A 57,244-nucleotide genomic window follows, 5' to 3' on the forward strand; every position below is an offset into this window, starting at 1 on the left:
GCCGAGCTGACCCACCTCGTCGCCGCCGGACGCCTCGACCGTGACCGTGAGGTCGCCGTTGCCCGTGGCCTCGAGCGCGGCGACCGCGCCACCGAGCCGGCGGCGCAGCGAGCGCGCGACCACGAGGCCGAGCACGAGCGCGACGGCCGTGCCGACGAGCACCACGGACACGACCGTGATCTGCGAGCGGCGCTCGAGGTCCGCGGCTGCGGCCGCCGACTGTGCGGCACCCTCCTCGTGCGCGGCGGTCTCCACCTGGATCGCGTCCATGACCGCGGTGGTGAGCGGGCGGATCGACTCCTGGAAGTACGCGCCGAACGCCGCGGTGTCACCCGCGTCCGCGAGCGGGAACAGCTCGTCGTGCGCGGCGGCTTAGTACGCGTCGAACGCGTCGACGAGCGCGTCGACCGCCGCGGGGTCGTCGGCGGCCGGACGGTACGCCTCGACCTGCGCGTCCAGGTCGGCGCGCCGCTCGGCGAGCTCGGTGGCCAGCTCGGCCCGCGTCGCCTCGTCCGCGATGCCGTACTGGATCACGCGTGCACGGTCACCCTGGAACGCGCGCTGGATCTCGGTCAGCTGGGACAGCGGCGTGACGCGCTGCGCGTACAGCTCGTCGATCGAGGTCCCCAGGTCGCTCAGCGCCCGCGCGGAGACGACCGCACCCAGCGCCGCCGCGACCGTCATGACGACGACCACCCAGACGATCTTCGTGCGGACCGATGCGTCGGCCCACAGACGACCTCCTGCGCGTGCCACGGGATCCTCCTGCGTCGACGAGAGCTCTCGACGCACCGATCGGCCGCGGACCGGGCCGCTGTAGCGGTCGCCGGGGATCGGGCGCTCCGGGCGGGGCTAGGGTGGGCGGCGCAGTCGTGCCGGGGACGAGGAGGAGACCGTGCCGCGGGTGACCAGCGCCGACGTGGCCCGGGAGAGCGGGGTGTCGCGCACCACCGTCAGCTACGTGCTCAACGCCAAGGCCGGCGTGGTGATCACGGAGGCGACGCGGCGACGCGTGCTCGAGGCCGCCGAGCGGCTGGGCTACACGCCGTCTGCGGCCGCCCGGGCCCTGCGCTCGGGCCGCAGCGACCTGGTGCTGTGCGTGCTGCCCGACTGGACCGTCGGCCCCGTGATCGACACGCTGATCGACCACCTGACCACGTCGCTGGCCGAGCACGGGCTCTCGGTGCTGGTGCACAGCGGCCGCGGCTCACGCCCGCTCGCGGAGCTGTGGCGGGCCGTGACGCCGTGCGCCGTGCTGGGCCTGTCCCCGTTCGCGGAGGCCGAGGCGCGTGCGATGCGGCAGGCGGGCATCCTCGTCGTCGGCACGGCGCTCGACGAGGACCCGCACCCCGAGACGTTCGCGGTTCCGCAGGGTGCGATCGGCCGCCTCCAGGCGGAGTTCCTGGCCGCGCGCGGGCACCGCGTCCTGGCGTACGCCGCGCCGGGCGACGACCGGCTCGCGGCGTTCGCCGACCGGCGGCTCGCGGGCGTGCGGCTCGGGTGCGACGCGCTCGGGATGCCCGCGCCGCTGGTCGAGCCCGTCGAGCTGTCGGTGGGGTCCGCGTCCGCGGCCGTCGCGCGGTGGCGTGCGGGCGACCAGCCCGTGACGGCCGTCGCGGCGTACAACGACGAGGTGGCGCTCGCGGTGCTGGCCGGCGTGCGTGCGCACGGGCTGCGCGTGCCGCAGGACGTCGCGGTGATCGGCGTCGACGACATCCCGGCCGCGCGCCTCGCGGCCCCCGCGCTCACCACGGTGTGGCAGGCGATCGACGCGCAGGCCCAGTACCTCGCGGACTCGGTGGTCGCGGCGCTCGCGGGGGGCGACCTGCCCGTGCGCCCGGACGACGTCTTCCACGTGGTCGAGCGCGACTCGACCTGAGCGGGCACCCCGGGCCGGTGTCGTCGGCCGGCCCGGGGCAACCCTCGCGGGGCGGCCTAGGAGAACGTGAACCAGTTGAGGTTCACGTAGTCGGCCGCCTGGCCCGACTCGAACGTCAGGTAGACCGTGTGCACCCCGGTCGTCCCCGTGATGTTCGTCGGGACCGTGCGCCACGTCTGCCAGCCACCCGTGCTCGCGATCGCGAAGCTGCCGATCGGAGTGGCCGTCCGGCTGTCGAGGCGGACGGTGACGAGCCCGCTCGCGCCGCCGCCCACTCCGGAGGCGACGCGTGCGGAGAACTGCGTGCGCGCCGTGCTGCCGAAGTCGACGGAGTCGAAGCGCAGGTAGTCCCCGTTACTGATCCAGCCCACGTTCTCACCGCCGTCCACGTCCTGCGTGGCCTCCGTGGCGACGCCCGCCATCGCGGCGTAGGCCTCGGCCTGGATGCGCGACGTCGCCGGTGTGCCGCCCGTGCCGCCCGACGAGCTCGTCGTGACGGTCACGGCGCTGCTCGCCGCGGACCGGTTGCCGGCCGCGTCGAACGCCCGGACGGTGAACGTGTACGCGGTGGACGCCGCGAGCCCGGTGGCCGTGTACGTCGTGCCCGTCGCGGTCCCGACCACCGTGCCGCCCCGCAGGACCTCGTAACCCGTGACGCCGACCGCGTCGCTCGACGCGGACCAGGACAGCGTGGTCGACGAGGCCGTGGTGCCCGATGCGGTCAGGCCCGTCGGGGTGCTCGGAGCCGTGGAGTCCCCGCCACCCCCGCCCGTGCTGCCCGTGCTGCTCGCGACCGAGCGGGCCGGCACCGCGAGCGTCACACCGTTGGAGAACGTGACCGTCGTGGCCGTGCCGCTCATGTTGGCGGCCTGGTACGTGCGGACCCCGTTCCTGACGAACACCGCGTGCAGCGGGGTGTTCGCGGTGACGGACCGGTCCACCGTGCCCAGCGTGGACAGGTTCTTCAGCGAGTAGAACGTGTGCGCACGGGACTCGCCCTCCTCGACCGTGTACGACCCGGCCTGCGCGCGGAACTGGGACAGCGCGGTCGGGGCGTCGGCCAGCGCCTGGAACTCCCAGATGATGTCCTTCCACACGGTCGCGGGGCCGCCGTTGTTGCGTTCGAGCTCGGCGATGTTGCGGCTGATGTACGCCGGGTCGTAGCCCAGGTACAGGTGTCCCGCGGTCGAGGGCAGCAGGTTGATGCCCTGGATCATCTCGGGCTCGGCGCTGAACCACGTCGCGTACGCCCCGCCGTCGCCCCACACCATGCCGACCGTGGAGTGGCCGAACGCGGCCGGGAACGCCTCGTCGTCGGTGTCGAACCAGTAGTTCTCGATCGCGGAGGCCTGCGTCGTGTAGAGGTAGATGCCCAGGTCACGGACGGTCTTGTTGTTCGTGGCCTGACCCCACTGGATCAGCCCGGACGCGAAGTTCATGCCCTCGGACGACGACTCCTGGTTGTTGCCTGCGCCGAATGCGCCGTGCCCGGAGGCCCAGTCGTGGCCCGCGTAGATGTCGAAGTCACGCAGGAACGGGAAGCGCGTGTCCGTGCGGTCCCAGTTGGCCGCGTCCTTGATGACGGTGTTGACCATGCCGCCGTAGGCGGAGTCGGCCGCCCATGACGGGTCGAACTGCGCCACCGTCGCGGCACCCACCACGTAGTAGCCGTAGTGGAAGTGGTGGTCGTTGAGGTCGGTGTCGGAGCCGTAGGAGGCCGGGTAGCCGATCAGCGTGCCCCACGCGGGGTTGTACCAGAACGCGCGCTGCGTCTCGCCCGACGACGCAGTCATCCAGTCGGTGAGGCGCGCCTTGACCGAGCTCAGCAGCTTGTCCCGTGCGGTCGTGTTCCCGGTCAGGTGCGCGGCCTGGATGACCTGCGTCGCCCGACCGATCGCCTTGCCGGTCCAGTACGTGTCCTCGCCGAAGCCCGCGAACGGGTCGGTTGCGGCGACGTCGTCGATGTACCCCTTGAGCTGGGCCGCGTCGGCCGAGCCGCTCGGGAAGCCCGTGGGCGCGAGCTGCGGCAGCACGCCGTTGAACGGGGTGACGGTGCGGAACTGCGTGCCGCCGATCACCACGCGCATCGGGCCGCGCGGTGAGACGTAGGAGTACGCGCTGGGCGTGGTGCCCGAGAGCTGGTCACGCTGGTGCGGGTAGAGCGCGAACACCGTGCCCGTGGTCGAGCCCTGCTTCGCGGTGGTGGTGAACGCGTACGTCGCGGTCATCTTCGCGGTCGCCTCGTCGTAGGACCACGAGACCTTGGTGCCCGTGACGTGGTTGTGCGCGTACGGCGCGTACGCGTCGAGCGCAGCGACGCGCGCAGAGTCGCTCGTCGACGTCGGCAGCACCGCGACGGAGAAGTACGCGCCGCCGTTGAGCGACGAGGACAGCGTGTTGCCGGACAGGTTCCACGTGGACCCCGTCGGTCCGAACGCCGCGTAGTCGTGCCCGTTGATCGTGAACCCGACCGCGCCCCCGGTGCTGCTCCAGATCCGGGGTGCCGCGGTGCCCGTGAGCGTCGCGTTGCCTCCGGTCTTCGTCGCGTACACGAACGGCAGGCCGTGCCCGAACGTGGTGCGCAGGCTGCTCGAGCCGTTGCTCCACAACTCGCTCACGGTCCAGTCGGAGTAGCCGTCCACCTTGCCGTCGGCGGACAGGCCCGCGATGCCGAGCCGGAAGTCCTCGGCGTACGAGTAGTGGTACTCGCCCACCCCCGTGGACGTGCCGGAGATGCTGGGCGTCGTGGGGTAGCTGACGCCGAGTCCGTTGGTGAACGCGTGGAACGTCAGCGGGTGCGCCACCAGGTTCTCGGAGATCGAGGCGCAGTCGAACTTGCGCCACAGCAGTGACGTCCACCAGTCGTTGGTGGGGATCGCACCGGCCGGGAAGTTCGTGGTCACGTGCGCCCGCGGGTTGCTGACGGGGGTGTTGTTGCACTCCGTGGGCACCGCACCGCCGGTGGGCGTGCCCTCGGCGTAGCTGCCGGCACCGACCGTGACGGCCGCTGCGCGTGGAGCGGGCAGCAGGACCGCCTGCACCAGGGAGGCGAGCAGCGCGCCCGCGGCGATCATGGCGACGAGCGCGCGGCGGTCCAGGCGTTGCTGCGCGGGTCTCGGCTCTGCGTGGGCAGACATCCGGTCATCTCCGTTCTCAGGGCGCGCAGGAGCGTCGTCCGACGTCCGCGCGCGGCGGGGGGACTGCCGACCCGCGGCGCCGTGCGCCCACCGGGGGCCGGGCCCTCCGGGAGGCAGCGGTGCCTCGTGATCGGTCGTGCGGTCAGCCCCCGTGGCCGGCCTCGTCCTTGAGGCCTATGTCCGTTGACTCGTGTCACTGGGACTGAGGGGTTCAGGTTCACCGCGGACCGGGTGAAAGTCAAGTGGAGCGGGGCCAGACTGGTCCGATGGCTCCCGAGACCCCGACCAGCACCCCGACGGATCTGCCCGCGGTGGCGCGCGCGCTGCTCGACGACGCGCGCTCGTCGGCGCACGGCCGCAGCGCGCAGCTGCTGCTGCACGACGGCGTGCTGCGGCAGACCGCGATCGCGCTGACCGCCGGCACCGAGCTCGCCGAGCACAACTCGCCGCACGCCGCGAGCCTGCTGGTCCTCGCGGGCCGGGTGCGCGTCACGGGTCAGGAGGAGGCGACGGTCGACGAGGGTGTGCTCACGGTGCTCACGCACCAGCGGCACGCCGTCCGCGCGCTCGAGGACGCGGTGTTCCTGCTGACCACCGTCACCGGGCTCGCCGACGAGCAGGTCGCCGCCGGCTGACGGGTCACCCGCGTGCGGGCCGTCCGGGCCGCCGGGGTGCCGCCGCGTCGCGCGGCATGCGGCCCGCGTCGCTCAGCGCGCGGCGCAGCAGCAGGTCGACCTGCGCGTTGAGCGAGCGCAGGTCGTCGGCGGCCCACCGCGCGAGCGCGTCGTGCACCGCGGGGTCGAGCCGCAGCAGCACGGGCTTGCGCTCGCGACGGGTGGGGGCGTCCCCACCCGCCGCGGCGTCCTGCGGGCGGTCGGTCACGCGTACAGGCTGCCGGTGTTGACCACCGGTGTCGCGCGGCTCTCACCGCACAGCACGACGAGCAGGTTCGAGACCATGGCGGCCCGGCGCTCGTCGTCGAGCGTCACGACGCCGTCCCGCTCGAGGCGCGCCAGCGCGTCCTCGACCATGGACACCGCACCCTCGACGATCCGCTCGCGTGCCGCGATGATCGCGCCCGCCTGCTGGCGCTGCAGCATCGCCTGGGCGATCTCGGGCGCGTACGCGAGGTTGGAGATGCGCGCCTCGATGACCTCGATGCCCGCGATGACCACGCGTGCGGCCACCTCGTCGGCGATCTCGCCCGAGACCACGTCGGTCGCTCCGCGCAGCGACTGCTCGCCGTCGTCGGCGTGGTCGTACGGGTGCGCCATGGCGACGTGCCGCAGCGCGGACTCGGACTGCACCCGGACGAAGTCCGCGTAGTCCTCGACCGCGAACGTGGCCTTGGCCGTGTCCGTGACCTGCCAGACGACGATCGCCGCGATGTTGATCGGGTTGCCGTCGGCGTCGTTGACCTTGAGCTCGTTGGTCTCGAAGTTGCGGACCCGCACCGAGACGCGCTTGCGCGAGGACAGCGGCGTGGTGAGCGCGAAGCCCGTGCGCCGGATCGTGCCCAGGTAGCGGCCGAACAGCTGGACCACCTTGGTCTGGCCGGGGTTCACGATCGTCAGGCTGGTCAGGGCGAGCAGCCCGACGAGCATGAGCACACCGCCGAGCACCCCGAGCGCGGGCGTGTCCTCCGCCGCGACGAACAGCGGGATCGCGCCCCCGATCAGTGCGAGCGACGCGAGCAGGGCCAGCACGGCGGCACCGGCGCCGAGCGACCAGGCCGTCTTCTCCTCGATCTCCACCCGGACGCCGCCGTGCCCCACGGGACGGCCGGCGGGCTCGCCACCCTCGGACTCCTGCGGCACGACGGACTCGGTCATGGTGGCCTCCTGGGCATCCGGTGCCCGGCGCGCCCGGGCGATATCAAAGTGATATCACATTCCAAGGCGCGCCGGGGCGACGAGGCCTGGACGGCGCGTGTCAGGCGGCGGGGTCGGAGCCGGGCTCGTCGGTCGGCTCCGCGGGGCACGCCGCCAGCGCCGCGGGCAGCGCGGCCGTCACCGTGAGGCCCGCGGCGGGCAGCCCCACGAGGACCGCGGAGACCACCTCGGCCCGGGTCGCGCCGTGCCGGACCGCCTGGTCCACGTGGAACGGGATGCCGCTGTGGTTGCCGACCGCGGCCAGCACCGCGACGTACGCGAGGGCCTGGGTCCGCGCGTCGAGCGCGCTCGCCTGCCCCAGGCCGTCGACGGCCTGCGCCCAGGCGCGGTGGTGGTCGGGTGCCTGCGTGACGAACGCCTGAACGGCCCCAACGTCCCGCCCGTCCGGCGGCGCCCCGCGTCCTAGACGACCCGGGCGTCACCCGTCCACAGCACCACCAGCGCGAGCCCGCCCAGCGTCGCGACGATCGCGGTGACGGCCGTGACCAGCCGGCCGGGTGCGGTACTGACGAGCACGTGGTGACGGGTGGCGCGGGCGACCACGACGACGGTCGCCGTCAGCCCCGCCCCGGCCACGACCCACGACCAGGGGCCGAGCTGCGACCCCAGCAGCCGACCCGCCGCGAGCGAGCCGGCCGCGGCGCCCAGGCCCGTGCGGCGCCAGGCGAGGCGGGTGCGCTCCCGGGCGAGCCCCGCCGCGGTGGCCCGGGCCGCGTGCCGGTCGCTCATGCGACGACCAGCCCGACGAGGACCAGGAGCCCGGCGACCGCGACGCCCACGACCAGGACCGCGAAGCCGCGCGGCCCGGGCAGCCGACGGTGCTCGCGCATCGCCTTCTCGGTGCGGCCCCACTCCCACCACGCCAGGACGGGCAGCGCGGTGCCGAGCGCGACCAGCAGCGTGGCCGCGGCCAGCCGGAGGTCGCCGCGTACGGGCAGGTCGAGGGCCTCGAGCGCGACGCCCGCGGCCAGGAGAGCGAGGGCCGTGCGCACCCAGGCGAGGAACGTGCGCTCGTTGGCCAGCGAGAACCGCGGGTCGGGGTCCTCGCCCGTGGCGTACACGTGCGCGGGGAACCGCCGGTCGGGCGCATCGGTCATGCCACCCATCGTGGCCGACGGGACGGCGGACGTGCGCGGGTCGCACACGCCCAGCGGTGGGCGGCGACGCGCGTCGGGGTTGCCCATTGATACCCCGGGGGGTATCGTCATTCCAGACGAGAGGAGCCGTCGTGACCACGACCCCCACGGGCACACCGCCCGCCCGCCCTGCCCGCTCCGTGCGGGACCGCCTGCGAGGACTGCTCCGCGGCACGCCCGCGGACGGTTCCCTCACGCACTCCGTCAAGGCCGCGGTCGCGATCGAGCTCGTGGCGCAGGGCGCGACGCTCGTCGACGTGCGGGAGGCCGGCGAGTGGCGCACGGGGCACGCCCCGCGTGCGGTGCACGTGCCGCTCGGGAAGCTCGGCCAGGGCGCCCGGCGGCTGACCAAGGGGCGGCCCGTCGTCGTCGTGTGCGCGTCCGGGATGCGGTCGCGCGCCGGTGCCCAGCAGCTGCGCGACCTGGGCTTCCAGGCCACGAGCGTGTCGGGTGGCATGGCCGCGTGGCAGCGCGCCGGCGGGGAGGTCACGCGATGACGAGCCCGACGAGCCCGACCAGCCTGACCAGCACCGCCGGCACGCCCCGGCGTGTCGTCGTCGTCGGTGGCGTCGCGGGCGGCATGTCCGCGGCAGCACGCCTGCGACGCCTCGACGAGACCGCGCACGTCGTCGTCCTCGAGCAGGGCGAGCACGTGTCCTTCGCGAACTGCGGTCTGCCGTACCACCTGTCGGGCGAGATCGAGCGCCGCGAGGCGCTCCTCCTGCACACGCCCGAGACGCTCCGTGCGTCGCTCGACCTCGACGTGCGGACCGGGCACCGCGTGACCGCGGTGGACCCCGCGTCGCGTGAGGTGGTGGTCGAGTCCGCTGCGGGCACCGCACGGATCGGCTACGACGCGCTGATCCTCGCGCCGGGCGCGGTCGCGGTGCGGCCCCCCGTGGACGGGCTGGACCACCCGAGCGTGCACACGCTGCGGACGGTCCCCGACGTGGACGCGCTGCGGGCCGTCGTCGACCGGCTGGCGGCGCAGCGCACCGCGGGCGACGAGCGGGCCCGGGCCGTCGTCGTCGGCGCGGGCTTCATCGGGCTCGAGGCCGTCGAGGCGCTCGTCGCGCGTGGCCTGCAGGTGCACCTGGTCGAGCTCGCGGACCACGTGCTGCCTCCGCTGGACGCCGAGCTCGCACCGTTGCTGTCCGACGAGCTCGCGGCGCACGGCGTCGACCTGCACCTGGGCGTGTCCGCGACGTCGGTCGGCGACGACGGCGTGGGCGCGGTGGTGACGCTGTCCGACGGCACGCGCCTGCCCGCCGACCTCGTCGTGGTGAACGTCGGCGTCCGGCCCGCGACGCAGCTCGCGCGCGACGCGGGGCTCGACCTCGGCCCCACCGGGGCGATCCGCGTGGACGCCGACCAGCGCACGTCCGACCCGCACATCTGGGCGGTCGGCGACGCGGTCGAGGTGCAGCACGCGGTCACGGGGCTGGCCGGTCCCGTGCCGCTCGCCGGACCCGCCAACCGGCAGGGTCGGCGCGCCGCGGACGCGATCTGCGGGCACCGCACCACGCCTCAGGCCCCCGTCCTGGGCACCGCGATCGTGCGCGTGTTCGGGCTGACCGCCGCGACCACCGGCGCCAACCAGGCGACGCTGCGCCGCGAGGGCGTGCCGCACGAGGTGGTGCACCTGCACGCGGGCCACCACGCGGGGTACTTCCCCGGCGCCGAGACGCTGCACCTGGTGGCGAGCTTCGCGCCCGACGGGCGGCTCCTGGGCGCGCAGGGTGTGGGCCGCGCGGGTGTGGACAAGCGGATCGACGTGCTCGCGACCGCACTGCGCGCGGGCTTCACGGCCGACGACCTCGCCGAGCTCGAGCTCGCGTACGCGCCGCCCTACGGATCCGCCAAGGACCCGGTCAACATGCTCGGGTTCGTCGCGCAGAACGCGCTGGACGGGACCATGCCGCAGTGGCAGGCCGCCGACCTGGACGAGGCGCTGGCGCACACGCTGGTGCTGGACGTCCGCTCCGCCAAGGAGTTCGCCGACGGCCACGTGCCGGGTGCGCTGAACGTCCCCCACACCGAGCTGCGTACCCGCTTCGCGGAGGTGCGCGACGCGGCCGGCGGCCGGCCGATCAGCGTGCACTGCGCCAGCGGGATGCGGTCCTACCTGGCCACGCGCATCCTGCGAGGGGGCGGGCTCGACGCGCGCAACCTCTCCGGCGGGTGGTTCACGCTGCGCGCCGTCCATCCCCACCTGACCACCGCCTGACCACCGCCTGACCCGCACGAGAACCCGAGGAGAACCCCATGTGCAGCCCTGCCCGATGCGCCCGCTGCGGCAAGACGACCTGGACCGGCTGCGGACAGCACGCCGACGAGGTGATGGCGGGTGTCGCGCCCGCCGAGCGGTGCACCTGCCGCTGACCCACCCGGTACCCCACGGGGTACCGTCACGCGACGCGACGACGACACGAGGAGACGCGATGCAGCTCGACCCGGCCGAGATGGGCCACGTGACCAACCGCCTCAAGCGCGCCCACGGCCAGCTCGCGGGCGTGATCCGGATGATCGACGAGGGCCGCGACTGCGAGGACCTGGTCACGCAGCTGTCCGCGGTCTCGCGCGCGCTGGACCGCGCGGGCTTCGCGATCATCGCGTCGGGCATGAAGCAGTGCATGACGCCGGGCGACGACGGGCAGGAGAGCACGCTCGACGTCGCGAAGCTCGAGAAGCTGTTCCTCTCGCTCGCGTAGGGTGGGCGCCGGTGCGCCGGGAAGTCTGGTCGGCAACGTTGCTGCCGACCCCGGAAGGCCCCCCGTGAACCAGCCTCGCCAGCCGCTGCTGCCCCGCCCGTCGTGGGCGGAGAACACACGCGTCGCCGACGTCCTGCGCAAGGAGACCGTCGGCGGTGCCCTGCTCCTGGTCGCCTCGGTCGCCGCCCTGGTGTGGGCGAACTCGCCGGCCGCGGGCTCGTACGAGTCGCTGCGGGACCTGCGGATCGGCCCCGAGGCGCTGCACCTGCACCTGAGCCTCGGGACGTGGGCCGCCGACGGGCTGCTCGCGATCTTCTTCTTCGTCGTCGGACTCGAGCTCAAGCGTGAGTTCGTGGTCGGGGACCTGCGCGACCCTCGTCGGGCCGCGCTGCCGATCCTCGCGGCCGTCGGCGGGATGGTCGCCCCCGCGCTCGTCTACGTGGCGGTGGTCGCGTCCGCCGGCCGCGACGGGCTCGCCGGGTGGGCGATCCCCACCGCGACCGACATCGCGTTCGCGCTCGCGGTCCTCGCGGTCGTCGGGACGCACCTGCCCGCCGCGCTGCGCACGTTCCTGCTGACGCTCGCGGTGGTCGACGACCTGCTCGCCGTGACCGTGATCGCGGTGTTCTACACCGACCACGTGCAGGTGTGGCCGCTGCTCGGCGCCGCTGCCGGGCTCGTGGTGTTCACCGGGGCGGTGCGACGCGGCGTGCGTGCGTGGTGGGTGCTGCTGCCGGTCGCTGTGGTGACCTGGGCGCTCATGCACGCGTCCGGCATCCACGCGACCGTCGCGGGCGTGCTGCTCGGCTTCGCGATCCCCGTGGCGCGCGCCGCGGACGGCTCACCGGGCCGCCCTGGCCTCGCGGAGCACCTCGAGCACCGCCTGCGTCCGATCTCGGCCGGCGTGGCCGTGCCGGTGTTCGCGTTCTTCGCCGCGGGCGTCGCCGTCGGCGGCGGCGACGGTCTGCGCGACTCCCTGACCGACCCGGTCGCGCTCGGCATCGTCGGCGGCCTCGTCGTCGGGAAGGCCGTCGGGATCTTCGGCACCACGTGGCTGGTGGCCCGCTTCACGCGTGCCGACCTGGACGAGAACCTGCGCTGGCTCGACGTGCTCGCGCTGGCGGTGCTCGGGGGGATCGGCTTCACGGTGTCGCTGCTGATCGGGGAGCTCGCGTTCGACTCCGAGACGCTCGCCGCGCACGTCAAGGTCGGCGTGCTGACGGGCTCGCTCACTGCCGCGATCCTGGCGGCCGTCCTGCTGCGCGCGCGCAACCGGGCGTACCGCCGGATCGCGAAGATCGAGTCCGAGGACTCCGACGAGGACGGCGTCCCGGACGTGTACCAGCAGCGGTGACCCCACGCCGACGCGGCGTCCCGCGCTGAGGAGCGCCGCGAACGGGTGGCTCGTGTCAGCCTTTCGTGTCGACACGGCAGAAACAGGACTGCGTCCGGTTTAGCGTGTGGGCGATGCTCTCCGCACCTCCCCGCGTGAAGCGGCCACCCGACCTGTCCATCGGCTCCGTCTTCGCGTGGATCGCGCACACGCTCGGCACCGGGCGCGGGGAGATCGGTGCGGCGGAGATCGCGGCTCTGCTGGGCCCGATGGGCTGCGAGACGACGTTCCCGCACGGCCCCGCCTCACGCGCGAGCGTGCACGTGGTCAGCGTCGAGAAGATGCTGCTGATCCGCTACCGCGGGTCACCGTTCTCCGCCCGCTTCCGGCGGGAGGCCGTCGGCGCGGTGGACGGACCGCGCATCTCGGTCGTCGAGCTCGTGCACGCCGGGCGGGGTCGGTTCGTCCAGGACGACCGCGCGCGTGACGTGGTCGCGGGGGACGCGATCCTGCACCCGCCGATCGGCGAGTACCTCGTCGAGTGGCTGGACGACGAGTGCGAGCGGACCTACGCCGTGATGAGCACCCGGCTGTTCGGGCGGCGAGCCGATCCGGTGCTGCACGACGACGACCTGGTCCAGCGCGCCGCCCCGCTGCTCCCCGCCGCGGTCGAGCTGCTCGACGTGCTCGTGGACGAGCCCGAGCCGCTCGTCGCGACGGTGGCGTCGCAGACGCTGTACGCGCTGCTCGCCACGACCGTCGCGGGGGCGATCGGGCCCGCCGAGCCGTCCGACGGCGGCGTGCTCCGCGACCGCGCGCGCGACGTGCTGCAGCGGCGCTACGCGGAGCCCGAGCTCGACGCGGACGCGGTGGCCCGTGAGCTGCGCGTGAGCAGACGGCACCTGTTCGCGCAGTTCGACGGCGAGAACGACAGCCTCGCCTCGACGTTGCGGGACATCCGGCTCGAGCACGCCGCCGAGCTGCTCGCGAGCGGCGACCGCGCGCTGACGGTGCGGCGCATCGCGCGTGCGTCGGGGTTCGGCGGCGCGACGCAGCTGGCGCGTGCGTTCCGCGCCCGGTTCGGCCTCACGCCGACGCAGTTCCGGTCCGCCGCCCTGCGCGCGAACGGCCTCGCCGAGCTCTGACCTGGGCCATTGCGGCAAATCGTGCACCCGCGACAGCGCGTGCACGGCGGTGCGACAGATCGAGCGACGTCACCCGCTCCCCGGGCGTGCGGCGCGTGAGGGTCGGGCCATCCATGTCCTGACGGGGGTCTGCCTTGCCATCTCTGCCTGCGCGCGTCCGTGCGCGTCGCCGCGTCGCCGCTGTGGTCGCGCTGCTCGTCGCACTCGTGACGGTGCCGATGACCACCGTGCCCGCTGCCGCTGCCGACCCCCAGTACCTCGCGCTGACGAAGACCGTCAGCCAGGCCGAGCTGGCGCCGGGTGACTCCTACACCTATCGGGTGCAGGTGACGTGTTCTGAGGCGTCCTGCCTCGATGCCGTGCTGGTCGACACGATGGGCGACCTCGCGGGTCACACGCTCACCGGGGTCACGTTCAAGGCCTCGCAGCCGGCGCTGACCTACGCGGCGACGTGGACGTCGGCGGGTGTCACCAGCGCCACCGCGCCGACGACCATCGCGGCCGACACCCAGCTGCGGGTCGCGTTCACGCAGCCGACGGTCAGCCCGACCGGTACCGGCATCCAGGCCGGCCTGACGTTCACCGTCGACATGACCGTCAAGGTGCCCACCGACCTGGCCCCCGGCACCGACGTGACGCTCGACAACGACGCGACCGTCACCGCGAGCAACTCCGCGCCGGCGGACGACTCGGCGACCGTGCACGTCGTCGTCCCGATCGTGGTCGACGTCGCGACGACGAAGACGTGGTCGCCCGCCTCGCAGGCGTTCGACGAGGGTGGCGCGTCGGCGATCGCGATCTCGACGACGAACGCGTCGAACGCCCGCGTCGACCGTCTGGTGCTGCAGGAGCCCGCGGCCGCACCGGACGGTGCGTCCGCGCTCCCCGCGACCAACCCGTTCCGGCTGGTCGACCTCGACGGTCTCGCGTCGTCCGCCGTGCCCGCGCAGTGCTCCACGGTGCGCGTCGATGCGTACGTGCTCGCCGGTGGCGCGTGGAGGTGGGTCCTGGGTGACCCCGACGACGGTGTCGCGCTGCCCGCGGGCGTCGCGGCGGCCGACGTCGCGGGCGTGCGGATCACGTGCGAGGGCGACCTGCCGGTCGGTGCACGGCTCGCGCTCGACCTGGACGTCACGCAGCGCGCCACCGACCGCGTGTCGGGCACGGACCTGTCGACGGCGACCCACTCCGTCACCAACGTGGTGTCCGGGACCGCCGCGCTCGCGGGCCACGCGCCCGTGACGCGGTCCGCGCAGGCGCCGTATCAGGTGGTCCCGGCGAGGCTCGGCACGCAGATCACCAAGGACTTCTCCCCGCAGCGCGTCTCCGCGGGCCAGTCGAGCACGCTGTCGCTCGTCGCGGCGCAGACGTCCGACGTCGCGGTCGCGGAGCTCCGCGTGGCCGACCTGGGCTTCTTCGGGGTCGACCCGTCGTTCGGCGGGTTCGCCACCGCGCCGCAGTGGCCCACGGGCGCCACGGCCGCGAGCGTCGTGTACCACCTGTCCGACGGGGGGACGCAGGAGGTCGGCCTCGCGCGGGGTGAGGTGCCGGCCGGTCCCAGCACGCCCGGCGCCGTGCACGTGACCGGGTTCGAGGTGGTGTTCACCGGGGTCATCGCCCCGAACGCCGATCCAGCGCGCCTCGAGGTGGCGGTCGGCACCGTGGAGCGCACCACCGGCGCCCCGGCGAGCTTCGACAACACCGCGACGGTCACCGTCACAGCGCCCAACGGCACCACCGCGACCGGCACCGACACCGCGCGCCTCACCGAGCTCCCCGCCTCGATCGGGGTCGACCTCGTCAAGACGGTGCGCCCCGGCACCGCGGTGCGTCCGGGCGACCGCGCGGTCGTCGAGCTCGAGACGGACCTGCGCGTGTCCTCGTCGTACGTCACCGCCGACGAGCTGACCGTGACCGATGCGTGGGACGGCGCGGCCACCGGCTTCTGGAACGCGTTCGACCTCGAGGCGGTCGCGCCCACCCAGGTGCCGTCGGGCGTCGCGGTCGAGGTCCAGGTGCAGACCGCGGTCGGCACGTGGGTCACGGTCGCCACCGAGCCGGCTCGCGGCGCCACCTGGCTGCTCGAGCTCGACGCCGCCGCGCTCACCGGCGCGCTTCCCCCGGGCGTGGACCTGCGGGACGTGACGGGCGTGCGGTTCGCGTTCACCGACGCCGACGGCTTCGAGGAGAACGTCACCGTGGTCCCGTACCTGGTGACCACGGCGCGGGGCACGCTGCGCACCGGGGGCCCGCTCGCCACGGGCCAGACGGCGCTGACCAACGCGGCCGCCGCGCAGGGCTCGGGCGAGACCGACGGCGGCACGCCCGTGACCGGCGGCGCGGATGCGGGGGACGACGGCGTCGTCGAGCCCACACCCCCCGGGGTCGGTGACGTCTCGGTGGACAAGCGGTGGTCGAGCGCGACCGTCGCCGCGCAGTCCGGGCAGCAGCGCTCGACGACCCTGACGTGGCGGAGCCGCACGGGCCTGTCCGCGGTCGCGATCAGCGACCCGGCCGCTCCGGCAGCGGTCGCCGACACGGTGTTCGACGCGTTCGACCTGGTGCGGGTCCGCCCCGTCGCCACCTCGTCGACCCCGTTCAGCAACGGCTGGTACCTGCGGTACGACCGCGTGACGGCCGTCGAGCTGTTCCTGCCGGACGGTGCGGGCGGGTTCGCGTGGGCGACGGTGGCACCACCGGCGGGGGGCTGGACGTCCTCCACCGGGTTCGTCGGGCTCACGCTGAGCGCCCAGCAGCGCGCGGACGCGCGCGGCGTGCGTGTGGTGCTCGAGGAGGACACCGCCGCGCGTGAGGCCGCACGTGAGCTGGGTGCCGCGTTCGACCCGTTCGCCCCGGCCCCCGGGACCGGCGTGGCGGCGGCCTCGACCGACCGTGCATTCGTCCTCGACTGGCAGGTGCGCCAGGTCCGCCGGTCCGCGCAGGAGTGGGTGACCGGCACCACGGACTTCGGCACCGGTGAGCCCGGCGTGGTCCGGAACACCGTCGAGGCGCGCGGGACGCGGCTCGCCGGTGGGCCCGACGCGGTCGGGACCGACCACGACGACATCGTCGTGACCGACGCCGTCCCGCTCGTCGTGATCGCCAAGTCGGTGACCCCGACCACGCCGCTCTACGTGCCGCGGCCGGACACCGTCGACGCGGGCAGCTGGCCGGTGCGGACGTTCACGATCACGGCACGCAACGACTCGGTGGCCAAGGCGTCCTACGTCCGCGTGACGGACCCGGCGTGCTCGGACTTCGACGTCCAGCAGGGCTGCGCGCTCGCGCAGGCCACGGCCGACCCGTTCGCCGCCACGGTCGACTGGCTCGCGCCGGGCAGCGCGCCCAGCATGTTCGACCGGTTCGACCTGACGCGCGTCCAGCTCGCGGCGTCCGTCCCGGCCGAGGTCGACCTGACCCGGTCCGTCGCCTGGCTCCTGCGGTACGACGGCACCGGCTACACGAGCGAGTCCACGACCGCGGCCGCCCTCGTCGCGATGACGCCCGCGCAGCTCGCGGACGTCGTCGGGGTGAGCGTGACGTTCCAGGGCACGGACCCCGCCACGACCGGCGGCACCATCAGCCGGGACGACGTGCTGACCCTCACGCTGACCACGCGCCTGCGCACGCACCTGCGCAGCTCGGGTGAGGTCCAGCAGCTCGCCGCGGGTCGGTCGGTGGACGTCGAGAACCACGCGTACGCGCAGTCGTACGACCCGGTGCTCGCCCCGACGGCGCTGGCCGCCGGCACCGACGACGCGCACGTCCCGCTCACGGGCGGCGACATCGACGTGCTCGCGAACAAGTCCATCAGCCCCGCGACGCTGACGGCGCCGCGCCGTGCCGAGCCCCTCACGGTGACGCTCGGCGCCACGCAGGCGACCAGCACGCTGGCCCCCGCCGAGGTCCGGCTGCGCGACGACGTCGACGGCTCACCCGACTTCTGGGACCGGTTCGACCTGGTGGGGCTGGGCGCGATCAGCCTGCCCGCCGGGGCCGACCGCGTCCGCGTCGACGTGCTCGGACCGTTCGGCGCGGACGGCGTGCGCACCTGGGTCAGCGGCACCGCCGCCACGCCCGGGACCGTGCAGCTGCCCGTGTCCGGGGCCGACCTCGCACGCGTGCAGGGGATCCGCTTCACGTTCCTGCGCGCCGACGGCGGGTTCTTCTCCCGCGCGATCCCGGCACCGGGCTGGACGGCGAGCGCCGCGTTCACGGTGCGGTTGAGGGACGAGACGCGCGAGGACGGCACGGCCATCGCGATCGACACGCCCGCGGCGCCCGTGCAGAACACGGTCGTCGTGCAGAGCGACCGGCTCACGGGCGAGGTGTCCGAGGAGCGGTCGAGGTCCGCGGTCGTCACGCTCTCCGAGGGGACGCACCGGCTGGCGGTGTCCAAGCTCGCGAACGAGGGTGACCGGACGGTCGACGTGGGCACCGCCGTGCCCTGGGACCTGCGGTTCACCAACACCGGCACGGGCTACCTCACGGTCACCGAGCTGCGCGACCAGCTGCCGCCGTCGCTCGTCTGGACCGGGGAGGCGGCACCCGTGGTGACCACCGACGACGACGGGCAGATGTCCGACGACGTGACGGTCGACCGCGACGGCTCCGACCTGGTGCTGACCTGGCCGCAGGACGGCCGCACGCTCGATCCCGGCGAGTCCGTCACGGTGCGGCTCATGCTCGAGCTGCAGCCGGGCCTCGCCGAGTCCGACCGCGCCACCAACACCATGACGGTCACGACGGCGCAGCCGCTCGACGCGTGCACACCGCTCGACCCGACCCGGCCGGTCACGGGTGCGTGGGCGCAGGACCCGACGACCTGCGGCGCGACGGACCACGTCTCGCCGCGTGGCGGCCCGAACCTGTTCACGGTCAAGGGTGTGCGCGGGTCCGTCCCGGGCGCAGCGACCGCGGCGGGCCAGGAGTGCGCGCCGCTCGTGCACGCGACCGGCGGTGACTACTACCGGACCCCGTGCATCGCGCGCTCGCAGGTGGGCGGCACGGACGACTGGGTGCTGCGCGTGGTCAACGGCGGCACCACGAGCGTCGAGGACCTCACGGTGTTCGACCCGCTGGCCGCGCCCGACGACGCGATGATCATCTCCGGCGCGTCCCGCGGCTCGGCGTTCCGGCCGCAGCTGGTCGCGGAGTCGCTGCACGTGACCGCGCCCGCGGGCGCGACCGTGGTGACCGAGGTGACCACGACCGCCGCGTCCTGCCGGGGCACCTGGACGGGCCTGCCGACGAGCCCGGTGTGCGAGCAGAACGGCGAGCAGTGGGCGGCCGTAGGCCCGACCACGCCGTGGGACTCGGTCACCGGCCTGCGCGTGCGCGTCGACCTGCGGACCACACCGGCCGGGGCGCTCCTGTCCGGTCAGTTCGTCGACGTCACGTTCTCCTCCACGAACGTGCTCGCGGACGCGGACGCGGACGCGGACTCGCTCGACGGCGTGCCGGCCGGCCCGGCCGCCGACGACGTGGTCGCCTGGAACCAGTTCGGCGTGAAGTACCGCGACCTCGGTGCCACGGGCTGGAAGACCATCGCGCCCGCCAAGATGGGCGTCGAGGTGCTCACCGGGCCGCTCGAGGTGCGCAAGGCCGTCACCGGCCCGGCCGCCGCGTTCGCGCCGACGTCCTTCACCGCGAACGTGGTCTGCACGCTCGACGGCACCCGGCTGGACCTGGGCGCGGACGCGGAGCTCACGCTCGACGACGCGACCGGCTACCTGGCCCGCATCGACGGGCTCCCGGTCGGCACGGAGTGCGACGTCACCGAGTCCGGTGCGCCGGGCGACGCGGGAGAGGCCGAGCGGACCGGACCGGTGCACGTCGTGATCGCCGCACCCGCGGCGGCCCAGGACGACGTCCCGACCGACCAGGTGGCGACCCTGACCAACACCTACCTCTACAGCGGCTTGTCCGTGACGAAGCGGCTCGACACGGCCGCGACGGCCGGCGTGGACGGCCCGTTCTCGTTCACGCTGTCCTGCACGGTCGCGGTCACCGGCGAGACGGTGCTGTTCGACGGCGCTCCCGAGCTGCGGTTCGACGTGCGGGCCGGCCAGACCTTCACGACGCCCCCGGGCACCATCCCCGCCCGGGCGACGTGCGGCCTGCGGGAGACCGAGCGGGGCGGCGCCGAGCGCGTCGTCGTCGTGGGCGACGGGGTCGTGGAGACCACCGACGGCCAGGCGACCGTCGTCGTCGGCGTGGTGCCCGGCGAGGTCACGGTGACCAACGGGTTCGACGCGGGCGTCCTCGAGGTCCGCAAGGTCGTCGACGGCGACGGGGCGGCCCAGCTGGGTGCCGGACCGTTCGGGTTCTCGGCCGTGTGCACGTCCCGGGGCGTCACGGTGCTCGACGAGGAGTTCACGCTCCGCGCAGGCGAGTCCCGCACGTTCGGCACCTACCCCGTGGGCACCGCGTGCACCGTGCAGGAGACGTCCGACGGCGGTGCGACGCGCGTGACGACGAGCCCCGCGGACGGCCTGGTGCGCATCGACGCCCCGGCGTCCGGAGAGGCCGTGTCCACCGCGGTGGTGACCGTGACCAACACGTTCGACGTCACGTCGCTCGACGTCGTCAAGGAGATCGCGGGCGACCCGACCGCGGACGGTGCGGCCGGGCCGTTCGTCGTCGAGCTCGCGTGCACGTGGCGCGACGCCGAGCTCGCCGTCCCGGGCGGTGCCGAGCGCGTGCTGCGGGCCCCGACGCTGCGTGCGCGCTACACCGGGCTCCCCGTGGGCGCGTCGTGCGTGCTCACGGAGACCGAGACCGGCGGCGCCGAGCGCACCACCTGGACGGTGACCGTGGACGGCACCGGCGAGATCACGGGCGCGGGGGTGCGCGTCTCGGTGGACGGCCTCGCGACGACGACGGCCCCGGGGCAGGCCGTGGTGCGGCTCGTCAACCACTTCGCCGGCAATCCGCCCGTGGACCCGCCGGTGGACCCGCCCGTCGGCCCGCCGGCCGATCCCGACGGCCCCTCCGGTGAGCTCCCCCTCACCGGTCTGGAGCTGGCCGGCGCGCTGGGCGCCCTGGTGGCGCTGCTCGTGGCCGGCGTCGGGCTGGTGCTGATCTCCCGCACGCGCCGGCGGCCCGGCCGCCGCTGAGGTCACGCACCGCCCGACGACGGGTCACGAGCCCCCGCGCTCGTCGTCGGGCGGTGCGGCCTGCGTGCGCAGCTCGCGGCCGCGCCGCACGGCCTCGTCGTGCTTGGCGCGGCGCTTGTCGCTCGCGCGCGTGTCCCGCGGCGGCAGCTGGAGCGTCTCCTCGGCGGCGATGCCGCCCTGGAGCTCACGTCCGCGCTCGAGCTCGGCGTCCAGCTCGGCACCGAACAGCAGCGCCAGGTTGCTCAGCCACAGCCACAGCAGCAGCACGACCACGCCGGCGAGCGAGCCGTACGTCGTGTCGTAGCTGCCGAACGCGCTCACGTACAGCGCGAACCCGGCGGAGGCCAGCGCCCACACGACGATCGCGACCGCCGCGCCGACGCTGATCCAGCGGAACCGCGGCTGCCGCACGTTGGGCGTCCAGTGGTACAGCACCGCGACCGCCACGACCACGAGCGCCAGCACCAGCGGCCACTTCACCACCTGCCACACCGTGACCACCACGCCGCTCAGCCCGAGCGTGTCGCCGACGGACTGCGCGACCGGCCCGGACAGCACCAGCATGGCCGCGACCAGCACCGCGATCAGCACCAGCACGAGCGTGACCAGCAGCAGCGCGGGCCGCAGCTTCCACACGGGGCGGCCCTCGTCGACCTCGTAGATGCGGTTCATGCCGCGTCCGAACGCGGCCACGAACCCCGACGCCGACCACAGCGCGAGCGCGAGGCCGACGACGAACGCGAGCCCCGCGGCGGGCGCCTCGGTGAGGCGCTCGAGCACGGGGCGCACGCTGTCCACCGCGGAGTCCGGGCCGACGTCCTCGACCACGCCCAGCACGTCCTCGACCATGGAGCGCGGGTCGGAGACCAGGCCGAACACCGAGAGCACCGCGATCGCGGCGGGCGCGAGCGCGAGCACCGCGTAGTAGGTCAGCGCGGCGGCCAGGTCCGTGCACTGGTCCTCGCTGAACTCGCGCACGGTGGACCTCAGCACGTACCGCCAGGAGCGGCGCGTCAGGTGCGTGGGTGACTCGGGCTTGCGTGCGTCGTCGGGCGCGGGCGCGCCCGCCTTGGCGACGCTGGACTCGTCGGTCACGGTCTCTCCCAGGGTGCCGGGACGAGGGCCGCGCGCACGCGGTGCCTCCGGGTGGGTGTCCCCCAGGGTGCGCACCCCCGCCCCCGCCCCGCATCCGCAACCGGCCCACTGGGTGCGGACGCCGTCCCAACGGACGGGTGCGCGCCGGCCGGACGCGTCCTCGCCGTCGACGTCGTGCGGGGCACGCCGCGCGTAGCCTCGAACATGCAGGACGCCTTCAGGCCTCCCGCATCGCCTTGAGCCTCGCACCTCCCGGTGCGGGGCTCTCGTGCTTCTACGGCTCCCATCAGAGCGAGTTCGTGGACGATCGCTGGCGACCGGCTGCGCGCCGGGTCCGCGTCCCGGCTGGTCCCGGGGGGTCGCGACGAGCACCGGTTCGAGCCAACCGTCGATCTCGCCAGCAGCGACCGGAACGACAACAGGCCGGACCCTGAGGGTCCGGCCTGTTGCGGATGTCCTGCGACATCACATGTGTGCGCGAGGGGGGATTTGAACCCCCACGCCCTTTCGGACACTGGCACCTGAAGCCAGCGCGTCTGCCGTTCCGCCACTCGCGCGCGCTGCAGAAGGCTAGCACGATCCGAGGGGCGCCCTGAACGCGCGGATGCGACAGTGCGACGGGCTGCCAGGATGGCCTGATGGTGGACGATCCCGCATGGTCCGACGACGCTCCGGTGCTGGTCACGGGCGGGACCGGGATGCTGGGGCGGCGGGTGGTCGCGGAGCTGCGGCGGCGCGGGTACGCGGTGCGGGTGCTCAGCCGGCACCCGGCGACGGATGACGCTCCGGGCGTCGAGCGCGTGGTCGGCGACCTCACCACGGGCGCGGGGCTGACCGCCGCGGTGGACGGCGTGCGGACGGTGGTGCACTGCGCGAGCGAGCCGAACCGGCCCGCGCACGACGTCGAGGCGGCGGGCCGGCTGCTGGCCGCGGCACGGGGGGCGGGCACGGCGCACCTGATCGACATCTCGATCGTCGGCGTGGACGCCGTCCCGTACGGCTACTACAGGGCCAAGCGGGACGTCGAGGAGCTGGTGGAGACCGGCGGCGTGCCGTGGACGATCCTGCGGACCACGCAGTTCCACCAGTTCGTCGCGCAGCTGCTGGACCGGCTGGGCGCGGGACCGGTCGCACTGGTGCCGCGCGGGCTGCGCGTGCAGCCGATCGACGTCGGCGAGGTGGCGACGCGCCTGGTCGACCTGGTGGAGGCAGGGCCGTCGGGGCGCGTCGAGGACATGGGCGGACCCCAGATGCTGGCGGTCGCGGAGGCGGTGCGGATCCTCGCGGCGGCGCGTGGCCGACGCTCGCTGACGCTCGCGGTGCCCATCCCGGGGCGCACGATGCGTGCGTTCCGGGCGGGCCGGCACCTGACGCCGGACCGTGCGGTGGGCAGGCGCACGTTCGCGGAGGCCGTCGCCGACGCGCCGTGACCGTCCGACGAAGGGCGGTCAGTCCTCGATGACGTCCAGGCCCTGCGCACGCAGCCGCGCGAGGCTGTCGAGCATGCCCTGCAGCACGTCGGGCGCGTGGCCCTCCCACTCCTCGAGCTCCGCGACGATCCGCAGCGGGTGCCGCGTCCGGTAGGACTGCGTGGGGTTGCCGGGGAAGCGCTTGTCGGTGACGTTCGGGTCGTCCTCGAACGGGCCCAGGGGCTCGACGACGTAGACGTAGCCGCGACCCTCGCCGTAGCGCAGCGCGGCCGCGAGCTCGGCGCCCCACGCCGCGGTCTCGACGAGCGCGCTGAAGTAGATGTTCCGCGAGACGCGCCCGTCCTGGTAGTTCGAGCCGTGGCCGGGGACCAGCTCGGTCCCGGCGGGCAGCGCGTTGCGGGTGCCGTGGAAGAACGGTCCGACGACGTCCGCGCAGGTCGCGTACGTGACCGGGATCCGCCGCGTGGCGGAGTCCGGGTGCGGGCTGTCGTCTGCCACGGCGGCCTCCTGGGACGTGGGTCGGGAGCGGGCGTCGGGTGCACCGGCGCTCGTCGTCGCGCCACGCCGCGCGCAGGCGCCCGCGACGGCGCAGGACGTGGTGCGATCGTGGCATGACCGCCACGCCGCCGCGCCTCGTCGAGCACACCGGGGTCCCGGGCCCCACGCTGGCGCTGACGTTCGACGACGGACCGCACCCGGACAGCACGCCCGCGCTGCTCGACGTGCTGGCGCGGCACGGCGTGCGCGCGGTGTTCTGCCTGTGGGGTGAGCACGTGCGGCAGCACCCGGAGGTGGTGCGCCGGACGGTCGCGGACGGTCACGTGCTGGGCAACCACTCGCTGCACCACGACGACCTGAGCACCTGGGACGACGAACGCGTCGAGGCGGACCTGCGCGCGACGGCGGCCGCGATCGACGCAGCGGTCCCGGGCGTGGCGGTCCCGTGGTTCCGGGCGCCGTTCGGCGCATGGGGCGGGACGCCGCAGGTCGCGGCCCGGCTGGGGATGCGGCCGCTCGCGTGGAGCCTCGCGGTGGCGGACTGGGACCCGCCGCCCGCGGCCGACGAGCTGCTCGAGCGCCTCGAGCGGGGCGTCACGCCGGGCGGCGTGGTGCTGCTGCACGACGGCGGCGGGGACCGCAGCGCGACGGTCGAGGCGGTCGACCGGCTGATCCCGCGGCTGCTCGCGGCCGGCTGGACGTTCACCGTCCCGGCCTGACGGCGTCAGGCGCGGTGGCCCGTCCAGCCGCGGCCGTCCCAGTACGCCAGGCCCCCGTCACGTTGCGGGTACCACCCGGGTGCGAGCACGGGGTGCGCGACGAGCGGCCGGTGCGGCATGACGCTCCAGATCAGGGCGATCACCCAGCCGATCCCGGTCCAGCCCAGCAGCAGCGTGAGCCAGAAGACGCCCCACCGGTCCGCCTTGCCGCGCGTCGCGGCGATCGCCCACGGCAGCAGGTAGAACCCGGTGAGAAGGACCAGCACCCACGCGACCACGACGGTCGCGTCGCTGGGCGGCACGCGGTCGGTCGCGGGCGGCGCCCACGCGGTGGCCTGCCACGGCGCGGCCGGTCCGATGGCGCCGTGGGCCGGCGGTGAGCCCCACGCCGGGCCCGCGGGCTCGTCGTACGGGCGGGCGCCGGAGTCGTACCGGTCGTTGCCGCTCATCAGCCGCGTGCCGTCAGGACCACGGGACCGTCCGCGGTGAGCGCGACGGTGTGCTCGAAGTGTGCGGCGAGCGAGCCGTCGGCGGACCGGATCGTCCAGCCGTCGGGGTCGATCACGTAGTCGTCGCCGCCCGCCATGAACCACGGCTCGATCGCGATCACCAGACCGGCCTGGAGCTTCATGCCGCTGCGCCGGCGCCCGTCGTTGGGGACGTGCGGGTCCTCGTGCATCGTCCGGCCCACGCCGTGCCCGCCGAAGTCCGTGTTGATGCCGTACCCCGCGCGGTGCCCCACGTCGCCGATCGCCGCGGAGATGTCCCCCATGCGCCCGCCGACCTTGGCCTGCGCGATGCCGGCGAGCAGCGCACGCTCGGTGGTCTCGATCAGGCGCTGGGCCTCGGGCGTCGTCGTGCCCAGCTGGAACGTGATCGCCGAGTCCGCGACCCACCCCTGCACCTGCGCCGCGAAGTCGATGGACAGCACGTCACCGTCCTGCAGCACGTACGACGAGGGCAGCCCGTGCAACGCGGCGTCGTTGACCGACGTGCACAGCACGCCCGGGTAAGGGATCGCCCCGAACGACGGGTGGTAGCCGAGGTACACGGAGTGCGCGCCCGCGGCGTCGATCATCCGGTGTGCGTGGTCGTCGAGCTGCTGCAGCGTCATGCCGACGCGGGCGACCTCCTGCAACGACGAGAGGACGCCGCCGACGAACTTCCCGGCCGGCCGCATGGCGGCCACGTCGGCCGTGCTCTTGAGCATCACGCGGCCAACTCTGCCACCTGGCGCCGGGCCTGCGGCCTGGTGTCGAAGCCGGTGGGCGTCGGGCGTCACCCCCGTGACGGCGGGACCGACCCGTCGCGCCCCTCGAGGAGGAACCCATGTCCCAGGCGACCCACCTGCTCCTGCTGCACGGCGACGAGACCGCGTGGGCGGCCCGCACGGACGACGAGCGTGCGGCCAACGAGGCCGCGCACGGACGCTTCCGGGCGCTCGCGGCCGGCCGCGGCCACACGATCGTCGGCGGCGAGGAGCTGCAGTCGGCGAGCACGGGCCGTGTGGTGCGGCGCCGCGCGGGCACCGCGCCGGGTGTCACCGACGGCCCGTTCGGCGAGATCACCGAGGTCGTCGGCGGCTTCTACCTGGTGGCCACGGAGGACCCGGAGGACCTGCTGGCGCTGGTGGTCGAGACGCTCTCGGAGGACGTGGAGCTGCGCGCGACCGTGCCGCACCCGTAGGCCCCGGATATTCGCTGGGCGGCCCCCCGGCCCCGGCGTAGCGTCGTCGGCACACACGGAAGGAGGTGGTCCGAGAGATGAAGCTCTACCGGACGCGAGAGGTGACTGCCCGCTAGTCGCCCGAGGAACTCGGACGGACTGCACCCGCCGCGCCTCACCGGTCAGGACACCGGCGGGGCGGTGAGCGGACCACCGGCAGTCACCGCAGCCCGTGGGAGCCGCGACCTCGTCCCTCGCGGCGGGGCCCCGTCAGGGGCCCGGCCCACGGGCTGTCCCGCGCCCGCGGCAGATCCGCACAGTCCGTTCACCGGACCGTCCGGCGCGATCCGGACACCCCGGGTTACTGTGGCATGGCGATAGGCACACGCCTTTGGCAACGACGCCCGCCGCGCGGGCCACACACCCGGCAGGTGCTCATCGCCACTTCTACCCCCCTCCCCGCGACCGCGCTGCGTGACGGATTCCGCCCGACGGTCGCCCGGGACACCTCGTTCCCGCACCTGACGCATGCGTACACGCAGGTCGCGCAGATGGTCCGCGACCGTGGCCTGCTGCGCCGCGCGTACGCGTTCTACGGCGGCGTGGGTGCCGCGCTCGTCGTCGGCTTCGCCGCCGCGCTCGCCGGCTTCCTGCTGCTGGGCGACAGCTGGTTCCAGCTCCTCATCGCCGCGGGGCTCGGCATCCTGTTCACGCAGACGGCGTTCGTCACGCACGAGGCCGCGCACAAGCAGGTCCTGGCCGGCGGCCCCGCCAACGACCGCCTGGCCCAGATCCTCGCGTGCGGCGTGGTCGGCGTGAGCTCGTCGTGGTGGAACACCAAGCACAACCGTCACCACGCGAACCCCAACCGCGTCGGCAAGGACCCGGACATCGAGGTCGACACGATCTCGTTCATCGAGGAGGACGCCGCCAAGGCGTCCGGCCTGCTCGGCTTCATCACGCGTCGGCAGGGCTGGCTGTTCTTCCCGCTGCTGACGCTCGAGGGCCTGAACCTGCACCGCCTGGGCCTGCAGCACCTGCTGGCGCGCGGCGAGGTCAAGGGCCGCGCGACCGAGCTCAGCCTGATCGCCGTGCGGTTCGTGCTGTTCTGGGCGCCGGTGTTCTGGCTGCTGCCGCTCGGCATGGCCTTCGCGTTCCTGGGCGTGCAGCTCGCGGTGTTCGGTGTCTACATGGGGGCGTCGTTCGCGCCCAACCACAAGGGCATGCCCATCGTCGCGCGGGACGCCAAGCTGGACTTCTTCACCAAGCAGGTGCGCACCTCCCGCAACGTCGCGGGTGGCTGGTGGGCCACGTGGCTCATGGGGGGCCTGAACTACCAGGTGGAGCACCACCTGTTCCCGAGCATGCCGCGGCCGCACCTGGCCCAGGCGCGCCGGCTGGTGCGCGAGCACTGCCGCGTGCTCGACGTGCCGTACACCGAGACGAGCCTGTTCCGCTCGTACGCGATCGTCGTGCGGTACCTCAACGAGGTCGGCCTCGCGGCACGTGACCCGTTCGAGTGCCACGTGGTCGCGCGCTTCCGCAAGGTCTGAGCGAGCGCACCGCCCGCACGACGAAGCCCCGGACCCTCGGCGGGTACCGGGGCTTCGTCGTCCCACGGCGCGGGTACGGGGTGCAGCGCGCCGGGGACGACGAAGGGGGCCGCGCTCGCGCGCAGCCCCCGAGGATCGCCACCGGTCGCCGGCCTCACGGCGAGGCGACCGGTGGGGAGCTCGTCACAGCGGGCGGATGTTCTCCGCCTGCGGGCCCTTGGGGCCGCTCGCGACGTCGAACTCGACCTGCTGGTTCTCCTCGAGGGTACGGAAACCGCTCGTCGCGATCGCGCTGTAGTGCGCGAACACGTCGGCGGAGCCGTCGGAGGGGGCGATGAAGCCGTAGCCCTTCTCCGCGTTGAACCACTTCACAGTTCCGGTGGCCATGATGTCTTCTCTCGTTCGAGGGGCGCGGTCGCGGGCGCGACCTCGCTCGCCGCGACCCTCAGGGCGCGGACGGTTGTGGGCGCGGGCTCGGCGTGAGCTCGCGGTGTGGTGGGCAGCCGCGCGGCCGGGGGCCGTGCACGGCAGGGGCCGCGGCGCTGCGGCGGGGTGCAGGAGCGCGGAGGCCTCGGGCCAGGTCGCGACGACGCCGACGGGCCGCGAGTAGCGGTCGCTGACGTGGAGACCGTCGGAGGCGCGCTGGGCGAGGCCCGCGTACTCGTCGTCGACGGTGGCGACCCAGAGGTCCATGTCGGCCTGGCGCCAGCGGGGCGTCACAGACCGGGGACCTGTCGGGGACAGGTGATCAAGAAAGGTGAAGATGATGATGACTGCTCTCGCTCCGCACGACCAGCGCGGAGGTGGATCGGGTGACGACGGGCGCCGTCCTGGCTCGCGGTCCTGCTTCGATGCGGAACCGAAGAGCGCAGCGGACAGTGCCCGCGACATGAACGCAGGTGCCAGCGTACACGGCGAAGCCCTTCCGGGGGAGCCCCCGGGACCATCGGCCTGCGCAGCGCCCTGGTCAGGCAGCCGCCGCGGACCGTTCACCACGGGTTCGGGCACCGGACACCGGCGGGCACGACGCTGCCCCCGACCACGTCCTCGAGGAGACCCGATGCTGCCTGCACGCCCCCGCCGTGCGCCCGTCCGCGCACCGCGCCGCGCCGCCGCACCCGCCGTCGCCGTCACGGTGGCGCTCACCGCCACTGGCCTGACCTGCGCACCCGCGGTCGCCGCCGCGCCGCCCGCACCCGGCTGGTCCGACGCGGGCTGGACCGCGCCGGCGGCCGACGCCGCGTTCCACCGGCTGGCCACCTACCCGGTCTACCTCAACCGCCCTGCGGGCACGGACGCCGCCGACCCGACGGTCGCGGAGATCTCCGCGGTCAGCGAGGACGGCACCACGTTCGTCCACACCGACGCGCTCGCGCGCCGGATCGGGTTCGTGGACATCACCGACCCCGCGCACCCGGTCGGGGCCGGGACGCTCGACCTGGCCGCGGACCTCGGCGTGGGCGCGCACGCCGAGCCCACGTCGGTGGCCGTCGTCGGCGGCTACGTGCTCGTCGTCGTGGACACGTCCGCGTCGTTCATCGAGCCGTCGGGCGCGCTCGTCGTCGTGGACCTCGCGACGCACCGGGTGGTCCGCACGCTGGACCTGCCGGGCCAGCCCGACTCGATCGCGCTCACGCCGGACAAGGGGCACGCGGCGATCGCGATCGAGAACCAGCGCGACGAGGACGCGACCCCCGCCGGGGCCGCGAAGGGCGACCTGCCGCAGCTGCCGGGCGGCTCGCTCGTGCTCGTGGACCTGCCCGACGTGGCCGCACCCGCCGACTGGTCGCTGCGCACCGTGCCGTTCACCGCGGGCGACGAGGCGCTGCCGTCCTTCGTCGCCGCGGGGCTCGACACCCCGCAGGACCCCGAGCCCGAGTACGTCGCGGTGGATCCGACGGGCAGCACGGTGGCCGTGACGCTGCAGGAGAACAACGGGATCGTGCTGGTGGACGTCGCCAGCGGCGCCATCACGGACGTGTTCTCCGCGGGCACGCAGGCCGTCGCGGGGATCGACACGGTCAAGGACGGCGTCATCTCGCAGACGGGCGCCATCCCCGCGGTGCCGCGTGAGCCCGACGCGATCGGGTGGCTGGACGCCACGCACGTCGCGATCGCGAACGAGGGCGACTGGAAGGGTGGGACGCGCGGCTGGTCCGTGCTGGACACCACCACGGGCGCCGTGGTGTGGGACGCGGGCGCCGAGCTCGAGCGCCTCGCCGTGCGCGTGGGTCTGCACACCGAGGACCGGGCCGCCAAGAAGGGCGTCGAGATCGAGGGCCTCGCGGTCGCGACCCTGGGCGGGACGCCGTACGCGTTCGTCGGCTCGGAGCGGTCCAACTTCGTGGCGGTGTACGACGTGAGCGACCCGGTGCACCCCGTGTTCACCCAGGTCCTGGCCACGACCAACGGCCCCGAGGGCATCCTGCCCGTGCCCGGCCGCGACCTGCTTCTGGTGTCCTCGGAGACCGACGCGGCGTCGGCGGGCGTGCGCTCCGCCGTGACCGTGTTCGGCCGCGGTGCCGCCCACGCGGGTGGCGCGGACTTCCCGTCGGTCGTCTCCGCGGACGCCGCGGGCGCACCCATCGGCTGGGGCGCACTCGGCGCGCTCGCGGCCGACCGCCGCGACGACGAGCGGCTGTGGTCCGCCACCGACGCCGCCTACAAGGACACGCGCCTGCTCTCGATCGACGTGAGCAGCTCACCCGCCGTGATCGACCGCCAGCTGCGCGTGACCGAGGGCGGCGCGGGCGTGACGCTCGACGTCGAGGGCGTGGCCACGCGTGCGGGCGGTGGGTTCTGGCTGGGCGTCGAGGGCGCGACCGGTGGGGCCAACCAGATCGTGCGGACCAACGCGTACGGTGCGGTCGTCGAGCGCGTCTCGCTCCCGGCCGACGTCGCGGCGGGCCTGACCAAGTGGGGGATCGAGGGCGTGACCACGCTCGACGACGCCGCGGGCGAGCACGTGTGGGTCGCGCTGCAGCGTGGCCTGACCACGGACCCCGGCGGGCTGGGCGGCGCGGCACGGCTGGGCCGCTACGACGTCGCGACGGGGGCGTGGGCGTGGTTCGCGTACCCGCTCGAGACCACGGCCACGGCCGGCGACTGGATCGGCCTGTCCGAGGTGGTCGCGGTCGACGCGGACACGCTCGCCGTGATCGAACGCGACAAGCTCAACGGCCCGAACGCGGCCGTCAAGCGCGTCTACACCGTGGACGTCCCCGCGAGCGACCCCGCCCCGGGGACGGTGGGCACGCTCACCAAGACGCTCGCGCGCGACGTCCTGCCGGACCTGCGGGCGACCGCGGGCTGGACCCAGGAGAAGCTCGAGGGTCTGACGATCGCGGGAGACGGCACGGTCTGGGCCATCACCGACAACGACGCGCTCGCGGACGCCACGGGTGAGACCGTGCTGCTCGACCTCGGGACGCGCAGCGCGGTGTTCGGCGCGAGCACGACGAGCACCGAGCTCACCGTCACGGGGAGCCTGCGGTACGGCGAGCGCCAGACGCTCACCGCGACCGTCACCCCCGCCACCGCGGGCACGGTGACGTTCCGCGACGGCGAGCGGACGCTCGCGACGGCACCTGTTGCGGCCGGCTCGTCGGCCGGAGCTGCGTCCGCCGAGGTCACGCTCGGCGCCGGTACTCACCGGCTCACCGCCGAGCTCACGCCGTCGGGCACGGACGTCGCGGGCTCGTCGTCGTCGACCGTCACCGTCACGGTGACGCGCGCGGCGACGCGCACGACGACCACGCTGGTCGCCCCGCGGGTCGCGTACGGCACGGCCGCGAAGGTCAAGGTCGCGGTCACGGGCACCGCCGCCGCACCGTCCGGACGGGTCGAGGTGCGCGAGGGCACGCGCGTGCTCGGCACCGCGACCCTGCTGGTCAGCGGCACACGCGGCACCGCGACCGTGACGCTCCCGGCACGCCTGGCCGTCGGCTCGCACCGGCTCACCGCGGTCTGGGCGGGCACCACGCATGTCGCGGGCTCGTCGTCGTCCGCGACGCTGCAGGTCACGAAGGCGACGCCGCGCATGAGCCTCGCCGCCGCGTCGTGGACCGTGGCCAAGGGCAGCCGCCCGGCTGTCGTGGTCCGCGTGAGCGGCGCGGGTGCCACGCCCACCGGCACGGTCGTCGTGCGGGTGGGGGCCACCACGGTCGCGAAGCGCGTGCTGCGGGACGGGACCGTCGTCGTGACGCTCCCGGCCGCGCAGCGCACGGCCCGCGTGACGGCCACCTACCTCGGGGGTCCGTCGTACCGCTCGGCCACGACCGCACGCACCCTCACGGTCCGTTGACCGCGCGTGCGGGCGGGGGCGACGGGTCCCCGCCCGCACGCGCCGTGGGCCAGGATGTGCGCGTGACGTATCGCGTGATGACGGTGTGCACCGGCAACATCTGCCGGTCGCCGATGGCGGAGATCGTGCTGCGGGACCGGTTCGCCCGGGCCGGGCTGGGTGACCGCGTGGTGGTGGACTCCTCGGGCGTGTCCGACGAGGAGCACGGCAACCCGATCGACCCGCGCGCCGAGGCGGTGCTGCAGGCGCACGGGTACCTGGTGGACGACGGGCACCGCGCGCACCGGATCACGCCCAGCGAGCTCGCGTCGCGCGACCTGGTGCTGCCGATGACGGCCCAGCACGCGCGTGCGCTGCGGCGGCTCGCCGCGGGTGCGCCCGACGCGAGCGTGGACCACGTGGTGCTGTACCGGCGGTTCGACCCGGCCGCGCCGGACGTGGCGCCGGGTGAGCCCGAGCACGTGCTCGACATCGACGACCCCTGGTACGGCGGCATCCGCGACTTCGAGGTGTGCCTTGCGCAGCTCGAGGCCGGTGCGGACCACGTGGTCGAGCACGTGCGGGAGCAGCTGGCCGCGCGCGCCTGATCCGCCACGCGCGCGGCAGGATGGGGCCATGAAGGTCGCCGCCCGCGCGCACGTGCCGCCGTTCGCCGTCATGGAGATCATCGCGGCGGCCAACGCGCGCCGCGCCGCGGGTGAGCACGTGCTCAACCTGTGCGCGGGGGAGCCGTCGACCGGTGCCTCGGACGTGGTGCGGCAGCGCGCGGTCGAGCTGCTGACCAGCGGCGACCTGGGGTACACCGAGGCGCTCGGTGCGCCGGGCCTGCGGGCCGCGATCGCCGCGCACTACGCCGGCTGGTACGGCCTGGACGTGGACCCCGCACGCATCGCGGTCACCACCGGGTCCTCGGGCGGGTTCATGCTGACGTTCCTCGCCGCGTTCGACGTGGGTGACCGTGTCGCGCTCGCGCGGCCCGGCTACCCCGCCTACACCAACATCCTCGCGGCGCTCGGGTGCGAGGTCGTCGAGCTGGCGTGCGGGCCGGAGAGCCGGTTCCAGCCGACCGTGGCGATGCTCGAGGCCGCGCACGCCCGCGCCCCGCTGACGGGCCTGGTCGTCGCGTCGCCCGCGAACCCGACCGGCACCATGATCGACGCCGCCGAGCTCGAGGCGCTCGCGGCGTGGTGCGGCGAGCACGGCGTCCGCCTGGTCAGCGACGAGATCTACCACGGCATCACGTACACGTCCGCGCAGGTCGCGACGGCCGCGCGCTACCTCGACGCGGGTGCCGTCGTCGTGAACTCGTTCTCCAAGTACTGGGCCATGACGGGGTGGCGGCTGGGTTGGCTGCTGCTGCCCGACGACCTGGTGGGCCCGGTCGACGCGCTCGCGGGCAACGTCGCGCTGTGCCCGCCCGCGCTCGCACAGCACGCCGGCGTCGCGGCGTTCTCCGCGGCGGGCATGGCCGCGGCACGCGAGAACGTGGAGCGCTACGCCGAGTCCCGTGCGCTGCTGCTGGCGCGCCTGCCGGAGCTCGGCTGGACGCACGTCGCACCCGCCGACGGCGCGTTCTACCTGTACGGCGACGTGTCCGCGTCGGGCCTGGACTCCGTGACGTGGTGCGCGCGCCTGCTCGACGAGGCGGGCGTGGCGCTCACGCCCGGCACCGACTTCGACCCCGTGGACGGGCACCGGTACGTGCGGCTGTCGTTCGCGTCCTCGCCGGCCGTGGTGGCCGAGGCCGTGGACCGGATCGTGGCGTGGCAGCGCGGGCTGTGACGCGCACGGGCACCTGCGGGCGGGTCCGGTCGTTGAACCCCTGACCGTCCGCCGAGACCCTTCAGGAGCTGCGCATGCGGTGCCCCGTCGACCAGGCCGAGCTCGTGATGACCGAGCGGCAGGGTGTGGAGATCGACTACTGCCCGACGTGCCGCGGGATCTGGCTGGACCGCGGGGAGCTGGACAAGATCCTCGACCGCGCGGCCGCGCAACCCGCGGCACCTGCGTATGGCACGCCCCCCGGGGACACGCGCACCGCGTACCCCGACCCGCGGTACGCCGACCCGCGCCCGGCCGAGCGGTACGACGACCGGCGTGAGGACCGGCGGGACGACCGCTACGGAGCGCCGTCGCGCGACCCCCGGTACGACGACCCGCGCTACCGCCGCAAGAAGAAGCGCGAGTCGTGGCTCGAGGACCTGCTCGACTTCGGCTGACCCGCGACGGCGCCCGTAGGTTGGGCCCGTGAGGATCGACCCGCTCGTCGCACCCGGACCCGCGCTCACGCCCGAGCAGACCGCGCGTGCGGCCCGGCACCTGCTGCTGCCCGGCGTGGGGCTCGAGGGGCAGCGCCGGCTGCGGGCCGCGCGCGTGGGTGTGATCGGCGCGGGCGGCCTGGGCGCGCCCGTGCTGCAGTACCTGGCCGCCGCGGGCGTCGGCACGCTCGGGATCGTCGACGACGACGTGGTCGACGTGTCCAACCTGCAGCGCCAGGTCATCCACGCGACCTCCGACGTGGGCCGGTCCAAGGTGGACTCGGCCGCGCACACGGTGCGCGCGCTCGACCCCGACGTCGTCGTGGTGCCGCACCGCACGCGGCTCACGCGTGAGAACGCGGCCGACGTGCTCGCGGGGTACGACGTGCTGGTGGACGGCACCGACAACTTCCCCACGCGCTACCTGGTCTCGGACACCGCCGCGGCCCTGGGCGTGCCGGTGGTGTGGGGCTCGGTCCTGCGGTTCGACGCGCAGGTGTCCGTGTTCTGGTCCGCGGCACCCGGCGGCGGCGTCACGCTGCGGGACCTGTTCCCCGTCGAGCCCGGGCCCGACGAGGTGCCCTCGTGCGCCGAGGCCGGCGTGCTGGGCGCGCTGTGCGGGCAGGTGGGCTCGCTCATGGCCACCGAGGTGGTCAAGCTCGTGTGCGGGCTGGGTGAGCCGCTCGTGGGCCGCGTGCTGGTGCTCGACGCGTGGCGGTCGCGGTGGTCGGAGCTGCCGCTGCGGCCCGCGGGGGCGGCGACGCCCGCCCCGCTCCGCACCGCCGAGCCGCCCGCCGGGGCACCTCGCACGGTCGAGGCACCGGCCACCGCGCCGCGCCCCGCCGAGGTGCCGCGCACCGCGTTCTCGGCCGCGCCGGACTCGCGTCCGGCGGGTGCGCCCGCGTCCGTCGTCGCCGGCGTGCCGCAGGTCGGCGCGGACGCGCTCGCGGCTCGGCTCGCGGACCCGGCGGACCCGCTCGTCGTGATCGACGTGCGCGAGCCCGCGGAGATCGCCGCCGCGGCGCTGCCGGGTGCGGTGCCGGTGCCGCTGCGCACGGTGCTCGACGGCACCGCGCTGCGCGACTGGCCGCACCCCGCCGACGTCGTGGTCCTGTGCCACTCGGGCGCACGAGCTCAGGCCGCGGCCGAGGTGCTGCGGGCCGCGGGCGTGGACGCCGCGAACCTCGCGGGCGGCATCGTCGCGTGGCAGGCGCGCACGCGCTGAGGACGGCGAGCGCCGCGCATCCGGCGCTCGACCTCATGGGACGATCGCCCGGGCGACGAGAGGGGTCACACGTGCGAGGGCTGGACGAGCACCGGGCGGCGGCGCGTGCGCTCGGCGCACCCCTGCCCGCGGTCGAGGTGGACCTGCTGGACGCGCAGGGCCTGGTGCTCGCGGCCGACGTGGTCACCGACTCGGCGCTGCCCCGCTGGGACAACTCCGCGATGGACGGCTACGCGGTGCGTGCCGCGGACGTCGCCGCGGCCCGTCCCGACGAGCCCGTGGCGCTGCGTGTGGTGGCCGACCTCGCCGCCGGGTCCTCCGCGACGCCGCAGGTGCTGCCCGGGACCGCCGCGCGCATCATGACGGGCGCCCCGCTGCCCCCGGGGGCCGATGCCGTGGTGCCGGTGGAGCTCACGGGTGCGGGCGCCGCGTCGCACGCGGACGACGTGTGCGCGCGTGACGAGCCCGCACCCGCGTGGGCCGACGACGCGCCGGTGCTGGTGCGGCAGGCCGTCGCGCCGGGTGCGCACGTGCGCCGGGCGGGTGAGGACGCCGCCGCGGGCGACGTCGTGCTGCGCGCGGGCACGCTGACCGGGTCCGCCGTGGTGGGCGCCGCGGCCTCGCTCGGCCGCGCGACGCTCGTCGTGCACCGCCGTCCGCGGATCGCGGTCGTGGCCACGGGAGACGAGCTGGTGCCGCCCGGGACGCCGCTGCGGCACGGCCAGATCCCCGACTCCAACTCCTGGCTGCTGGCCGCCGCGGTGAGCGACGCGGGTGCGGACGTGCTGCGCCTGGGGCCGACGTCCGACGACCCCGTGGCGCTGCGTCTGCTCCTGGCGGCGCTCGACGCGGGTGAGCACGGCCAGGTGGACGGCATCGTCACGTCGGGCGGTGTGAGCGTGGGCGCGTACGACGTGGTCAAGGCCGCGCTCGCCGACGAGCCGGGCGTCGAGTTCGTGCGCGTCGCGGTCCAGCCCGGCAAGCCGCAGGGGCTGGGCCGGCTGCCCGGCGGCACGCCGGTGTGGACGCTGCCCGGCAACCCGGTGAGCGTCGCGGCGTCCTTCGAGGTCTTCGTCCGGCCCGCGCTGCTGCGCATGCGCGGGCTCACCGACGTCGAGCGTCCGCGCGTGCGTGCCGTCGCGGCCGGCGCGTGGCGCACGCCGCCCGGGCGCGCCCAGGTCATGCCCGCCCGCCGTGCCGCGCCGTCCGCGCTCGCGGAGCCGGCCGCCCACGCGGGTCCGGCCGCGCTGTCCGCGCTGACCGGCCTGGCCGCGTCCTACGACCCGCGCGTGCCCGTGCAGCCCGCGTCCGCGCGCGGCTCGGGCTCGCACCTGGTCGCCCGCCTCGCGGCCGCGCACGGCTTCGCGATCATCCCCGCCGACGTCGACGAGGTGCGCGTCGGCGACACCCTGGAGGTCTTCTGGACATGAGCGAGCTCACCCACCTCGACGCACGCGGCCACGCGCGCATGGTCGACGTCACGCTCAAGCAGCCGACCGTGCGCTCCGCGACCGCGACCGGGCTGGTCCGGTGCGGACCCGCGGTGGTCGCCGTGCTGCGGGACGGCACGGCCCCCAAAGGTGACGTGCTGGCCGTCGCGCGCATCGCGGGCATCGCCGCGGCCAAGCGGACCCCCGAGCTGCTGCCGCTCGCACACGTGATCGGGGTGCATGGCGCGGTCGTCGACCTGGACGTGATCGACGAGGGTGTGCGCATCACCGCGACCGTGCGCACCGCCGACCGGACGGGGGTCGAGATGGAGGCGCTCACGGCCGTGAGCGTCGCGGCGCTCGCGGTGGTGGACATGGTCAAGGGCCTCGACAAGTCCGTGCGCATCACCGACGTGCAGCTCGAGGCCAAGACGGGCGGCAAGTCGGGCGACTGGCGCCGCACCGACGGATGACCACGCCCGACGAGCAGGCAGCCGGCTGGCCGGCGGCCGACGCCGGGGCCGGGCCGACGCCCATGTTCGACGCGATCGTGCTCGCCGGCGGCGCCGGGCGCCGGCTCGAGGGCGCGGTCAAGCCCGAGCTCGTGCTCGGCGGGCGCGCGCTCGTCGACCACGCGCTCGACGCGGTGTCCCGCGCGCGCCGCTGCGTGCTCGTCGCGCCGCCCGCGCTGACCCGCCCAGGCGTCCCGACCACGCTCGAGGACCCGCCGCTCGGCGGGCCGGTCGCCGGCCTCGCCGCCGGGCTCGCGCTGCTCGTCGCGCCGCCCGCGGACCTGGCGGGCGTGCCGGGTCCGGCGGGCGCTGCGCGCGCCGCCGAGGTGGTCGTCGTGCTCGCGTGCGACGTGCCGCGCGCCGGTTCCGTGGTCCCCGCGCTCGTGGCCGCGGCGAGCGCGCCGGGGACCGACGGTGCGCGCCTGGTCGATGCCGAGGGTGCACCGCAGCACCTGGTCGCCGCGTACCGGACGGACGCGCTGCGGACCGCGCTCGCGTCGCTCGCGGAGGTGCGCGGCGCTTCGGTCCGCCGGCTCGTCGCGGGGCTGCACCTGCGCGACGTGCCCGACCCGGGCGGCGCGGGTGAGGACGTGGACACGTGGGCGGATGCGCGCCGCGTGGGCGCCGCGCTGTCCGGGGCCGGCGCACCTGGCCGCGAGGCGGCGCCGGGCCCGTCCGCGCCCACGGCCGACGCGGTGCGTGACACGATCGGACCCGAACGTCCGCGCCAGCCAGGGAGCAAGTCATGACCGACCCGCGTACCGCCCCGGGAGCCGACCTGCCGCAGTGGGTCGCGCACGTGACCGCGCTGCTGGGCGTCGATCCCGGTGCCGTGGACGTGGACCGGCTGCTGGGGCTGTCGAGCGACGTCGCGCACGCGGTCGCACGGCCCGCGGTGCCCGTGACCATGTTCGTCGCAGGGCTGGCGGCGGCGGGCCGGACGCCCGACGAGGTCGCCGCGCTGCTGGCCGACGTCGAGGCCGCCGCGCGCGCGTGGCCGGAGCCCGCATGATCACGGTCCGGTACTTCGCCGCGGCGGCGGAGGCCGCGGGCCTCGACCGGGAGAACGCGGCGGCCGGCCCCGGCGCGGACGTGCGCGCGGGGCTCCTGGAGCGGCACCCCGCGCTCGCGCCGATCCTCGACCGGTGCGCGCTGCTCGCCGACGGCCGTCGCCTGGCGGACGACGACGACGTGCCCGCCGGTGCCACGCTCGACGTGCTGCCGCCCTTTGCGGGCGGCTGACGCGGCTCAGCCGCCGATCGCGCTCATCGGGCGCCGGGGCTGCAGGAACGTGGGGTCGTCGATGCCGTGCCCGGCCTTCTTGCCGGCCAGGCAGCGCCGGTACGCCTCGGCGAGGCCCTCCGCGACCTCGCCGTCCGGCGCCGTCCGCAGGATCTCGCGCGTGTCCACCTCGGCCTGCGAGAACAGGCATGCGCGCAGCTGGCCGTCGGCCGTGAGGCGCAGCCGGTCGCATGCGCCGCAGAACGGCGCGCTCACCGACGCGATGACGCCCACGGTCGCGGGCCCGCCGTCGACGTACCAGAGCTCGGCCGGTGCGGCACCGCGCCCCGGCACCTCGGTCAACGTGAACGCCGCGGTCAGCCGCTCGAGGATCTCGGCCTGCGTCACCATGGCCGTGCGGTCCCACGTGTGCCCGCCGTCCAGCGGCATCTGCTCGATGAACCGCATCTGGTAGCCGCGCTCCACCGCGAACCGCGTGAGCGCCACCACCTCGTCGTCGTTGACGCCGCGCATCGCCACCGCGTTGATCTTGACCGGGTGCAGCCCCGCGGCGTCCGCGGCGGCGATGCCCGCGAGCGTCTCCACCAGGCGGTCGCGCCGGGTCAGCTCGGCGAAGCGCGCGCGGTCGAGCGTGTCCAGACTGACGTTGACGCGCTGCAGCCCCGCGTCGCGCAGCGGCGCCGCGAGCGCGGGCAGGCGCAGGGCGTTGGTGGTCAGCGAGACCTCGACCGGGGCGCCGTCGGGCGTGGTCAGCGCGGTCAGGCGGCGCACCACGTCCACCACGTCCACGCGCAGCAGCGGCTCGCCGCCCGTGAGCCGGATCTCGCGGATGCCCAGGTCCACGCCCACCGCCGCGACGCGCACGATCTCGTCGGTGCTGAGCATGGTCGAGCGTGCGAGCCAGGGGACGCCCTCGGCGGGCATGCAGTACGTGCAGCGCAGCGAGCAGCGGTCCGTCAGGGAGATGCGCAGGTCGTGGTGCGCGCGCCCGAACCGGTCGACGAGCGTGCCGCGCGGTGTCGCGGCCGATCCGTCGCTGACCCCGGGGCCCGTCACAGGCCCACCCAGTGGTGCGTGCCGCCCGCCAGGAGCTCGCGCTTCCACACCGGCAGCTCGGCCTTGACCGTCTCCACCAGGGCGCGGCACGCGTCGAACGCCTGCGCGCGGTGCGCGGCGGCGACCGCGACCACGATCGCCGCCTCACCGACGCGCAGGTGACCCGTGCGGTGGCTGACCGCGACACCGAGCACGTCGGGCTCGTCGGCCACGCGTCTGGCCAGGTCCGTCAGCACCGCACCCGCGTCCGGGTGCGCGCTGTAGTCGAGGCCCACCACCTCGCCCGTCACCGACGGGTCGTGGTCCCGGACCAGCCCGACGAACGTCGCGACCGCCCCCGTGCGCGGCCCGCTCACGTGTTCCACGTGAAACAGCAGGTCAAGCGGCTGGTCGGTGACGGCCGCGATCATGCGTGATCACCGCCCCGGACCTGGCTCAGCAGATGCGGCAGCAGCGGGAGCAGCACGCCCAGGCCCTCCGCGACGCCGCGCGGCGAACCGGGCAGGTTGACGAGCACGGCGCCCGACGCGGTGACCCCGACCAGACCGCGGCTCAGCACCGCGGTGGGCACGTCCGACGAGCGCCGCAGCAGATCCGCGACACCCGGCAGCTCCTTGACCAGCAGCGGGCGCGTGCCCTCGGGCGTCTCGTCGCGCGGGCCGACGCCCGTCCCGCCCGAGGTCAGGACCAGGTGCGCACCGGCCGCCACCGCGGCCTCGAGCGCGCCGCGCACGCTCGTCGCGCCGTCGGGCACCACCACGGGCGCGTCCACCGCGAAGCCCGCGGCGCGCAGCCGCTCGGCGGCGGCAGGGCCCGAGAGGTCCTCACGCGTGCCGGCGGCGCTGCGGTCGGACACGACCACGACGACCGCCCGGGGGGTGCTCACCCGGTCAGGCTAACCACGACCCGGTGCGGGGTGCGCGGCCGCCCACCGTGCAATCTCGGGCGCACGCCCACGGTCGGCCCTGGGACACCGCGACCGTGGCGCGAGGGAGCGGGTAGCCTGCTCGTGTGCGGCCGAGCCGCGCGCCCAACTGAACACGCTGCTCGAACCGAGGCGGGAGAGACCCGCGTGCGGGCGCCGAAGGAGCAACCCTCCCCGGGAATCTCTCAGGCACCAGTACCGCCACGGCGAGGCAACTCTGGAAAGCGGCCGGAACGCACGGCCCACCGACGGTGCAAGCCGGCGCGCCCCGTAGGCGGACCGGCAAAACTCTCAGGTCGTCGCGCTGCGACGGATGACAGAGCGGGGAGTCCCAGCCCGTTCCGGCGACCCACCGGACGACCCCCGGAGCAGCCCGTGTCGATCGCCCCCACCTCAGGTCCCGCCTCCGCACCCGCGGCGCGGGAGTTCGCCGACCGGCACATCGGGCCGCGCGGCGACGAGACCGCGCGCATGCTCGCCACGGTCGGCTACCCGACGCTCGACGCGCTCGTCGACGCCGCGGTGCCCGCCTCGATCCGCAGCGCGCGTCCCCTGGACCTGCCCGACGCGCGGGACGAGCACGAGGTGCAGGCCGCGCTGCGCGCGATCGCGGACCGCAACACGGTCCTGCGCCCGCTGATCGGCCAGGGCTACTACGGCACGCACACGCCGCCGGTGATCCGCCGCAACGTGCTCGAGTCGCCCGCCTGGTACACCGCGTACACGCCCTACCAGCCCGAGATCAGCCAGGGCCGGCTCGAGGCGCTGCTCAACTTCCAGACGATGGTCGAGGACCTCACGGGCCTCGCGATCGCGAACGCGAGCCTGCTCGACGAGGCGACCGCGGTCGCGGAGGCGGCCGCGCTCATGTGGCGCGCGCAGCGCGGCAAGGCGGGCACGGTCGTGCTCGACGACCAGCTGTTCCGGCAGTCGCTCGCGGTCACGGTCGGGCGTGCGCAGGCGATCGGCCTGACCGTGGTGGTGGCCGACCTCAGCCAGGGGCTGCCCGCGGTCGAGGGTGACCTGATCGGCCTCGTCGTGCAGCAGGTCGCGGCCTCCGGACAGGTGCGGGACCTCACCGACGTGATCGCGGCGGCCAAGGAGCGCGGCGGGCTCGTCACGGTCGCCGCGGACCTGCTGGCGCTCACGCTGTTGACCTCGCCCGGCACGCTCGGCGCCGACGTCGCGGTCGGCTCGGCGCAGCGGTTCGGCGTCCCGCTGTTCGGCGGCGGCCCGCACGCGGCGTTCATGGCCGTGCGTGAGGGGCTCGAGCGCATGCTGCCGGGGCGGCTGGTCGGCGTCTCGGTGGACGCCGACGGCGCGCCCGCGTACCGGCTCGCGCTGCAGACGCGTGAGCAGCACATCCGGCGTGAGAAGGCCACGAGCAACATCTGCACCGCGCAGGCGCTGCTCGCGATCGTCGCGTCGATGTACGCGGTCTACCACGGGCCCGACGGCCTGCGTGCGATCGCTGAGCGGACGCACCGGCACGCGGTGACCCTCGCCGCGCGGCTGCGCGACCTGGGCGTCGAGGTGGAGCACGACGTCGTGTTCGACACGGTGCGCGCGGTCGTCCCGGGCCGCGCGGCGGACGTCGTCGCGGCGGGGGTGCGCCAGGGCGTGAACCTGTGGGCGCCGGACGCGGACCACGTCCAGGCGAGCGTCGACGAGACGACGGACGACGACGACGTCATGTCCGTGGTCCTGGCGTTCTTCGCGGCGGGTGCGACCGACGCCCCGTTCGGGACGGACGACGAGCAGTGGACCTCGCCCCGCGAGTCGTTCACGGTCCGCGGCGGCGCGTTCGCCTACAGCCCGATCGCGGTCTCGGCCGCGCTGCCGGACTGGGCGACGCGCACCGACGAGTACCTCACGCACCCGGTGTTCCACGTGCACCGCTCCGAGACGGCGATGCTGCGGTACCTGCGTCGGCTGTCCGACCAGGACCTGGCGCTCGACCGCACGATGATCCCGCTGGGCTCGTGCACCATGAAGCTCAACGCCACCGCGGAGATGGAGCCCATCTCCTGGCCGCAGTTCGCGGACGTGCACCCGTACGCCCCGGCCGAGCAGACGGCGGGCTACGCCCAGCTGGTCACGCAGCTGCAGGACTGGCTCGCGGAGATCACCGGGTACGCGGCGGTCTCGGTGCAGCCCAACGGCGGTTCGCAGGGCGAGTTCGCGGGGCTGCTGGCCATCAAGGCCTACCACCACGCACGCGGTCAGGCGCAGCGCGACGTGTGCCTCATCCCCGCCTCGGCGCACGGCACCAACGCCGCGTCGGCCGCGCTCGCGGGCCTGCGCGTCGTCGTCGTCGCGACGGCCGACGACGGCGAGATCCTGCTGGACGACCTGCGCGCGAAGCTCGAGCAGCACGGCCCGCAGGTCGCGGCGATCATGATCACGTACCCCTCGACGCACGGCGTGTTCGAGGCGCACGTGCGGGAGGTCTGCGACCTGGTGCACGAGGCCGGCGGCCAGGTCTACATCGACGGCGCCAACCTCAACGCGCTCGTCGGGCTCGCGCGGCCGGGAGAGCTGGGTGGCGACGTGAGCCACCTCAACCTGCACAAGACGTTCTGCATCCCGCACGGCGGGGGCGGGCCGGGCGTGGGCCCCGTCGCGGTCGCGGCGCACCTCGCGCCGTACCTGCCGGGCGACCCGACGACGAGCCCCACGGCGCCGACGAGCGACGCCGACCCGGCGCTGCACGTCCCGCCGGTCTCGGCCGCGCCGTGGGGATCGGCCGGGATCCTGCCGATCTCCTGGGCGTACGTCGCGCTCATGGGCCCCGACGGCCTGCTGCGCGCCACCCAGGTGGCGGTGCTGGCCGCGAACTACCTGGCCACGCGCCTGCGCGAGCACTTCCCGGTGCTCTACACGGGTCCGAACGGCCTGGTCGCGCACGAGTGCATCCTCGACCTGCGCGGGCTGACCAAGGACACGGGCGTCACGGCCGAGGACGTCGCCAAGCGGCTCATGGACTACGGCTTCCACGCGCCCACGCTGAGCTTCCCGGTCGCCGGCACGCTCATGGTCGAGCCCACCGAGAGCGAGGACCTGGCCGAGCTCGACCGGTTCGTCGACGCGATGATCGCCATCCGCGCGGAGATCGACGAGGTCGCCGCGGGCACGTGGCCGCTCGAGGACTCGCCGCTGCGCCAGTCGCCGCACACCGCCGCATCGGTCACGGCCGACGAGTGGACGCACCCGTACGGCCGTGAGCGTGCGGCCTACCCGCTGCCCGGCCTGCGCCGCGGCAAGTACTGGCCGCCCGTGCGGCGCATCGACGGCGCGCGCGGCGACCGCAACCTGGTCTGCTCGTGCCCGCCCGTCGAGGCGTTCGAGCAGTGAGCGTCCCGTCGACCGTCCGACCCGAGGAGCGCATGTGACCCGGCTGTCCCCCCTGCACGACGAGCACGTCGCCCTGGGCGCCGCGCTGACCGACTTCGCGGGCTGGCAGATGCCCCTGCGCTACGGCTCGGACGTCGCGGAGCACACCGCGGTGCGCACGGCCGCGGGTCTGTTCGACCTGTCCCACATGGGTGAGCTCGAGCTGTCCGGGCCGGGTGCGGGCGATGCGCTCGACCGCGCGCTCGTCGGGAACCTGTCCGCGCTCGCGGTGGGCCGCGCGCGTTACACGATGATCTGCGCACCCGACGGCGGCGTGCTCGACGACCTCGTGGTCTACCGCCTCGAGGACGAGCGCTACCTCGTCGTCGCGAACGCCTCGAACGTCGCGGTGGTGCGTGACGCGCTGACCGAGCGACTCGCGGGCCGGCCCGACGCCACGCTCGAGGACCGGTCCGAGCAGACCGCGCTGATCGCGGTGCAGGGCCCGCTCGCCGAGCAGGTGGTGGGGGGCCTGGTGCCCGAAGCGACCGAGGCCCAGGCGGTGCGGGAGCTGCGGTACTACGCCGCGGTCCGCGCGACCGTGCAGGGGATCGACGCGCTCGTGGCCCGTACGGGCTACACGGGCGAGGACGGGTTCGAGCTGTTCGTGCCCGCCGACGAGGCCCCCGCGCTGTGGCGTGCGGTGCTCGCCGCGGGCGCGCCGCTGGGACTGGTGCCCGCGGGCCTGTCCGCGCGCGACTCGCTCCGGCTCGAGGCCGGCATGCCCCTGTACGGCAACGAGCTGGACCGGACCACCACCCCGCACGACGCGGGGCTCGGCCGGGTCGTCAGGCTCGACAAGGTCGACCGCGACGGGATGCCGCTGCCGTTCGTCGGCCGCGACGCGCTCGAGGCGCGTGCGCATGCGACGCCCGCGCGCACGCTCGTGGGCCTGCAGGGCCTGACGCGCCGTGCCGCGCGCCACGGCTACGACGTCGTCACCACCGGGGGCACGGTCGTCGGGACGGTCACGTCCGGCGCCCCGTCACCCACGCTCGGGCACCCCGTGGCGATGGCGTACGTGACGCCCGAGGTCGCCGCCGAGGGCACCGACCTGGCCGTTGACGTGCGCGGTCGGCACGAGGCCGTCCGGGTGGTCCCACTTCCCTTCTACCGCCGCGCGCGGTAGACCTCCCCTAGAGACACCGAGAGACGGAGCACCTCATGGCTGATCTGCCGCCCGACCTGCAGTACACGCTCGAGCACGAGTGGCTCGCGCAGGGCACCCCGTCGACCGTCGGCATCACGTCGGTCGCGGCCGAGGCGCTCGGCGACATCGTCTACCTCGAGCTGCCCGCGGTGGGCGAGACGATCACCGCCGGGGCCGTCGTCGGCGAGATCGAGTCGACCAAGTCGGTCTCCGAGCTGTACTCCCCGGTCACCGGCACGGTGGTCGAGGTCAACACCGCCGCGGTCGACGACCCGTCGGTGGTCAACACCGATCCGTACGGCGCCGGCTGGCTCCTCAAGGTCGAGGTGACCGAGGCCGGGCCGCTGATGTCAGCCGAGGAGTACGCCGCGCACGCGGCGGGCTGAGGGGCCGCCGGGCGGGGTGGAACCCGTCGGGCGGGCAGGGGCACGGCAGTTCGGAGTGTGGTGCGGCGTGCGCGAGCACGCCCGTCCGGTCGACCGGGTGAAACGGTCGACCCCCGAGGGTCCGGGGTATCAGGCCGGACCCGAACCGCTCATTGAGGGGCGCAGCTGGTGCCGCGCACCGTCCGAGAGAGACCCGGGAAAAGAAGTTCGGAAACCCGCGTCATGGGTCGTCACCCGGTCCCTCTCATCCGACGAAGCGCGCACCACTGGCACCTGGCCAGGTCGCCCGGTGCGCCGCCCGAACGGAGGACATCATGAGCATGCTGGACAGCCACGGGACCGTGACGGTCACCGAGAGCCTCACCCGTCGCGAGCGCGTGGTGCTCGCGGAGCTGGCGGAGGACGTCACCCTCGAGGAGATCGCGACGCGTCTGTTCGTCACCCGCAACACCGTCAAGTCGCAGGTCCGCAGCGTCTACCGCAAGATCGGCGCGTCGACCCGCGCGGAGGCGGTCGCCTGGGCCGTCGCGCACGGGATCCGCTGAGGCCGACGCTGCACCCGACGCCCCACCCGCGCCGCACGGACCTCGCCCCCCCACGCGAACCGCCCGGCACGCACCCGCGGGACCTGCACCCGCGCACCCGCCCCCACCTGACCAGCCGCGCCGCCCACGACGACGAAGCCGCGCACGGCACGACGAACGGCCCGCCCCATCGCCGGGGCGGGCCGTTCCGCCGTTCGTCGTCGGCGGGGGTGGTGCGGGCCTGGCACACTCGCGCCATGTCACCTGTGCTCGTCGTCGCGGCCGCGATCGTGGACGACCTCGACCGGCCCGACGAGCTGCTCGCGGCGCGGCGGGCGACCCCCGCGAGCCTTGCCGGGAGGTGGGAGTTCCCCGGCGGGAAGGTGGACGGCGACGAGACGCCCGAGGCCGCGCTGCACCGCGAGATCCGCGAGGAGCTGGGCGTGCGCATCGCGCTGGGTGCCGAGGTCGTCGGGCCCGACGAGGGGATGTGGCGGCTCTCGGAGAAGTACGTCATGCGGCTGTGGTGGGCCGAGCTGGTCGCGGGAGTGCCCGAGCCGCTCGTGGAGCATGACGCGCTGCGCTGGTTGCCGCGCTCCCGCTGGCTGGACGTGCCGTGGCTCGACGCCGACGTGCGCATCGTGGAGCACCTCGACGGCCTCTGACCTGGTGGTTCAGCCGTGGGCGAACGGCATCACGGCGCGATCGCCGCGATGCGGCGCACCGCCTCGGTGAGGATCGCGGGGGACGTGGCGATGTTGAGCCGGACGTGTCCGGCCCCCGGCGCCCCGAACGTCGGACCGGGGTTCACCGCCACGCGCGCCTCGCGCAGCAGCACGCGGGCCGGGTCCTCGACGCCCGGCAGCACCGCGCGCAGGTCCAGCCACGCGAAGTAGGTGCCCGCGCCGGGCGTCCACCGAGCGCCCGGCAGGTGTTCGTCGAGCAGCGCGCGCAGGTGCACCCGATTGCCGCGCAGCTCGGTCAGCACCTGGTCCAGCCACGGCCCGCCCTCGCGCAGCGCCGCGCAGTGTGCGACCACCGGCACGTGCCCCACGCCGTGCTCCACCAGCTCGTCGATGCGTGCCAGGTCCGCCACCGCATCCGACCCCGGCACGGCCACGGCCGCCTTGAGGCCCGCCAGGTGGAACGCCTTCGAGGCCGAGTGCAGCGCGATCGCGTGCGGGATCACCGTGGTCGCGGGCGTGAACGAGCCGTCGAGCGTGAGCGGTGCGTGCACCTCGTCGACCACCACGCGGACCCCGTGCCGGACGGCGAGCTCGCCGACCGCGCGCAGCTCGTCGGACGTGTGGACCGTGCCGGTCGGGTTCTGCGGGTGGCACAGCAGGAACGCCGCGGGTCGGCCGCCCGCCGTCGCCGTGCCGAACGCCGCCTCGAGCGCGGCCAGGTCCAGCCGGTGGTCCGCACCGAGCGGTGCCTCGATCACGTGCCGGCCCGCGCGGCGCAGGTACGCCCAGAACGGCGGGTACACGGGTGGGTTCACGACGACCGCGTCGCCCGGGCCGGTCAGCAGGCCGACCATCTCGACGACGCCCGCCATGATCTCCGGCACCAGCCGCATGGCCGACGGCTGGGTGGTCCAGCCCCAGCGACGCTGCGCGAACCCCGCGAACGCCTCCTGGTAGGCCGTGCCCACCGGGTAGCCGGTGTCGCCGCGGCGGACGGCGTCGCTGACCGCCCGGACCACGGGCTCGCACACCTCGACGTCCATCTCGGCGACCCACAGCGGGAGCACGTCCTCGGGGTACTGCCGCCACTTGGCGCTGGTCCGGGTGCGGAGCTCCGTCACCGGCACGTCGAAGATCGCCACCCCCCGACGCTACCCGCCCCATCCCACCCCCCGACCTGGCGGTCATCTACCAGTTCGGCGACGGGAACGGCGCGGGCCCCCCACCCCACCCCGCCGACCTGGCGGATAACTACCAGTTCGGCGAGGGGGAAGGGTCGGGTTCGCCCACCCCGCGCCGCCGACCTGGCGGATAACTGCCAGGTCGGCGAGGGGGAGGGTGGGGCGTCAGAGGGTGGTGCGGACAGCCTGGGTGGCCGCGAGCATGTGCTCGAGGCTCGCCGTGGTCTCCTCGTAGCGGCGGGTCTTGAGGCCGCAGTCGGGGTTGACCCACAGCTGGTCGACCGCGATGGCCTTGACCGCACCGCTGAGAAGGTCGGTGATCTCCTCGACCGACGGGACGCGCGGGGAGTGGATGTCGTACACGCCCGGGCCGACCGCGCGCGGGTAGCCCGCGGCCGCGATGTCCTCGACGATCTCCATCTTCGAGCGGGCCGCCTCGATGGACGTCACGTCGGCGTCGAGGCCGTCGATCGCGCCCATGATCTGGCCGAACTCGGAGTAGCACAGGTGCGTGTGGATCTGGGTGTCCGGACGCACGCCGGCCGTCGAGAGCCGGAACGAGCGCACCGACCAGTCGAGGTAGTCCGCGTGGTCGGCCGCGCGCAGCGGGAGCAGCTCGCGCAGCGCGGGCTCGTCGACCTGGATGATCGCGATGCCCGCGGCCTCGAGGTCGGCGATCTCGTCGCGCAGCGCGAGGCCCACCTGGTTGGCGGTCTCACGCAGCGGCTGGTCGTCGCGCACGAAGCTCCACGCCAGGATCGTGACCGGGCCCGTGAGCATGCCCTTGACGGGCTTGCTGGTCAGCGACTGCGTGTACGTGGTCCAGTCGACCGTGATCGGCCTGGGCCGCGACACGTCGCCCCACAGGATCGACGGGCGCGTGCACCGCGAGCCGTAGGACTGCACCCAGCCGTTCTCGGTGACCGCGAAGCCGTCCAGGTTCTCGGCGAAGTACTGCACCATGTCGTTGCGCTCGGGCTCGCCGTGCACCAGCACGTCCAGGCCGATGCGCTCCTGCAGCTCGACGACGCGGCGGATCTCCGCCTTCATCTCGTCGGTGTACTGCTCGTCCGTGAGCTCGCCCTTGCCGTGCGCGGCGCGCGCCTTGCGGATCTCGGGCGTCTGGGGGAACGAGCCGATCGTCGTGGTCGGCAGCGGCGGCAGGTTCAGGCGGGCGGCCTGCGCCTCCTTGCGGCCCTCGAACGCGCCGCGGTTGAACGCGTCCTCGGTCAGCGCGGCCGTGCGCTCGCGCACCTCGGGCCGGACGACGCCGGGTGCGCCGCGGCGGGAGGCGACCGCGTCGGCGGCCTCGAGCAGCTGCTCGTGGATCGCCTCACGGCCCTCGGTCAGGCCCTCGGCGAGCGTGACGACCTCGACCACCTTCTGGTCCGCGAACGCGAGCCACGTGGTGAGCGACGCGTCGAGGTTCGGCTCGTCGGCCGTGTCGTGCGGCACGTGGAACAGCGACGTGGACGTGCCGACCGTGACGGCGGCCGCGCCCAGCACCTCGAGCTGCTCCAGGATCTGGAGCTTGGCGTCCAGGTCCGCGCGCCAGATGTTGTGGCCGTCGATCACGCCCGCGACGAGCGTCTTGGTCTCGAGGCCCGGCACGGCCTGCGTGGGCACCGCACCCTTGACCAGGTCCAGGCCGATCGCCTCGACGTCCGTGGCCGCGAGCACCGGAAGCGCCGCGTCCAGGTCGCCGTAGGGAGCGGCGACGAAGATCGCGGGGCGCTGCGGGCGCGTGAGCTCGGTCGCGAGTGCGCGGTACGCCTCGACGGTCGCCGCGAGCAGGCGCTCGACCGGCACGTCGATGCTCTCCGAGACGAGCGCGGGCTCCTCGAGCTGCACCCACGTGGCACCCGCGGCCGCGAGGTCGCGCAGCAGGTCCGCGTAGACCGGCAGCAGGTCGGGCAGGCGGTCGATGGGCAGGAAGCCCTCGGGCGCGCCCTCGGTCGCCTTGGCCAGTGCGAGGTACGTGACGGGGCCGACGAGCACGGGCCGCGTCAGCACGCCGTCGGCGAGCGCCTCGACGAACTCCGCGACCGGACGCGTGCCGGCGTAGCGGAACTCCGTCTCGGGGCCGATCTCGGGGACCAGGTAGTGGTAGTTGGTGTCGAACCACTTGGTCATCTCGAGCGGGAGGTCGTCGCCGCGGCCGCGCGCCACGGTCGAGTAGCCGGCCAGGTCCAGGCCGCCGTCCTCGTCGAGCAGGTCCGCGAACCGCGCGGGGATCGCGCCGACGACCGCGCTCGCGTCGAGCACGTGGTCGTAGAACGAGAACGCGCTGGGGATGGCCGGCACGTCGGTCGGCAGGCCCAGCTCGGCCAAGCGGTTCCGGGTACGACGACGCAGCTGCGCGGCCGTCGCCTCGACCTCCTCGGCCGTGGACCGGCCGGCCCAGAAGGCCTCGATGGCCTTCTTGAGCTCGCGGCGCGGCCCGATGCGCGGGTAGCCGAGCACGGAGCCGGTCGGGAACTGCGGGGTCTCGCTCATCAGGGTCCAGCCTTCGCGTGTCGTGGTGGTGCGGTGGTCGGTGCTGCGGCGGTCGCTCAGCGGCGGGTCGCGCCGTCCAGGTGCGCGCCCTCGAGCAGGTCGAGCGCGGCCTCGTGCGTGTTGTACGTGTAGACGTGGACGCCGGGGGCCCCGCCGTCCAGGATCCCGTTGATCAGGTCCACGCCCGCGCGGATCCCGCGGCGGTGCCGCTCGAGCTCGTCGTCGGCCGCGCCCAGGTGGTCCAGCAGGTCCCGCGGTACCGGCACGCCCGTGAGCTCCTGCACGCGCAGCAGCCGGGCGGGGTCCGTGGTCGGGATGATGCCGGGGATGATCGGGATCACCACGCCGGCCGCGCGCGCCTCGGCCACCAGGCCCAGGTACGCCTCGGCGTCGTAGAACACCTGCGTGATCGCGAAGTCGGCGCCGGCCTCCTGCTTCGCCAGGAGCGACGCGACGTCCTGCGCACGCGTCCCGCCGGTCGCGGCGTTGCCGCGCGGGAAGGCCGCGACGGACACCGACAGCGGACGCACGCGCGCACGCACCGCCTGGGACGGGCTCGCGACGCAGCGGCGCGCCTCGATCTCACGCAGCAGCTCCACCAGCGCGCTCGCGGTCTCCACGCCCTCCGGGTGCGGCCGCCAGTCCGGCTCGCCCGCGGGCGGGTCGCCCCGCAACGCCAGGAACGAGCGCACGCCCTCGTCGAGGAACTCCTCGACGATCGCGGTGATCTCCGCGCGGCTGGTGCCGACGCACGTCAGGTGCGCGATCGGGGACAGCGACGTCTCCTGCAGCAGCCGGGACACGAAGGCGCGCGAGGTCGCGCGCGTCTTGCCGGCCGCGCCGTACGTCACCGAGACGAAGTCGGGGTGCACCGACTCCAGCTGGCGCACGGTGGCCCACAGGCGAGGTGCCGCCTGGGGGTTGCGGGGCGGGAACAGCTCGAACGAGATGGTCGGGCGGTCCACCGAGCCGAGCGGTCGCGGCGCGGGTGCGACGTGCTCACCGGTGGTGCCGCGCGGCTGGGCTGCTGGCGTGGTGACAGGGGGTTCCACGGTCGGGGCGCTCATGCGCGCGACCTCAGACACAGGGTCTGCGACATCGTCTCTCCATCGACCCTGGCGGAAGCACCCACACCCTCGTCGCGGAGGGGGGTTGCTGCGGCGTCAACGAGCCAGGTCTCTCGGCCGCTCTGGATGGTAGGCCGCGATCGTACGAGACAGACCACATGCTGAGCAAGGGTGCCCAACAGGCGAGACGATGCAGGTCGCCGGGGAGAGACGTCCTGTCAGCGGTGCTGCTGGCGCAAGGGCTGCGCCAGCTCGGTGACCGGGCTGCCGGCGCCCGGCACCGAGAGCAGCCCGGCCTCCACGGCACGCAGCACCTGGGTGTCGAGCGGCTTGACGCCGCCCAGCGCCTCCTGGGCGCCGCGGACGGCCTCGAGCCGGCCGTCGGGGTCGGGCAGATCGGTCATGCGCGGAACTGTAACGTCCCGTCAGGGCGCCTGCCGAGCCCATGTCCACCAGATCACCCGGCGGGAGCACAGCCCGCGGCTGAGTCACCGCGGGGACTCAACCGACCACCGACGGGCAGGTCGCCAGGTGGTCGTCGACGAGCCCGCACGCCTGCATCGCCGCGTAGGCCGTGGTGGGCCCCACGAACCGGAACCCGAGCGACTTGAGCTCTTTGGCGAGCGCACGCGACTCGGGCGTCGTGGCCGGGACGTCCGCCCAGGTCGCGGGGCGCACGTGCTGCGTGCGGTCGGGTGCGAAGGACCAGAACAGCGCGTCGAGCGTGCGGCCGGCCGCGTGCAGCGCGAGCAGCGCGTGGGCGTTGGCGATGGTCGCCTCGATCTTCTGCCGGTTGCGCACGATCCCGGTGTCGCCCAGCAGCCGCGTCACGTCCTGCTCGTCGAACTCCGCGACCACCGCCGGGTCGAAGCCCGCGAACGCCGCCCGAAACGTCTCCCGTTTGCGCAGCACGGTGATCCAGGACAGGCCCGACTGGAACCCCTCCAGCGCGATGCGCTCGAACAGCGCCTCCTCGCCGTGCACCGGGACGCCCCACTCTTCGTCGTGGTAGCGCTCGTACAGCGGGTCGCCGTCACCGAAGCACCGGCCGGTGACGGGATGCGGGGCGGGAACGTCGGTCATGGCCCGCAGTCTGCCGCGCGCCGCCGACACCGTGGTGCGCACCTGTGGACGGGCGGGCCGCCGCGGGTCACGTGAGCGCCGTGAGCGCCTTGCGCACGCGCTGCACCGAGACGGGCACGGGGGTGCCGAGCTGCTGCGCGAACAGCGAGACCCGCAGCTCCTCGATGAGCCACCGCACGTCTGCGACGCGCTCGGGCGCCGCACCCGCGGCCGCGGCGAGCGCGTCCTGCAGGTCGCGCACCTGCCACGCCAGGTCCGCATCCCGCTGCGGACCCTGCGCCGCCTTGTCCAGGCGGTGCCGGGCCGCGCGCAGGTAGCGCGTGAGGTGGACCAGACGCGCTGCGCCGGCCTCGACCACGAAGCCCGCGTGCACCAGCCGCTCGGACTGCTCCCGCACGTCGGCGGCCGTGGCCAGCAACGCCAGGCTCGTCGTCCCCCGGAGCGCGACGTCGAGCTCGCGCCACGCCGTGAGCACGTCCACGAGCGTCCCGACGAGCGCGTGCACGCGGTCCTCGAGCCGGTCCCGCACGTACGCCCGCACGGCCGCGTAGTCCGCGGGCGTGCGGACGTCGTGCGGCGCGCGCGACCCCAGGTGCTCCGCGACGAGCGCATCGATCGCGGCCAGCTGCACGTCCTCGACCAGCGCCTCCCGGCTCGGGTACGGGTTGGCCGCGAGCGCGAGCGCCTGTGCACCCGACCAGCGGGACGTCACGCGGCCGGGCGTCAGGCCCACGTCGAGCAGCAGCAGCCGGCGCAGGCCCGCGCGTGCGGCCGCCGGGCGATGCGCCTCGTCGGCGAGCGTGCGGACGGCCACGGTTCCGCCGTCCTCCACCAGCGACGGGAACGCGCGCACCACGGTGGCGCCCGAGCTGCCCTCGACCACGTCGGGCAGCGTGAGGTCGTCGGGCCACGTCGTCAGGCCCGTGCGCGTGACGGACTCCGCGAGCCCGGCCGGCGACGAGCCCGCATCTGCGCGCCGCGCGGGGACAGACCGGGGCGTGGCGGGACCGGCCCCCGCCGCGGCGCCGGGGCGACGCGCGCCGGCCGACCCGTCGGCGGCGGGCTGCGCGTCCAGGCCCGCCTCCCGCATCGCCTGCCGCATGGCCTGGCGCACCGCGGTGTCCACCGCGTCCTGCGCCTGCCCCGCGAGCCGGTGCTGCAGCACGGCCAGGTCCCGACCCTCGTCGACGATCCCGCCGCGGTCCCCCACCACGCGGAACGTGAGGCGCAGGTGCGCGGGCAGCCGCTCGTCGTCGAACGCGTCCGCGGGCACCTCGACGTCCCGTACGGCCCGGACCGCGCGCGCGAACGACTCGTGGAAGGACGGTGCGGCGTCGCCCGCGCGCACGGTGTCCTCCCAGGACGCGGTGTGCTCGCGCAGCCACGACGCGACGGCCCGGCCGACGTCGGGTGCGGGGACCAGCTGCACGCGCACGGGTTTGGGCAGCGAGCGGATGGTCGCGACGACGAGCTCGTCGAGCAGGCCGGGCACCATCCAGCCGAATCCGTCGGGCGTGACGCGCGGCAGCTGCGCGAGCGGGATGTGCACGGTGACGCCGTCGGCCTCGGTGCCGGGCTCGAACTGGTACGTGAGCGGGAAGGACACGTCACCCTGCGGCCAGCGGGACGGGAAGGACGCCTCGTCGATCGCGTGCGCGTCGTCCGCGACCAGGAGCGCACGGTCGAACGTCAGCAGGTCGGGTGCGGACCGCTGCGCCTTCTTCCACCACTGGTCGAAGTGCCGTGCGGAGACCACGTCGTCGGGGACGCGCTCGTCGTAGAACGCGAAGAGCGCGTCCTCGTCGGCCAGGAGGTCCGCGCGACGGGCGCGCGCCGCGAGCTCGGCGGCCTCGGCCAGCAGCCGGCGGTTCTCGTGGAAGAACCGGTGGTGCGTGGTCCACTCGCCCTGCACCAGCGCGTGCCGCAGGAACAGCTCACGCGCGTGCGCGGGGTCCACGGCCGAGAACAGCACGCGCCGCCCCGCGACCACCGGCATGCCGTACAGCAGGACGCGCTCGGTGCACATCGCGGCACCCTGCTTGGTGGACCACGCGGGCTCGGAGTAGGAGCGCTTGACCAGGTGCGCGCCCAGCTCCTCGGCCCACGCGGGGTCGATGCGGGCGGCGTCCCGGGCCCACAGGCGCGACGTCTCGACGAGCTCGGCCGCCATGACCCACGCGGGCGGCTTCTTGGCGAGCCCCGAGCCGGGGAAGATCGCGAACCGGGCGCCGCGCGCGCCCAGGAACTCGTTGCGGCCCTTGCGGTCCGGCCTCCCGGCGGGTCTCCGGTCACCGCGGCGCGGCGCGGCCACCTCGGTCGCCTCCTGCATGCCTACGTGCGAGAGCAGGCCCGCGAGCACCGACCGGTGCACGGCGTCCGCGTCCCACTCGCGCCGCAGCTCGCCGCGGCGCGGCCCGGTCTGCTCGGCCTCGTCGGGCGGCGCGGGCTCGCTCGTCGGGCGCGGCTCGCGGTCCTGCACCGGGCCCGTGCGGGCGGGTGCCGCCTGGCCGGGCAGCTGCTTGGCCAGGTCGCGCAGCTGCGTGACCACGTCCTGCCACTCGCGCACGCGCAGGTAGTTGAGGTGCTCGGCGCGGCACATCCGCCGGAACGCCGAGCCGGACAGCTCGCGCTGCTGCTCGCGCAGGTAGGTCCACAGGTTGAGGTAGGCCAGCAGGTCCGAGGTCGGGTCCGCGAACCGCGCATGCAGCGCATCGGCCTTCTCGCGCTCGTCGACGGGACGTTCGCGCGGGTCCTGGATGGACAGCGCGGCGGCCACGACGACGACCTCGCGCAGCACGCCCCGACGCGCGGCCTCGACGACCATGCGCGCCAGGCGCGGGTCGACGGGCAGCAGCGCGAGCGCACGTCCGGTCTCGGTGAGGCGCGTGCCCGAGGGCCCGGTCTCGAGCGCGCCCAGCTCGGTGAGCAGCTGCACGCCGTCGCGCACCGCGCGCACGTCGGGCGGGTCGACGAACGGGAAGTCGACGACGTCCTGCGGCGTCCCGGCGACACCCACGGCGATCATCTGCAGGATCACCGACGCGAGCGACGTGCGCAGGATCTCCGGCTCGGTGAAGCGCTCGCGCGACTCGAAGTCCTCCTGCGAGTACAGGCGGATCGCGATGCCGTCCGCGACGCGTCCGCAGCGCCCCGAACGCTGGTTCGCCGACGCCTGGCTGATGGGCTCGATCGGGAGCCGCTGCACCTTGGTCGCCTTGGACCAGCGGGAGATGCGCGCGGTGCCCGGATCCACGACGTACCGGATGCCCGGCACGGTCAGCGACGTCTCCGCGACGTTGGTGGCGAGCACCACGCGACGCCCGGGGTGCGCCGAGAACACGCGGTGCTGCTCGGCCGCCGAGAGCCGGCTGTACAGCGGCAGAAGCTCGACTGCCTGCGGGTGCCGCGGGTCGGTGACGCGCGTCCCCAGCGACGTGCGCAGCGCATCCGCGGCGTCCCGGATCTCGCGCTCGCCCGAGAGGAACACCAGCACGTCGCCCGGGCCCTGCGCGCACAGCTCGTCGACCGCCTCGGTGATGCCGGTCATCAGGTCGCGCTCGCGCACCGGCTGACGGGGTCCCGCGGTTCCTCGTCGGCCGGGTCCCGACGAGGGTGCGCGCGGCTCGTCGGCGAGGTCCGCGTCCTCGTCGGACGTGCCCAGCGCGTCGGGGGACAGCGGCCGGTAGCGGATCTCGACCGGGTACGTGCGACCCGTGACCTCGACCACGGGGGCCGGTACGCCGTCCGGGTGCTCGGGCGTGGGCGGACCCGCGAAGTGGCGTGCGAACCGCGCGGAGTCGATGGTCGCCGACGTGATGACGACCTTGAGGTCCGGGCGGCGCGGGAGCAGACGCGTGAGGTAGCCCAGCAGGAAGTCGATGTTGAGCGAGCGCTCGTGCGCCTCGTCGATGATCAGCGTGTCGTACGCGAGCAGCAGCGGGTCGCGCTGGATCGCCGCCAGCAGGATGCCGTCCGTCATGACCTTGACCAGCGTCGTGTCGCTGGACGTGTCCGTGAACCGCACCTGGTAGCCCACCAGCTCACCCAGCGGCGTGCCGATCTCCTGCGCGATGCGCTCCGCGACGCTCCTTGCCGCGATCCGGCGCGGCTGCGTGTGGCCGATCTGCCCTGCACGGCCGCGACCCAGCTCGAGCGCGATCTTGGGCAGCTGCGTCGTCTTGCCCGAGCCCGTCTCACCCGCGACGACGACCACCTGGTGGTCGCGGATCGCCGCGGCGATGTCCTCGCGGCGTGCGCTCACCGGCAGCTCGGGCGGGAACGTGAGGGGCGGGAGCACCGCCGCGGTGCGCGCCGCGGCGGCGCGGGCGCGGCGTGCGGCGCCGCCCCCCCGTGACGAGCCGCGCTCGGCGGTGCGCTGCGCGGTGCGGCCGGCGGGCCGGTCGGTGGGGTGGCCGGTGGCGCGGTCCGTCGCACGGTCGGCGCGTGCGTCGTCGCGTGGTGCTCGGCCGTCCGGGGTGTCGGACGCGCGCGCGTCGGGGGTGACCTGCTCGTCGCGCGCCGGGCGCCCGCGGCCACGGCCGGAACGGCGCCGCGGGCGCGGCTCACGCCCGGTCGGCTGCGGCTGGTCGGTGGTCACGACTTCCCATCATCCCAGGTCCTCCCGCCCGACCGCCTGGGGATTCCCGCCGGCGCCGCGCGCACCCCGCGGGGCGTGTGGTGGGCTGAGCCCATGAGCGAGCACGAGAGCGCGGCGGAGAAGCGCGCGCGGGCAGGGCTGGAGGCGTCGGGGATCGCGTTCGAGGTGACGCGGCACGGGCGGGTCGGGTCGCTCGCGGAGGCGGCGGCTGCGCGCGGCGTCGAGCCCGCGGACATCGTGAAGTCGCTCGTGGTCCGGCGGGGTGACGACGACTTCCTGTTCGTGCTGGTGACCGGCGACCGCGCGATCTCCTGGCCCAAGCTGCGCGCTCTGCTCGGCGTCTCGCGGATGTCGCTGCCGGACGCGCAGACCGCGCTGGACGTCACGGGCTACGAGCGCGGCACGATCACGCCGTTCGG

General features: G+C 74.8%; 49 protein-coding genes, 1 tRNA gene, 1 pseudogene and 2 riboswitches (2 of these 53 only partly in view). Of the genes and pseudogenes, 28 read left to right on the plus strand and 23 right to left on the minus strand.

What is annotated here, in order from left to right:
- Both CELGI_RS00255 and CELGI_RS17730 read right to left on the minus strand, forming a co-directional pair.
- On the minus strand, window positions 1–270 hold the 5' end (the start) of the coding sequence (locus tag CELGI_RS00255) for a methyl-accepting chemotaxis protein (RefSeq protein WP_013882113.1). The gene continues 837 nt to the left of window position 1, outside the view; only the first 270 of its 1,107 coding nucleotides appear in the window; it begins with the start codon at window positions 268–270; the stop codon falls past the left edge of the window.
- A 102-nt stretch (window positions 271–372) separates the two neighbouring features.
- Window positions 373–756: an MCP four helix bundle domain-containing protein gene (locus CELGI_RS17730; protein WP_013882114.1), complete on the minus strand. Its 384-nt coding sequence runs from the start codon at window positions 754–756 to the stop codon at window positions 373–375.
- 148 nt (window positions 757–904) lie between these two features.
- On the opposite strand from CELGI_RS17730, the gene CELGI_RS00260 reads away from it, so the two are divergent.
- Window positions 905–1,879, plus strand: a complete 975-nt coding sequence (locus CELGI_RS00260) for a LacI family DNA-binding transcriptional regulator (protein ID WP_245528127.1) — start codon at window positions 905–907, stop codon at window positions 1,877–1,879.
- Between the two features lie 56 nt (window positions 1,880–1,935).
- Here CELGI_RS00260 and CELGI_RS00265 read toward each other — a convergent pair whose 3' ends face one another.
- Entirely contained in the window at window positions 1,936–5,016 is a 3,081-nt protein-coding gene (locus CELGI_RS00265; protein WP_013882116.1) for a glycosyl hydrolase, read from the minus strand.
- 266 nt (window positions 5,017–5,282) lie between these two features.
- Here CELGI_RS00265 and CELGI_RS00270 point away from each other — a divergent pair, with 266 nt between their 5' ends.
- Window positions 5,283–5,651 (plus strand): cupin domain-containing protein, encoded by a 369-nt coding sequence (locus tag CELGI_RS00270; RefSeq protein ID WP_013882117.1) that lies wholly within the window; start codon window positions 5,283–5,285, stop codon window positions 5,649–5,651.
- A gap of 4 nt (window positions 5,652–5,655) precedes the next feature.
- Here CELGI_RS00270 and CELGI_RS00275 read toward each other — a convergent pair whose 3' ends face one another.
- From CELGI_RS00275 to CELGI_RS00295, 5 genes and pseudogenes are all read right to left on the minus strand, one after another.
- The gene (locus CELGI_RS00275) at window positions 5,656–5,898 is read right to left on the minus strand and encodes a hypothetical protein (RefSeq protein WP_013882118.1); all 243 of its coding nucleotides are present in this window, start codon (window positions 5,896–5,898) and stop codon (window positions 5,656–5,658) included.
- On the minus strand, window positions 5,895–6,848 hold the full coding sequence (locus tag CELGI_RS00280) for an SPFH domain-containing protein (RefSeq protein ID WP_013882119.1): 954 nt from the start codon (window positions 6,846–6,848) through the stop codon (window positions 5,895–5,897). The genes CELGI_RS00275 and CELGI_RS00280 overlap by 4 nt, the downstream gene beginning before the upstream one ends.
- 100 nt (window positions 6,849–6,948) lie before the next feature.
- Window positions 6,949–7,236: pseudogene (locus CELGI_RS00285) on the minus strand (carboxymuconolactone decarboxylase family protein); the annotation flags it as partial.
- 74 nt (window positions 7,237–7,310) lie between these two features.
- On the minus strand, window positions 7,311–7,637 hold the full coding sequence (locus CELGI_RS16175; RefSeq protein WP_013882120.1) for a DUF202 domain-containing protein: 327 nt from the start codon (window positions 7,635–7,637) through the stop codon (window positions 7,311–7,313).
- Window positions 7,634–8,005: a YidH family protein gene (locus tag CELGI_RS00295; RefSeq protein WP_041574265.1), complete on the minus strand. Its 372-nt coding sequence runs from the start codon at window positions 8,003–8,005 to the stop codon at window positions 7,634–7,636. Before CELGI_RS00295 ends, CELGI_RS16175 begins: the two co-directional genes overlap by 4 nt.
- A gap of 131 nt (window positions 8,006–8,136) precedes the next feature.
- Between CELGI_RS00295 and CELGI_RS00300 the strand changes: the two genes are divergently transcribed.
- From CELGI_RS00300 to CELGI_RS17235, 6 genes are all read left to right on the plus strand, one after another.
- Window positions 8,137–8,541, plus strand: a complete 405-nt coding sequence (locus CELGI_RS00300) for a rhodanese-like domain-containing protein (RefSeq protein ID WP_013882122.1) — start codon at window positions 8,137–8,139, stop codon at window positions 8,539–8,541.
- Window positions 8,538–10,271, plus strand: a complete 1,734-nt coding sequence (locus CELGI_RS00305; protein ID WP_013882123.1) for an FAD-dependent oxidoreductase — start codon at window positions 8,538–8,540, stop codon at window positions 10,269–10,271. Before CELGI_RS00300 ends, CELGI_RS00305 begins: the two co-directional genes overlap by 4 nt.
- A gap of 214 nt (window positions 10,272–10,485) precedes the next feature.
- Window positions 10,486–10,755 carry a metal-sensitive transcriptional regulator gene (locus tag CELGI_RS00310; RefSeq protein ID WP_013882124.1) on the plus strand — a complete coding sequence of 90 codons (270 nt, stop codon included), beginning with the start codon at window positions 10,486–10,488 and terminating at the stop codon, window positions 10,753–10,755.
- A 64-nt stretch (window positions 10,756–10,819) separates the two neighbouring features.
- Complete coding sequence (gene nhaA, locus CELGI_RS00315; protein ID WP_013882125.1) at window positions 10,820–12,109, plus strand: Na+/H+ antiporter NhaA; 1,290 nt, start codon at window positions 10,820–10,822, stop codon at window positions 12,107–12,109.
- 113 nt (window positions 12,110–12,222) lie between these two features.
- Window positions 12,223–13,233: a helix-turn-helix transcriptional regulator gene (locus tag CELGI_RS16180; protein WP_013882126.1), complete on the plus strand. Its 1,011-nt coding sequence runs from the start codon at window positions 12,223–12,225 to the stop codon at window positions 13,231–13,233.
- 218 nt (window positions 13,234–13,451) lie between these two features.
- Window positions 13,452–20,351: a DUF5979 domain-containing protein gene (locus CELGI_RS17235; RefSeq protein ID WP_169315121.1), complete on the plus strand. Its 6,900-nt coding sequence runs from the start codon at window positions 13,452–13,454 to the stop codon at window positions 20,349–20,351.
- A gap of 24 nt (window positions 20,352–20,375) precedes the next feature.
- Here the strand turns inward: CELGI_RS17235 and CELGI_RS00330 are convergent, their stop codons facing one another.
- Both CELGI_RS00330 and CELGI_RS00335 read right to left on the minus strand, forming a co-directional pair.
- Window positions 20,376–21,446: a YihY/virulence factor BrkB family protein gene (locus CELGI_RS00330; RefSeq protein WP_013882128.1), complete on the minus strand. Its 1,071-nt coding sequence runs from the start codon at window positions 21,444–21,446 to the stop codon at window positions 20,376–20,378.
- Window positions 21,447–21,920: 474 nt separating this feature from the next.
- Window positions 21,921–22,003 (minus strand) — tRNA-Leu (locus CELGI_RS00335).
- An 81-nt stretch (window positions 22,004–22,084) separates the two neighbouring features.
- Here CELGI_RS00335 and CELGI_RS00340 point away from each other — a divergent pair.
- Window positions 22,085–22,876 (plus strand): SDR family oxidoreductase, encoded by a 792-nt coding sequence (locus CELGI_RS00340; RefSeq protein ID WP_013882129.1) that lies wholly within the window; start codon window positions 22,085–22,087, stop codon window positions 22,874–22,876.
- A gap of 18 nt (window positions 22,877–22,894) precedes the next feature.
- On the opposite strand, the gene arr is transcribed toward CELGI_RS00340, so the two are convergent.
- Window positions 22,895–23,332: an NAD(+)--rifampin ADP-ribosyltransferase gene (arr, locus tag CELGI_RS00345; protein WP_041574270.1), complete on the minus strand. Its 438-nt coding sequence runs from the start codon at window positions 23,330–23,332 to the stop codon at window positions 22,895–22,897.
- 155 nt (window positions 23,333–23,487) lie between these two features.
- Between arr and CELGI_RS00350 the strand changes: the two genes are divergently transcribed.
- The gene (locus tag CELGI_RS00350) at window positions 23,488–24,093 is read left to right on the plus strand and encodes a polysaccharide deacetylase family protein (RefSeq protein ID WP_013882131.1); all 606 of its coding nucleotides are present in this window, start codon (window positions 23,488–23,490) and stop codon (window positions 24,091–24,093) included.
- A 5-nt stretch (window positions 24,094–24,098) separates the two neighbouring features.
- On the opposite strand, the gene CELGI_RS16675 is transcribed toward CELGI_RS00350, so the two are convergent.
- Entirely contained in the window at window positions 24,099–24,542 is a 444-nt protein-coding gene (locus tag CELGI_RS16675; protein ID WP_013882132.1) for a superinfection immunity protein, read from the minus strand.
- A complete protein-coding gene (gene map, locus CELGI_RS00360) occupies window positions 24,542–25,303 on the minus strand; it encodes a type I methionyl aminopeptidase (protein ID WP_013882133.1) in 762 nt (253 codons plus the stop codon). The genes CELGI_RS16675 and map overlap by 1 nt, the downstream gene beginning before the upstream one ends.
- A gap of 119 nt (window positions 25,304–25,422) precedes the next feature.
- On the opposite strand from map, the gene CELGI_RS00365 reads away from it, so the two are divergent.
- Together CELGI_RS00365 and CELGI_RS00370 are read left to right on the plus strand one after the other, a co-directional pair.
- Window positions 25,423–25,779, plus strand: a complete 357-nt coding sequence (locus CELGI_RS00365) for a YciI family protein (protein ID WP_013882134.1) — start codon at window positions 25,423–25,425, stop codon at window positions 25,777–25,779.
- 410 nt (window positions 25,780–26,189) lie between these two features.
- A complete protein-coding gene (locus tag CELGI_RS00370) occupies window positions 26,190–27,311 on the plus strand; it encodes a fatty acid desaturase family protein (RefSeq protein WP_013882135.1) in 1,122 nt (373 codons plus the stop codon).
- Between the two features lie 183 nt (window positions 27,312–27,494).
- Here the strand turns inward: CELGI_RS00370 and CELGI_RS00375 are convergent, their stop codons facing one another.
- Window positions 27,495–27,698: a cold-shock protein gene (locus CELGI_RS00375; RefSeq protein WP_013882136.1), complete on the minus strand. Its 204-nt coding sequence runs from the start codon at window positions 27,696–27,698 to the stop codon at window positions 27,495–27,497.
- Window positions 27,699–28,371: 673 nt separating this feature from the next.
- Here CELGI_RS00375 and CELGI_RS00380 point away from each other — a divergent pair.
- The 10 genes from CELGI_RS00380 to CELGI_RS00425 all read left to right on the plus strand — a co-directional run bounded on the left by CELGI_RS00380 (window position 28,372) and on the right by CELGI_RS00425 (window position 38,281).
- Window positions 28,372–31,614, plus strand: coding sequence for an esterase-like activity of phytase family protein (locus tag CELGI_RS00380; protein ID WP_013882137.1), 3,243 nt, complete (start codon window positions 28,372–28,374; stop codon window positions 31,612–31,614).
- A gap of 62 nt (window positions 31,615–31,676) precedes the next feature.
- Window positions 31,677–32,201 (plus strand): low molecular weight protein-tyrosine-phosphatase, encoded by a 525-nt coding sequence (locus tag CELGI_RS00385; protein WP_013882138.1) that lies wholly within the window; start codon window positions 31,677–31,679, stop codon window positions 32,199–32,201.
- A gap of 28 nt (window positions 32,202–32,229) precedes the next feature.
- A complete protein-coding gene (locus CELGI_RS00390; RefSeq protein WP_013882139.1) occupies window positions 32,230–33,396 on the plus strand; it encodes a pyridoxal phosphate-dependent aminotransferase in 1,167 nt (388 codons plus the stop codon).
- Between the two features lie 74 nt (window positions 33,397–33,470).
- Entirely contained in the window at window positions 33,471–33,833 is a 363-nt protein-coding gene (locus tag CELGI_RS00395) for a TFIIB-type zinc ribbon-containing protein (RefSeq protein ID WP_013882140.1), read from the plus strand.
- A gap of 28 nt (window positions 33,834–33,861) precedes the next feature.
- Complete coding sequence (locus CELGI_RS00400; RefSeq protein WP_013882141.1) at window positions 33,862–35,097, plus strand: ThiF family adenylyltransferase; 1,236 nt, start codon at window positions 33,862–33,864, stop codon at window positions 35,095–35,097.
- A 71-nt stretch (window positions 35,098–35,168) separates the two neighbouring features.
- Entirely contained in the window at window positions 35,169–36,527 is a 1,359-nt protein-coding gene (locus tag CELGI_RS00405) for a molybdopterin molybdotransferase MoeA (protein ID WP_013882142.1), read from the plus strand.
- Entirely contained in the window at window positions 36,524–37,000 is a 477-nt protein-coding gene (gene moaC, locus CELGI_RS00410; RefSeq protein ID WP_013882143.1) for a cyclic pyranopterin monophosphate synthase MoaC, read from the plus strand. Before CELGI_RS00405 ends, moaC begins: the two co-directional genes overlap by 4 nt.
- A complete protein-coding gene (mobA, locus tag CELGI_RS00415; RefSeq protein ID WP_245528128.1) occupies window positions 36,997–37,788 on the plus strand; it encodes a molybdenum cofactor guanylyltransferase in 792 nt (263 codons plus the stop codon). The genes moaC and mobA overlap by 4 nt, the downstream gene beginning before the upstream one ends.
- Window positions 37,785–38,051: a DUF6457 domain-containing protein gene (locus tag CELGI_RS00420; RefSeq protein WP_013882145.1), complete on the plus strand. Its 267-nt coding sequence runs from the start codon at window positions 37,785–37,787 to the stop codon at window positions 38,049–38,051. The genes mobA and CELGI_RS00420 overlap by 4 nt, the downstream gene beginning before the upstream one ends.
- Window positions 38,048–38,281 carry a MoaD/ThiS family protein gene (locus CELGI_RS00425; RefSeq protein ID WP_013882146.1) on the plus strand — a complete coding sequence of 78 codons (234 nt, stop codon included), beginning with the start codon at window positions 38,048–38,050 and terminating at the stop codon, window positions 38,279–38,281. Before CELGI_RS00420 ends, CELGI_RS00425 begins: the two co-directional genes overlap by 4 nt.
- A gap of 6 nt (window positions 38,282–38,287) precedes the next feature.
- On the opposite strand, the gene moaA is transcribed toward CELGI_RS00425, so the two are convergent.
- From moaA to CELGI_RS00440, 3 genes are read right to left on the minus strand one after another with little or no spacing between them, the layout of a single operon-like run.
- Complete coding sequence (gene moaA / locus CELGI_RS00430; protein WP_013882147.1) at window positions 38,288–39,337, minus strand: GTP 3',8-cyclase MoaA; 1,050 nt, start codon at window positions 39,335–39,337, stop codon at window positions 38,288–38,290.
- The gene (locus CELGI_RS00435) at window positions 39,334–39,747 is read right to left on the minus strand and encodes a molybdenum cofactor biosynthesis protein MoaE (RefSeq protein ID WP_013882148.1); all 414 of its coding nucleotides are present in this window, start codon (window positions 39,745–39,747) and stop codon (window positions 39,334–39,336) included. Before CELGI_RS00435 ends, moaA begins: the two co-directional genes overlap by 4 nt.
- Complete coding sequence (locus tag CELGI_RS00440) at window positions 39,744–40,223, minus strand: MogA/MoaB family molybdenum cofactor biosynthesis protein (RefSeq protein ID WP_041574028.1); 480 nt, start codon at window positions 40,221–40,223, stop codon at window positions 39,744–39,746. Before CELGI_RS00440 ends, CELGI_RS00435 begins: the two co-directional genes overlap by 4 nt.
- Before the next feature lie 162 nt (window positions 40,224–40,385).
- Window positions 40,386–40,473, plus strand: a riboswitch (glycine riboswitch).
- A 164-nt stretch (window positions 40,474–40,637) separates the two neighbouring features.
- Here CELGI_RS00440 and gcvP point away from each other — a divergent pair.
- The 5 genes from gcvP to CELGI_RS00465 all read left to right on the plus strand — a co-directional run bounded on the left by gcvP (window position 40,638) and on the right by CELGI_RS00465 (window position 46,380).
- The gene (gene gcvP / locus CELGI_RS00445) at window positions 40,638–43,616 is read left to right on the plus strand and encodes an aminomethyl-transferring glycine dehydrogenase (RefSeq protein ID WP_013882150.1); all 2,979 of its coding nucleotides are present in this window, start codon (window positions 40,638–40,640) and stop codon (window positions 43,614–43,616) included.
- A gap of 34 nt (window positions 43,617–43,650) precedes the next feature.
- Window positions 43,651–44,784, plus strand: coding sequence for a glycine cleavage system aminomethyltransferase GcvT (gene gcvT, locus CELGI_RS00450; protein WP_013882151.1), 1,134 nt, complete (start codon window positions 43,651–43,653; stop codon window positions 44,782–44,784).
- Between the two features lie 35 nt (window positions 44,785–44,819).
- Window positions 44,820–45,191: a glycine cleavage system protein GcvH gene (gene gcvH, locus CELGI_RS00455; RefSeq protein ID WP_013882152.1), complete on the plus strand. Its 372-nt coding sequence runs from the start codon at window positions 44,820–44,822 to the stop codon at window positions 45,189–45,191.
- A gap of 314 nt (window positions 45,192–45,505) precedes the next feature.
- Window positions 45,506–45,736, plus strand: a complete 231-nt coding sequence (locus CELGI_RS00460) for a helix-turn-helix domain-containing protein (RefSeq protein ID WP_013882153.1) — start codon at window positions 45,506–45,508, stop codon at window positions 45,734–45,736.
- A 236-nt stretch (window positions 45,737–45,972) separates the two neighbouring features.
- A complete protein-coding gene (locus tag CELGI_RS00465; RefSeq protein ID WP_013882154.1) occupies window positions 45,973–46,380 on the plus strand; it encodes a (deoxy)nucleoside triphosphate pyrophosphohydrolase in 408 nt (135 codons plus the stop codon).
- Between the two features lie 29 nt (window positions 46,381–46,409).
- Here the strand turns inward: CELGI_RS00465 and CELGI_RS00470 are convergent, their stop codons facing one another.
- From CELGI_RS00470 to hrpA, 6 genes are all read right to left on the minus strand, one after another.
- Complete coding sequence (locus CELGI_RS00470) at window positions 46,410–47,543, minus strand: MalY/PatB family protein (protein ID WP_211206542.1); 1,134 nt, start codon at window positions 47,541–47,543, stop codon at window positions 46,410–46,412.
- 204 nt (window positions 47,544–47,747) lie between these two features.
- Entirely contained in the window at window positions 47,748–50,078 is a 2,331-nt protein-coding gene (gene metE, locus CELGI_RS00475; protein WP_013882156.1) for a 5-methyltetrahydropteroyltriglutamate--homocysteine S-methyltransferase, read from the minus strand.
- A gap of 56 nt (window positions 50,079–50,134) precedes the next feature.
- Complete coding sequence (locus tag CELGI_RS00480; protein ID WP_013882157.1) at window positions 50,135–51,145, minus strand: methylenetetrahydrofolate reductase; 1,011 nt, start codon at window positions 51,143–51,145, stop codon at window positions 50,135–50,137.
- Window positions 51,146–51,181: 36 nt separating this feature from the next.
- Window positions 51,182–51,278, minus strand: a riboswitch (SAM riboswitch).
- An 85-nt stretch (window positions 51,279–51,363) separates the two neighbouring features.
- Entirely contained in the window at window positions 51,364–51,549 is a 186-nt protein-coding gene (locus tag CELGI_RS00485) for a hypothetical protein (RefSeq protein ID WP_013882158.1), read from the minus strand.
- 97 nt (window positions 51,550–51,646) lie between these two features.
- The gene (locus CELGI_RS00490) at window positions 51,647–52,228 is read right to left on the minus strand and encodes a DNA-3-methyladenine glycosylase I (RefSeq protein WP_013882159.1); all 582 of its coding nucleotides are present in this window, start codon (window positions 52,226–52,228) and stop codon (window positions 51,647–51,649) included.
- 67 nt (window positions 52,229–52,295) lie between these two features.
- Complete coding sequence (gene hrpA / locus CELGI_RS00495) at window positions 52,296–56,825, minus strand: ATP-dependent RNA helicase HrpA (protein ID WP_013882160.1); 4,530 nt, start codon at window positions 56,823–56,825, stop codon at window positions 52,296–52,298.
- Window positions 56,826–56,918: 93 nt separating this feature from the next.
- Between hrpA and CELGI_RS00500 the strand changes: the two genes are divergently transcribed.
- Window positions 56,919–57,244: the 5' portion of an aminoacyl-tRNA deacylase gene (locus tag CELGI_RS00500; RefSeq protein WP_013882161.1), read on the plus strand. Its footprint extends 166 nt past the window's final position; 326 of the gene's 492 nt are visible here — the first part of the coding sequence; it begins with the start codon at window positions 56,919–56,921; its stop codon lies beyond the right edge, outside the window.

Origin of the sequence: Cellulomonas gilvus ATCC 13127, assembly GCF_000218545.1 — a bacterium.
GTDB classification, from domain to species: Bacteria; Actinomycetota; Actinomycetes; order Actinomycetales; family Cellulomonadaceae; genus Cellulomonas; species Cellulomonas gilvus.

Coding starts and splice junctions, on each gene's coding strand:
- moaC (WP_013882143.1), top strand. CDS start 36,524: ATGAGCGAGCTCACCCACCTCGACGCACGCGGCCACGCGCGCATGGTC.
- CELGI_RS00280 (WP_013882119.1), bottom strand. CDS start 6,848: ATGACCGAGTCCGTCGTGCCGCAGGAGTCCGAGGGTGGCGAGCCCGCC.
- CELGI_RS00270 (WP_013882117.1), top strand. CDS start 5,283: ATGGCTCCCGAGACCCCGACCAGCACCCCGACGGATCTGCCCGCGGTG.
- CELGI_RS00465 (WP_013882154.1), top strand. CDS start 45,973: ATGTCACCTGTGCTCGTCGTCGCGGCCGCGATCGTGGACGACCTCGAC.
- CELGI_RS00380 (WP_013882137.1), top strand. CDS start 28,372: ATGCTGCCTGCACGCCCCCGCCGTGCGCCCGTCCGCGCACCGCGCCGC.
- map (WP_013882133.1), bottom strand. CDS start 25,303: ATGCTCAAGAGCACGGCCGACGTGGCCGCCATGCGGCCGGCCGGGAAG.
- CELGI_RS17235 (WP_169315121.1), top strand. CDS start 13,452: ATGACCACCGTGCCCGCTGCCGCTGCCGACCCCCAGTACCTCGCGCTG.
- CELGI_RS00420 (WP_013882145.1), top strand. CDS start 37,785: ATGACCGACCCGCGTACCGCCCCGGGAGCCGACCTGCCGCAGTGGGTC.
- CELGI_RS00460 (WP_013882153.1), top strand. CDS start 45,506: ATGAGCATGCTGGACAGCCACGGGACCGTGACGGTCACCGAGAGCCTC.
- CELGI_RS00480 (WP_013882157.1), bottom strand. CDS start 51,145: ATGAGCGCCCCGACCGTGGAACCCCCTGTCACCACGCCAGCAGCCCAG.
- CELGI_RS00375 (WP_013882136.1), bottom strand. CDS start 27,698: ATGGCCACCGGAACTGTGAAGTGGTTCAACGCGGAGAAGGGCTACGGC.
- gcvH (WP_013882152.1), top strand. CDS start 44,820: ATGGCTGATCTGCCGCCCGACCTGCAGTACACGCTCGAGCACGAGTGG.
- CELGI_RS00340 (WP_013882129.1), top strand. CDS start 22,085: ATGGTGGACGATCCCGCATGGTCCGACGACGCTCCGGTGCTGGTCACG.
- CELGI_RS00265 (WP_013882116.1), bottom strand. CDS start 5,016: ATGTCTGCCCACGCAGAGCCGAGACCCGCGCAGCAACGCCTGGACCGC.
- CELGI_RS00305 (WP_013882123.1), top strand. CDS start 8,538: ATGACGAGCCCGACGAGCCCGACCAGCCTGACCAGCACCGCCGGCACG.
- mobA (WP_245528128.1), top strand. CDS start 36,997: ATGACCACGCCCGACGAGCAGGCAGCCGGCTGGCCGGCGGCCGACGCC.
- CELGI_RS00295 (WP_041574265.1), bottom strand. CDS start 8,005: ATGACCGATGCGCCCGACCGGCGGTTCCCCGCGCACGTGTACGCCACG.
- CELGI_RS00390 (WP_013882139.1), top strand. CDS start 32,230: ATGAAGGTCGCCGCCCGCGCGCACGTGCCGCCGTTCGCCGTCATGGAG.
- CELGI_RS00395 (WP_013882140.1), top strand. CDS start 33,471: ATGCGGTGCCCCGTCGACCAGGCCGAGCTCGTGATGACCGAGCGGCAG.
- CELGI_RS16175 (WP_013882120.1), bottom strand. CDS start 7,637: ATGAGCGACCGGCACGCGGCCCGGGCCACCGCGGCGGGGCTCGCCCGG.
- CELGI_RS00490 (WP_013882159.1), bottom strand. CDS start 52,228: ATGACCGACGTTCCCGCCCCGCATCCCGTCACCGGCCGGTGCTTCGGT.
- CELGI_RS00365 (WP_013882134.1), top strand. CDS start 25,423: ATGTCCCAGGCGACCCACCTGCTCCTGCTGCACGGCGACGAGACCGCG.
- CELGI_RS00485 (WP_013882158.1), bottom strand. CDS start 51,549: ATGACCGATCTGCCCGACCCCGACGGCCGGCTCGAGGCCGTCCGCGGC.
- CELGI_RS00435 (WP_013882148.1), bottom strand. CDS start 39,747: ATGATCGCGGCCGTCACCGACCAGCCGCTTGACCTGCTGTTTCACGTG.
- CELGI_RS16675 (WP_013882132.1), bottom strand. CDS start 24,542: ATGAGCGGCAACGACCGGTACGACTCCGGCGCCCGCCCGTACGACGAG.
- CELGI_RS00425 (WP_013882146.1), top strand. CDS start 38,048: ATGATCACGGTCCGGTACTTCGCCGCGGCGGCGGAGGCCGCGGGCCTC.
- CELGI_RS00310 (WP_013882124.1), top strand. CDS start 10,486: ATGCAGCTCGACCCGGCCGAGATGGGCCACGTGACCAACCGCCTCAAG.
- metE (WP_013882156.1), bottom strand. CDS start 50,078: ATGAGCGAGACCCCGCAGTTCCCGACCGGCTCCGTGCTCGGCTACCCG.
- CELGI_RS00350 (WP_013882131.1), top strand. CDS start 23,488: ATGACCGCCACGCCGCCGCGCCTCGTCGAGCACACCGGGGTCCCGGGC.
- CELGI_RS16180 (WP_013882126.1), top strand. CDS start 12,223: ATGCTCTCCGCACCTCCCCGCGTGAAGCGGCCACCCGACCTGTCCATC.